Below are 53,597 nucleotides of genomic sequence, written 5' to 3'. Positions count from 1 at the left end.
TTGCCGAACTGCTCGAAGTAAGTCCTCGCGTTATGCTTCACCTCTTCATCCGTCAAAGCCGTACGGGCGATAGATTTGCCCGTCGGATCTCCAATCTTCCCGGTAAAATCGCCGATGATCAGCTGAACCGTGTGCCCGAATCCCTGGAACTGTTTCAGTTTATTCAATACAACGGTATGACCGAGGTGGACATCCGGGGCGGTCGGATCGAGCCCCAACTTCACTTTCAAGGGCTGCTCATTTTTAATCGACTTTGCAATCTTCTCTTTGAACTCACCTTCCGGAATGATAGAGGATACGCCATAAGACAGGACCTCCCACTGTTTTTCCAACTCTCTTTTTTGCACATCATTCAGTTGTTCCATCATCTTACAGCCCTCCATTTTTTTAGAATACAAAAAAAGACACGCCCCCTCATGGGACGTGTCTTTACACGCGTTACCACCCAAGTTGAAAATGAATGCCTCATCTTCCCCTTAAAAAGATAACGGATTTACCGTCTTCCACTACTCACGTGAGTTTTCGTAAAAGAAGCTCAAGAAGGTAATTCATGAAGAGATGTGTATCGACTCGCAGCAACCGTCGACTCTCTGACGACAGGGATCTCTTCACTACTGGATTTCTGTCATTGCCGTAGGTATTAAAGTTAGGATTATGTTACGCGGAAAGGAAGAAGATGTCAACGTTTTTTTCTGAATATTTTTTCATGGATAACCTGCCGGGTGGTTTCTCTTGTTTAATAAAAGCGCCCCACCTAAATTGAAAGCACGAGGAAAAGGACGCTGGTCAAGGATTTAGAGCCTCCCGTCCAGGCGATTGTTTTGTCTCGAGCAGGTTTCCATTACATCCATCCCTTTTTAACCATATTCTACCAAACATTTTATATCCACCCTACCACATATCATACTGAACATAAAAAATGCCCAGACAAAGACACTTGCCCTAGAAGTGTTTCCATGTGAGCACAATTGGATTGAATCTAAACTTTAGAATGTCTGGGCAGCATCTTTCGCTCTTGCTACCGCATGTTCCCTGATTTCATCCGCCTGATCCGGATTCGCCGCATGTCCTTCGACAAAAAGGCCATCGAAGGATGGGACACCGAAAAATTGCATAAGAATGTTCAAGTACCGATGGCCCATCTCCATGCCCGCTGCAGGTCCCTTCGAATAAATCCCTCCACACGCCTGAATATGGAATGCTTTTTTATCTGTCAATAAACCGACCGGGCCCTGTTCTGTATATTTAAATGCTTTGCCCGCTACGGCCACGGCATCGATATATGCCTTCATGACAGGAGGAAATGAGAAGTTCCACATCGGGGTGACAAAAACGTATTTGTCTGCAGAAATGAACTGGTCACTCAACTCTCCTAGACGCTCGACCTTCCTTTTTTCTTCATCAGAAAGATGGTCTCCGGACTGTAATTTTCCCCATCCACTAAAAATGTCCGCGTCAATTTGCGGGATATCTTCTCTATACAGGTCGATATGAATGATTTCGTCACCTTTGTTCACTTCTTTGTAGGTGTCGATGAATGCCTTGCCCACTCTCATACTGTAAGAAGCCGTTTCATCATGGGGGTGTGCGGTAATGTATAAAACCTTTGCCATAGGATCCTACCTTTCCATTCAAGATAGTATAGTTTGTATAAAAACAACCATTTTTACTTATAAAAAAAGAATTCACCTTGTTCAAGGTGAATTCTTATATTCTCCGTTAATCCTGTTCTTCAGTAACCTCATGCAGATAAGGATTTCCCGCTATGTTCATGCGTGTTTCATCTGTCATGACAAAAGCTTCGTCAGTTGTTCTCTCATGGTTCACAAGGGAACGTCCATCGTAATGAAAAGGGTTGTCTTTCATTCTCCCGCCTCCTTCACGCCATTTTCCTTAGCATCCACCTACAAAATGTCATTATTCCACCATTTATTAAAAAGCTTCTGTCCATTCTACCTTCGCTTTCGTAATAAGTACCCCTTCTATTTAGACAAAAAAAGGGATGACACGCTTATGTCCCACCCTTTTCATCGTCTTTTTCATTCATTTTTAAAGTTCCATTTCTATCCATTCTACCTTTTCATCATGGTATGGAAAATGGAATCAAACATCCGATCAGGCACCACTTTTCTAAGGAACATATAGGCTTTAGCATATTTACCGGCCGCATAGCGTGTTTTCGGTTTTTGCGCTTCTATCGCTTTTTTAACGGTTTGCGCAATCACTACTGGTGAGGAAGAAGCTCCTGTCATCTTTTTCGTCATACTCACGAACGATCGGGTCATATCCTGGTAGGCAGATGTTCCAGAAGTTTTCTGCAGGTTCTCAAGCATAATCCCTGTCCATTCACTCTCAATACTGCCAGGCTGGATAACGACCACATCAATCCCGAACGGAGCCACTTCCAACCGGAGACAATCCGAGTAGCCTTCTAACGCATGCTTGGATGCATGATACCAGGAGCCCATCGGTGTGAAAATCCTTCCTCCCATGGACGAGTTGTTGATGATTCTGCCGGACTGCTGTTTTCTCATATGAGGTAAAACGAGTTGAGTCAATCGACTCAACCCAAATAAGTTGACGTCGAACTGATGCTTTGCTTCCTCAATGCTCACGTCTTCCACAGCTCCATAAGATCCATATCCAGCATTGTTGAATAGGACATCGATTCTTCCCTGTTCCTGAATGATCCGGTCCACCCCTTCGATCATGGACTTTTCGTCAGTGACATCCATAGCGAGAATGTGCGCTCCTTTCGACTCGATCTCTTTCATTTTGTCCAAACGCCTCGCCGCTCCATAGACGATGTAGCCTTCTTCCAGCAGCAGTTTTGCCGTTTCCATTCCCATCCCGGAAGATGCCCCTGTAATCAACACCACACCTTTTTTCTTGTTCTTCATTTCATATCCTCCCATTCCACTCCAAAGTTACACATGTATATAGATACACACTTGTGTCACTTATGTAAGCAAATTATAATGAGAATATCATCTTATGGTCAATGGTTTCTGAACAAGTGATACAGATGAAGGAAAGTGTGACACTTCTTAAAGCACTGAATAGAGAGGAGAACAGACAGGATGAATGATAAAAGCATGAACCCGATCTCGTTGAGGTCGAGAAAATGGATCATTGAAGCTTTACTCAGACTTATGGAAGAAAAGCCTTATCACAAGATCTCAGTCAAGGAAATCACAGAGACGGCAGAACTTGTAAGGAAGACCTTTTAACGCAACTTCCAGACCAAGGAGGAAGTGCTCCAGGAATACATCACCGGCTTGATGAAAGAGGTTGAAAAAGAGTTCGAAGCGATGGATGCCTTAACTCCATACGCCATGGCTAAGCTGTATTTTGAATTTTGGCAGGAGCATATTGAATTTCTGAACCTGATTCAGAAAAACGACTTATTTGTCATTCTGCTCAAACAGTTGGACGACTATTTGCCATCCTTGAACGAAAGATACAAAGCAGATTTAATAGAGGGTTTCGATGAAACATTTCTCCAATACTATACGGCCTTCAATTCCGCAGGCATTTGGCATATGCTCGAAAAGTGGATTCGTCATGGAGCCGTGGAAACCCCTGAGGAAATGGCACAGATTTATTCAGATATTACATTGAACAACCCTCATGTGAAGAAATGATAAAAAAAGATTTGTATGGAATAGAAAGGAAGTCGTGAACATGAAAAAGTGGCTCAAATATTCATTGCTTGGCCTCCTTGCCCTAATCATTATTGGATTTCTCTCCTTTTTCATCTGGACTCAACAAACCTATGAACCTTCAGAAGAAATGATATCACTAGTGGAAGAAAGCCAGGAAAAAGACGGATGGGTTATCCATGAACCCAAAGACAAAACTAAGGCGGGAATCATCTTATATCCTGGAGCAAAAGTGGAACCAGAGTCCTACAGCTATCTGGCTCAACAATTGGCGGACAACGGCTATATCACAGGGATTCCTGATGTAACCTTGAACTTACCTATATTGAACACCAACAAAGCAGAGGAAATGATCGACCGCTACCCTGAAGTTGAATCATGGTATGTAGGAGGCCATTCTCTCGGTGGTGTTGCCGCTGCTTCTTTTGTAAAAGAGAATCCTGATGAAACACAGGGGTTGATCCTTCTTGCCTCCTATCCGACTGAGGGAAGCAGCTTCAAAGATACGGAAACTCCAATCCTGCCGATTTATGCGGAGAATGACGGGTTAACAACAGAAGAAAAAATAGAGGAAACGAAGCCGTTGCTTTCTCGCGACACGATTCTTTATAAAATTGAGGAAGGGAATCATGCCCAGTTCGGTATGTATGGACCACAAAAAGGCGACCAACCTGCTGAAATCGCAGCAAAAACTCAGCAGGAAATCATCGCCCGTACCATCCATAAGTGGCTGGAAGATTAATCAGGACATGAGAAAAGCCCGGGATCACGAAAAGTCCCGGGCTTCCTTCATTATTTCACACGAATGGTCGTACCGATTTGGAGATTTCTCGCATCAATTCCAGGATTCAATTCGTACAGGTCCTGCACGGTAACTCCTTCATGAATACCAGCTATTCCGTACAACGTATCGTAAGGAGCGATTGTGTGGTAGTGGGCATTCCCTTCTTCAGTCGGGGAAACCCGGACTTCCTGACCTGGCTGCAAATTCCATGGATCAATACCGGGATTTAATTCGAACAACTCTGAAAGCGTCAGCCCTTCATGAAGATTGGCAATGCTGTACAGCGTACTTCCTGGAGTAACGGTATGAAATTCTTCATTCGGATATTCCTCTTCATCAACCACTTCGTCTGTTTTCACGGTAATTTGAGATCCAGGTTGAATAATGTCTGCATCAATCCCTGGATTCCACCTGAATAAATCATCAACGGTCACATCTTCATATTGTTCGGCAAGGCTCCAGAGTGTGTCTCCTTTTTCAAAAGTGACTTGATAAGTTTCCGCAGAAACACTGGCAGCCCCAGCCCCAAACGTCATCCCTAAAGCGAGTACAGGTACCAATAGCTTCTTCTTGTTCATCCTTGGACCCTCCTTAAGGTAAAAATGCTTTCAGTATTTGTGTTTCGGTTTTCTTTGTCATCTAAACGTAATATTTTAAAAAAATAACCAATAATCTCCTAATCCAGGCAGGACAAACCAAGAACCTGTCGAAAAAGTGTAGAAACCATAGGAAAAGCACGTCATACCGTTGAAGGAGGATATCCATGTTGTGGTTGATTTTTGCTATTCCAGGACTGTTGATCTTTGTCACGATTTTTTTCGACCGACGCAGAAACATTGGAAACAGCCGTATCGCGAATAGAGGAACTTTCGAGGATATGTACCGTCACTCTTCTGCCAGAGATCGAGCAGGGGATTCTAAACATTCAAAACCTTTCTAGAGGCTCTTTCTCCCTTCAACTTCTGAATGTTATGGAAACGTGCCCTCAACTACAAGAAGAAGTCCGGAAACCACAGGATGTGGAATCCGGACTTCTGAATATCGGGGATACCTTTATCAACCTATCAATCACTGATTCAGCTGATTGAATAGACGACTTCTATTCCTCCGTTTTCTCGAAGCCTGATGAAACCAAGAATTATGTTCAGTCCTATGAACGCTTAAAAGCTGCTTTGAAGCCACCTCTTCCATTCCATAGAGACTCGTCCCGGTTTATCACGGTAAAGGTCATGACCAGCCTCTTGGACACCAATGATGTCCAAATGTTTTACGCTTTCACCCATTTGTTCAGCAGCAGATCGGCGGGTTTCTTCCATATCTTCAGGTAACGTCCCTCTAAGCAAAAGAACTGGACAATTTATATTTGGAAGCACTTTTCCCACGGGCTCCTCCACCATTCCCTTAATCACGGATTGAGCGGTAAAAAGAGAAACAGCTAATCGAATTTTCCCATCAACTTCCTTCACTTGAGCTAGTGATGCTTTCTGTAAGTCATTCGACCAACGGCCCAATTCTTCTTTTTCTGCGGTCAAAAATTCATGTTCATTTTCAAAGCGAATGTTTTCATAGAATGATTCGACCATACGCAATTCATCATCAAGACCTTCTTTTTCTATAGGTAAATATCCACCATCCAGCAAAATTAACCCTTTCACCTTTTCAGGATACGCCGCAGCGTAATAACAACCTAAATGGGCCCCCCACGAATGGCCAGCTATATAGAATGCTTCCTGCTCTATATATGTATCAATTTCATCAACCAGTTGAGATGGATAATATTCTTCTTCGGATGTTTTCGGGGTTGTCCCACCATGACCTGGCAGATGGAAAGAAACGATATGATACTCCGGCAGTTTTGCTGCCATTTCCCCAACCGACAACCCTGTGCTCCCTAAACCATGTAAAAAAACGATGGTCTCCTTTCTTCTTTCTCCCCATTCAAACTTCTTCAAAGTACCCTCTCCTCTTATGAAAAAATCCAACCATTCGAAACCATTCCCATATTCCATATCCAATGAAAAACGATAGGCGGGTATAAACTATCCGTCTTCCAAACGAGGACGGCATAATAGAAACCCGCACCTATAAAAAGCAAACTCATGAGGAGTGAAAAATTGATAGACAGGTGAATCAACCCAAAACCCAGACTCGTGATGGTTATGGCATAAAAGGCAGATCCATACTTTTTCAGAACACCAAATAAAGCTCCTCTCCAAATCCATTCTTCAAGAAGAGCGTTAACTATTGAAAATAAAAGACCATAACCGAATAATAATTTCCAATTCATCTCCGTGGCCCCCAACAGAGATGGAACAAAAACCAGCGAAGAAATCAGTAATCCAATCAGTAAAAAGGAAGAGGTTTTTATTGAATGATAAGGAAAGTTAAGACGTCTTCCCCAATCCGGTAACTGTAAGGGAAGCCCCACTTCTTTTTTATGAACCTTGAGAGGAATATAAATGCCTATGAGAATCAAGATCAGCAGAGCCCTCTCTAACACATGACTTCCTTGGCCAATAACCCATTGATTTGTGATCACCTGCCACAGAGCAAAGCCGCTGAGAAAACCAATAAAAATATCTGTGATTACCTTGTCACCCAGATCCATTTTTCGAACGAAGAAGAAGAGGAAATATAGAAAGAGCGTCATCCCCCACAATTGTTCACTAATAAAGACAATGCCACTAACAAAAAACACCCCTGGAACACCATCCAACGGTCTCACCCACCGACCTCTTGAATGAAAAGCAGAGCATCTCCAATTTCCTTCTCATCATTCAAGCTCTCTCCACTAATTATAAGATACCTAAATTCTTCCATTCCCAGTTGTATCATTAATTTCTTCACCATCTTCCTCCTTTATGTACACCTATTCTTTGATTGCATCTAAAATTAACGAAGGAGCAGCCAATCGTCCATGCTGATTCCTTGGATCATACTGCTTCGAACGGTAAATAACACCGTCCGCTCCTTTCCACTCGTGTTCATGAAAACGCCCCTGCTCATCATGATATTCTAAAAGATTCACCCGAAAACCAGCTTTTTCAAATACTTCCGTGAGTGATTGATAGTGAAAAACGACTTGATGAGATGCCGCAGGATGATCCAAAGGGCCAGGTCCACCCACTTGTACATTCGCCTGGTAGGATTTATCCGGGAAATATCCATCAGGAACCGCACAGCGCAAATATCCTCCCGGCTTCAAGTACTTCCAGCAAATAGCTGCTACCTGATACCCCTCATCTTTGGTCAAGTGTTCCCATACATGTTCTGCCAGGAGAGCAGAAAGAGACGCTGGCTCGAATTTGTCCTGCCAGGTTCGTTCATTTAAGAGGTCCAGTTCGTATTCCTGTGTATGGATCCACCCTGGATTGTTGTCATAGGGACCCGCTCCAAGAACGACTCTTTCATTCATTTTTTTCACCCTTTCCAATACGGCACCTATACCGTTCTTACATTCAAAAGAATAACTCACCCTATGAAAAAAGCCAGCATTACAGCTGACTTTTAAGGAAAGTTTAAATTTCATCAATGAAAGCCTCCGAATCCTCCATGGTTTCCTTGATTTCTAGAGTGCTGATGAACTTTCTCCTTACGAATTTCTGCTTGATCATAACGTTTTTCAACAGAATTACGTTTTTGTTTATTCATTTCATCTCCGTAAAATTTGTTTCTGTTCCAACCGAAAGCATCACGCAAATACCCGATCAAGAGCGGCACAGCCAATAAACCGACAAGGCCTAAAAAACCCCACATCTGTGAAACCCTCCTTTTCGTCTTCATACATATACGTAACACCATCAGGAATAGTTTCAATATTTTTCTAGAGCCATAGATTCTCTCTATGTTACAGTTGATTCACATGTCGATTTGTTAGGAGGTTTAGGAATGAACATACAAAACCCAGCGGGCCTTTGGGTCCGTGTTTTTGCGAGGGTCATAGACGGGATTCTGATCACTGTCACTTTAGGTGTTCTTTTTTCTCTTTTTTATGGAGACTTTCTTTATGAAAAATGGACGTGGGTGGATATCCTAGGAATCGCCTATGTTGTAGGCTTACCTGTTCTGTGGTCAGGGTACACACTAGGGAAACGAGCAGCAGATAACCGCATCGTTCGCGTCGATGCTAATAAGAACGTACATATCGGTACAATGCTCTTAAGAGAAATCATCGGTGGTATGATCTATTCATTCACTTTCGGAATCGCCGTAGTCGTCAGCGCCATCATGATTGGGTTACGCAAGGACAAACGTGGGATTCACGACTTCATTGCCGGCACCTATGTTACTCACAATAAACCCGGACAAAGCTGAATGGCAAAGCCCTCTTAAAAGAGGGCTTTTATCATAACCCATCTCCTCCTCCAGGCCCACCACGAAAACCTTTTTCCCGTGCTATCGCTCGTTCTACTTCTTTTTCCTGCTCGGTTTTTCGAATGGGAGACTGCCCTTTGTGTTTTTTGGTCTTTCTCCTGTCTAAGAAAATCATAAAAGCTATAAATAGAATAAGAAACAATCCCCATAACATGTTCGCAAGCATCAAACCTCCCCTTCCTTGTGCTACATCTATTCTTATTATTTCAAACCACATCCACACCTTCAATATATAGACGGAACCACCCAGTGGCGTCGTGATCAGTCGATATTCTTCTTGTCTTTACCAAGGACATGGACCTCATACTCATCATCTTTGATCGGTGCTGTTTTTTCTCCCGTCTGTATGAAAAGGTCAATTTCCTCTCTTATTTCTTCAGCCATTGCCTTCGAGCTTTCATCGGAGCGGTCAAGGGAAGTTTTGATTTTGATCTGCAGTGGATATGGATGGAACGAGGAAGCAAAGCCTGTGACTGGATATTGCTCTGATTCCATCATTGCCTGGGCAATATCATGGATGGCTCCCGTTTGTTCCCAACGAATTTCCTGCTCTCTCGCTTTCTTTTCTACTTGACGAATATCAAGTTCAGGTGATGCGTTATATTCACGCCCTTCTTCTAACATAATCTCTTCCAAGAGGTCTAATCGCGTTTCTGTTTCAGAAACAATTACATTAATATAGACTCCTTGAGTCGGGTTCATCTGAACATGGACAGGAAACATCAGCTCAAACTCTTCTTTTTGCAATCGTGACGTTAACTTTTCTTCAAGTTCTTTCGTATTTTTATAAAACTGTTCCATTTCCTCTTCGCTTACATCCGACGCCTGAGCTCTTTCTTCAAAAGGTTTTACAGAGACCGTGTAGTTCTGAAAACCATTCTCTTTCAAATGCTCCTCAACGATTGTGAGAACTTCTTTCCCATGACTCATTTCCATCAATTCAACGGTCACTTCTTTGTCGTCCCTACTGACCTGCATGTTTCCAATTTGATATCCTTTTTGTTCCAAAGATTGGTTGGTCTCACCGAAAAACGTTTCCATCCTTCCCATTCGATCTTCTTCCTGTGCAACAAACTGACTGATATATGGAATTTTTGCAATGACATGTTCCATAGCTGGTGTGAATATCAAGCCACCTAAAAAAAGAATGACTACAGCAGCTGCCATCCACATTCGACCAATCGTTCTTTTCGGACGAGCTTCCGGTTTTTGCAATCGATCCAACACCTGCTCCTGATGTTCTTTTTGTAACTTCATCTGCTGAATTTTTTCGGGATATCTCCATTTGTTACTCAATGACCCCTCCTCCTTTCAACATTCTCTTCAAGCTGTTCCTTGCCCTGTAAAGCCGGGTTTTAACTGTATTGACATTGACACTTAACAAATCAGCGATTTCTTCTACTGATAATTCTTCGTAATAATAAAAGATGATAACTTCTCTTAACTTCAACGAAAGCTTCAGCACTTTTTGAAAAAGAACCTGGTTTTCCTCTTCTTTTAAAATTTCTTCACTAACACTGTGTGATTGGTCCCCTTTTTCTATCTTCATCGGTTCAAATGGAATCAGGTTCCGAAACGACCAACTTCTGACGTGGTCTTTACAATGGTTGACAGTTATGCGATACACCCAAGTTTTATAACTCGAACGATGTTCAAATGTATGTAGGTGTTGATAGCAACGGATGAATACTTCCTGGGCTAAGTCTTCGGCAAGTTGCTGATCTTTCACATAGGTAAAAGCAACTCTCACGACCATATCCCCATAAGATTCCATCAAGTCGACTAAGATCTCTTTATCTGTTCTTCGCTTCATTTGTTCCTCACTCATACACCTTCCCCCCTTTGTCATTTTGTTTGACGAAATCAGCTACTCTGAGGTTCCATAAAATTCCTATATGCTCATTTCAAGGCAATTCTTTTTACATACATAAGGAAATTTCTTACTATGAAAGTCATAAGGAGTGATAAGGATGAAAGAACAAGCGTGGACGAAAGAGGAGATTCCTTCCTTAAAGGGGCAAACTGTAATTGTTACTGGAGGGAATAGCGGTTTAGGATATGAATCTGTGAAAGTTCTTTCCAAACGGGGGGCGACCGTCGTTCTGGGATCAAGGTCGATGGAAAAAGGTCAAGAAGCCTTTTTATCCATTCAAAAAGAAAACCCGAACGCAGAAATTGATGTCATGGCTCTCGACTTAAGTGACTTACAATCAGTCAAAGACTTCGCAGAGGCCTATAAAGAAAAGTATGACAAACTTGATCTTCTGCTGAACAATGCGGGGGTAATGACGACGCCTTACGGCAAGACTCAGGATGGCTTTGAACAACAGCTCGGCATCAATCACCTCGGTCACTTTGCTTTAACAGGGCATTTGTTCGATACGTTAAAGAAATCGCCAGGCTCAAGAATAGTCAATATTTCAAGCAATGCACACAAATCCGGAAAAATGAACTTCGATAACCTCATGTTTGAAGGGGGTAAAGGGTACACACCGATGAAGGCTTATGCACAGTCTAAGCTTGCCAATCTATTATTCACTCAAGAACTGCAGCGGAAAATCGAGGAAAATGGCTTAGACATGACCGTAACAGCCGCCCATCCCGGTATAGCAAGCACCAATCTTATGAGGCACATTGAAGATAAATTCCTCTTTAAGATCCTCGGTCGTTTGCTCGCACCGATGACACAGGAAGCTACAGAGGGGGCGCTTCCCGGTTTAAGGGCGGCAACAGACCCCGATGTACAAGGTGGAGAATACTTCGGCCCCGGAGGCAGATGGGAAATGAAAGGTGCCCCTGTCAAAGTTTCTCCGATAACGAAATCATACGATGTCATGGACGCCGATCAATTGTGGAAAATATCAGAAGATCTGACAGGCGTCAGTTATTCTTTCGATAAATAATTACAGATGCCTAATGCTGAAGAGGCTGTCCTCTTCAGCTTTTTAAATAGATAGTTCCATAGCCAGTGGAATGAGATGCCTTTATTTGGGATAACAGGAGGTGTGTATTCACGGAGAGGGGCACCAGCATGGCTAAGAGAAAGCTCTGGATTACCTTTTCTTGACACTGACGGCGAACGGTGAGGGACTGCTGTTGGAGTGTTTGTGTGGCTCCATAGTGTCCAACTTGTAAACAAAGCTTTTCCTAACGTTTTATTTTAACCCTCTACAATAAAATCATTGGCAGAAAAGTTTAATAGCCCTATAAATATAGATGGAAGACCTATACAGGGCTTCCATCTTTTCTTTTAACCAGTCAGGATGTCCTCTTCAGGTGCTTTTACAAGATCAGGAGACTGTGTGGCAAAAGCGAAAGCAAAGGTCAAAGGTCCCAGTTTACCAATCAGCATGGTACCTATGATCATCACTTTACCAATGAAAGTCAAATCACCTGTCAAACCCATGGAAAGCCCGACAGTACCAAAAGCAGAGACACTCTCAAACAAGATCGTTAAAAATGGTGCATCTTCCGTCAAATTCAAAACAAATGTTGTGAAGATGACCACACACATTCCCGCAATGGTGAGCGCCAAAGCTTTGATAATAAAAAAGGCTATTGTGGCAAGTAAAATCGCCAAAGTCGTCGTGAGTTTGATTCCACCGGCCGTGGAAGCACTCCCGCCCCCGATAAACATGAGAGTAATCATATAGAACAAAGTAGACTCTTCCATTTGACCAATATCCAAAGTGTTAAAGCCGGCGGTTCGAGGAGTCACCGCTTGAAAGTAAGAGGCATGAATTTTCCCGAGCGTCGAAAAATCAGCAATGGTTGCAGGATTGTTGAATTCCAGTAAAAAGATGACAAAGAAACTAAGTATATTCAGGATCAGGGTACCTACAATCATTAACTTGGTTTGCAAAGCCAATCGCTTGAACTTTTTCGTCTTCCAAAGATCAAAGACTACTGTGAATCCGATTCCGCCTATCATGAATAATAGCGTGATGACAACATTGACGACAGGATCGATTACATATCCGGATAGACTGTCAGACCAAATCGAAAATCCAGCATTATTAAAGGCTGAAATGGAATGGAACACACTGGCATAAATACCTTGAAACCATCCATACTCAGGGACCCAGCGTACAGATAAGAAAACGACAGCGATACATTCTACAACCAGTGAAAAAAGCAACAACCTTTTGGCAAGCTTCACTACACCGCCAATGGTTGACTGATTTAATGCCTGTTTAATAATGAGCCGTTGCTTCAACCCGATTTTTTTCCCGATCGCAATATAGATAAAGACGGCAAATGTCATTATACCAAGGCCCCCGAGCTGAATGAGGAGCATGATCACTACTTGGCCAAACATTGTAAAGGCTGTCGCAGTATCCAGAACGATCAAGCCCGTCACTGTCATTGCAGAGGTGGATGTAAAAAGCGCATCAATAAAGCTTATCCCATTCGTTGTCGCAAAAGGAAGCATAAGCAATGCAGCCCCGAAAATAATGAGGCTCACAAACGTCACAATTAAAATTTGAGGGGGAGACCATGAATGATCTTTCATTTTCAGACCGCCAATTCTTTTATAGGATGATACTTATTGTATAGCGGACCTTGTGTTTTATAAATATCTTTTTAAAAATTTTACATTTCTCTATTGTGTCGACACTCTTTCCATCTCTAAGCGCGGACAGGCGAAACCACATGAATCTGCTCATCATTTCCACGACTGCGAAGGATCAGTGGACTCATTGCCCCGTTGTAAAAGAGTTGGATGTCATCTCCTTTTATAGCTTTTAATGCTTCCAACAAAAAAACACTGTCGATGTAAATCTCCATCTCACCTTCCCCGGGAGCCTTTATCAAAGGGATGTTTTCCTCAATCATACCCACTTGAGGGGAAAAGGAAGAAATGTTCAGTGTCTTCTCTTTTGTTAAACGCAATTTAATTTGGTGATTTCCACTATCTTTCGCAAACAAACCGGCTCTGTCCACACTATACATCATACGATTCTTATCTATGACCAGTTCTACTTTTGAAGATTTAGATAAAAGAGCTTCCATATCAGGGAATGGTCCTTCAAGCAACTTTGAAATCAATGTTACTTGGCTCGATTCTACTTTGAAAAGTTGGTCGGTGATGTGGATCTTCAAACATTCCTTTGTATTCTTAAAAAGTTTCAACAGCTCTCTCACCGTTTTCGTAGGAATTGTACATGAATGATCCTTCCCGCTGTTTAGTCTTTTTTTCACAAAAGCTAACCGGTAGGAGTCCGTGGCTATCGCTTGCACATGATTTCCTGAAAAATTCAAATGAATGCCTGTTAATACGGGACGACTTCCTTCTTTAGCGGCAGCAAAAAGCGTTTGACGAACCAATTCCACTAAATCCATACTATCCATTGAAATGGAGCCGTCCCCATCGACATCAGGGATATGGAGATACTCTTCGGTTGAGAGGGCGGATAAGGAAGTTTTCACTTCCCCGGATTCCATCATCATACGTCCGTTTACTTTCTTCATGTGTACAGGACCAGGCATTTTCTTGACCAAATCCTGAAAGAAATCGGCTGGTAATACACAAGCACCTGTTTCAATCGATTCGAATCCACCTTTATGGACGGGTATGACTTTCTTGATCATGAGCTCTCCGTCACACCCTACGAGTACGAGCTCCCTCTCCCTTACCTCCATCTTTATTCCACTCAAGGCAGGAAACAGCGACTTTTTACCAAGAACAGAGGCTGTTTCAGACACCGCTTCCTCCAATATACTTTTATGTATTCGCAATTCCATAGATCTAACCCTCTCCCTTTCTACTCTTTACATTCGACACGAACGTACGTTTGACCTCCTTTTATAAAAAAAGAACTCCCTATATGTATAGGTAGTTCTTTTCAAACCCTTACCCAACAACCGGTGTATCCCGTTTATTCTTCACATCTTCGATGGCCTGCTGATGCTCTTGAAATATGTAAGCGGGTAGATCATCCAGCCCAAAGAAATGATTATTGTAAGACTCTTCATTGTCCTTCACCAACTCACCTTCATAGGAACGACAGATAAAACAAATTTCTACGATAGCCGCCTGATCTCCATTTTCAAAAACCCTATGCTTATGAGGACCAGAATAAATACCGAATAGTTCCATCTCGTTTAAAACCAACCCTGTTTCTTCAAAAACTTCCCGCCGCGCTGTCTCTTGAACCGACTCATCCAATTCCATAAAACCGCCAGGCAGTCCCCAGCTTTCGGAATCGGTCCGCAACTGCAGCAATAATTGGTTCTTTTCGTTAAAAACGAGCGCTCCTGCAACGACCATCAGCACCTTCTCATGGCCGACCATGGACCGTAAATGACGAATATAATCCATAATTGCCTCCTTTTTATGAAGATTCTCTTAACTCCCTATTCACCACATTCACCTTCTGCATTCGTCCTGATACGCGATACTCGTTCGTATTTAAGCGGAAATAATGACGGGCCCCTGTATAAGTGGTGTACCAAAGATTATTGATGATCATCATCTCTTTTGTTTTCTCATCCTTTTTAATCGGATGGAAGGAAGATCCAAAACGTTGATCTTTTCGTTCAATGACACCCAGTATGCCCTCTTCATCTAACCACATCGCTAAAATACCCTTCATCTCTTCCGCCCCCTTATTTAAGTTATGGCCTGTAAATCCGTTCGTTGTCTCTTAAAGTTAAGTCGTAGTACTGCCTGCTGTCCTGTTGAAAGCCCCCTGCATTCCTTTCCCATAGGAATTGTTCAATGAACCCGTACTTTCTGCCTTCTAACATTTATTATCATTCTCCAAACCCCTCACCCTTCCTTTTCTATAAATCAAGAATAACGCTGATTCACAAAAAACACCTCAGGTAGCGGAAGGATTTCACCTAAGACTTAAGGTGGAGAAGTGTTCAATTTATGGAAGACTCCTCCTTTATTCCCGACCGTATGAATCCCGATGTTTTTCGAAACTTTTATACAGCAAAGACCGTATGTATAGATGAAAGGAAGGGTTTCTATGTATTTTCCATCAAAAAAAGACACTTTTTACACCATTACTATTTGGGGTGTCATCCTTTTTATTGTATTCATCTACCTCTTTGGAGGGGAGCCTGTAGGATTCCAACTTGTTACTTATCGTGACCCCTTAGGTTATGTATTTGGAGGGCTTTCCATCGTCGTTTTGTTATGGATTTGGTTCCAAACCGGCTACAAAGTAAAAAATGGTGATCTTCTCATCCATTCGGGACCATTACGTAAGCGGATTAAAATCAGGGACATCACAAAAGTCAAATCGATTAAAAGTCCAATGTCTGCGCCAGCCTTATCATTGGAAAAACTCGAAATCTTCCATAAAAATAACAAGACCACGTTCATATCCCCTCAAAATGAACAAGCATTTATTGAGGTGATAAAAAGCGAGAACGCTAAACTGGAGATTGATGCTGAACAAAAAAATTGAAGCTACCCTTCTTCTTTCTGGTGCTAGGGCTTTAGCAGGTATCTGTTTTACCACCTAACACCATGTCTTCCAGTTTCGTATATGTATGCGACCGACTTTCCTCATAAACTCTGACCTGGTCCACCTTAAATGATAGGGAAGGATGAAACTCCCTCTCAGCAGCCGCAGCCATATCGACTAGCTCTTGTTTAGATAAACCATGGGACGTTTTCGCCAGTGTCAAATGAGGAACGAAATGATCCAGTTCAAAATAAGCATCGATTTGATGCTTTGAAGGGGCAGCCATTTGTACCATTTTCTTATGAAGACCATAAAGTTCTGCAGAGTGTACACTCAAATAAAGGACATCTTCCCCAAAGAATGCGGGTGCCCCTAATTCAACACGAAAAGGGTTCGTTTCCAGACACGCCTCTCTCACTCGATCCAACCATTTCCGATCTGAAGTTAAACCTCCTTGAGCCTTTAAGGTGATATGAGGCTCGACGACTTTTGTAATCATCGTTCCGGCCCACTCTTTTTGAAAGAGTTAAAATTTCCATACGAAAAGTTCACCTTTACAACCTTCCGTTCTCGGATCATTTTCCTCTGTAATTGGAATCCTGCCATACGACCATAATCGTTAATCAAGCTGTGCTCTAAGAGAGGGAGATGATAAGCTTCCATAATGATGTCCAAGTCCGAATTTACTACGTAAACCCCTATGGGAACGGTGCCACATACAACAGGTTGAAAAGATCGATATTGGCTTAAGATCCCCAAGCGTTCTATAGCTTCATAGGCCCTCCGCTGCTTCGCACTTCCATTTTTCATCCGTTCATAAAGATGATTCATCCCTAACCTACTCTCAAATCTCCTGAGCTCGTTTCAGCCGTTAAATGGAACTCACCCTCTGCTTTTATGCCTCGCACTTCATTTTCCTTTTTCACATCATAATGAAAGCCCGTCCAGTTAATCTTTGCCTCTCCTGAATTCGAGTGGTAAATGAGTGTACAAGAACTTGGTTCTTCCTCATAGAAGAAACGGATATCCCCACTGGAAGTAGCAGCTTTCACATCGCCATGCATCTTTGTTGCTTGCACCCGAATTTCGCCGGACGAGGAACCGAACATGCCTGTGCCATAGTCAAACTTCTCCCCAAACAGTTCACCGCTGCTTGTATGAATGTCTGTGTTCCTGCTTTGAACTTTTTTCAGTAAAACATCGCCACTTGACGTTTGAATATGTAGATTCTCTTGGACCACCTCTGCGATCGTCACATCTCCCGAGCTTGCGGTAAAGGTGGAATGGTTGGCTGCCAAACCGTCGACATCTATATCAGCAGAGGACGTTTCTACCTTGATCGACCTTATGGTTTCGGCGGGAACTTCTATCAATAGTTTCATATTTTTTCTCATTTGAATCCCGAACTTCGTTTTTTCTTCCATCACTTTCACAGTCAAGTTCTCCGCTTCCTGCTCATGGAAAAGGACGAAGTGTTTCCTGTCGTTTTCATGAACCGTACCAGATAGAGTGACCTTCCACTCGTCACCGTCCGCTTTCACAATCTCCACATCCACAGACGTCGATTCTACCTGAAGATTTTTAATTCTCTCATGAAAACTTGCCTGTTCATTTATGTGATAGGTCTTCTTTCCATTTGACCACTGATAAAGAAGAGCAGCACCAACAACCGCTACCATTAAAATAAGAATCCATTCCATAAAAATTACTCCTTTATATTCCAGACTCACTTCTACCCTCTCTGAAAATTCGACAAAACTTTCCAATTCCCTCCCAGTCACAGAAAAAAATCCCTGTTCTATATAGAACAGGGATTTTTCCAATTGTTTTTATATGTTCTCGAGCTCCCACGCCCTGTAACTCTTGCACAATGGTTATCCCCGCATGTACAAATGATTTTTCATCCTCATGATACGGATGCGGTTATACCTTTGAACGATGATAAAAGGAAAGTTAAACATAATCGCATAAGCCACCATGACCCATCCCGCCCACGGTGGATTGAACAGGAAGAAAAAAGGAGCCGTGAGCATCTGAAGCCAGTGGGATAATTCCGACCGATTCGTCTGCTTTTCAAAGCGCTCCCACTGTGTTGGCTCCCGTAAATGAGCCGCTGTTTTCCCTTTTCGAAACCACTTCCGCGCTTCCGGAAGCCGGTCTTTCCATTTTCTCACACCCAGACGTTCATAGAGTTTTGTACCCGTTTCCCACCTCTTCACACGATAGATGCCTTCAAAGACATTTACAAAGGCCTCCGGCGCAACTGAGACAAGGCTGCTCACGCCAAGATGGATGCACAGCCAGGCTAAGATATTGCCGATCATTAAGGTGAACTCCTTTTCTTCTCAACAATCGAACGGCCTTTCCATGTCGTTTGTTTCATGAAAAAGGTCTTCCACAAAGAGTAAGCAAAAACGAGTACGAAAAAGAAGAAGTAAAGCGGAAACAGGAGCACATCATACCACCTGAAGTTACCGATTTCTCTCCAGATCCGTGATAACAGAAAGGCTAAAACTATATACCCCAGGACGCCCCACCACCCCAAGGCAGGGAGGTTTACCAAAAAAGATAAGACGGCAGTGAGCCACACGACATTCGCAAGCGTCATGATCGGGGAAGCTGTTTTCGCCCCAGTCGAAAAGCTTTTGGCCCAACCCTCCATCACTTGTTTCAGATCGGAGTCATACATCCGCATATTCAATACGCCACGCCCGCTACAGGCTTTTGTTGTTAACCCTTGAGACGATGCCATTCTGGTAAAAGCCAGATGTTCGACGATCTCTCCTTTAATCGCTTTATGACCACCAAGGCTCCAGTAAGTATCAGCACCGATAACCAGACATGGACCGAACCCTCCCTGCGTACCGAGTTTTTCCTTAAAGAGGGTGGTCAAACCGGAAGATGCCGTAACGACCAGGTGAAAGACAGCGGAGAACTTTTCCCAAAAAGACTGCATTACGTGATAGGGATGTACGGTCATGACTTCCCTTCCTTCTCCAAAAGATTGCACCAATTGCTCAGACCCTCCCTCAGAAAACCACGTGTCCGCATCCAGGAAAACGAGCGTCTCCCCAATCGCTGCTTTCGCTCCGTTATAACACGCCCACGACTTGCCCATCCAGCCAGAAGGTAAAGGTGGAGTGTCCACCACTTTCACGCCGAAACTCTCAGCCACTTGCCTCGTCTCGTCCTCTGAATCATCATCGACGACAATGACCTCTCGAAGCAGGTCATAAGACAATAACGTCGGAAGCAGGCGTTTGAGGTTTAACGCTTCGTTCCTCGCTGGAATGATAAATGTGTACATCTCTGTATTCTTACGTTTTTCTATAGGAAACGATAATTTATGCCAAAAAAGAAGCAGGGTGGATAAAACAGCCAGAATCATCACCCACATTCCGATCACCTCCATATGTACTTCCATTGTCACCTTAGAAACTCGTGATTATACAAAGACAAGACCGGGTACAATGGTTATTAAAAAAAGAGGGTTCAATGATGCTTAAGTTATGGATGGCACGATTACTGCGACTTTTCCCCAATCAGGCGGAAAGAAACCTGATGGTCCCGTTTCGATATGTACATAGGAAAGTAAACATGATTGTAGATACAGAGGTTAAACCGACACCCATCAGCTTGTACTACCCGGATGCACCAGATGGAAATATTTTTCCGGTCTATATGAACATGCACGGGGGCGCCTTTATTATGAATGAAAAGAGGATGGACGATCCGTACTGCCGGTTTCTTGCGAATGAAACGGGATGCGTCATCGTCAATGTTGACTATGCAAAGGCTCCGGAATACCCTTTTCCAAAACCTGTGGAGCAGTGTTACGAGATCTATCAATGGCTGAAGGCGCATGCCGAAGAACTCCACCTTGATCGTGAACAAATGATGGTCGGTGGGCAGAGTTCGGGTGGGAACATGGCCGCTGCCCTTTGTCTTCTTTTGAAAGAACGCTCTGAGAGCCAGCCGCTTCTTCAAGTGCTGGCCTACCCTATGCTCGACTTCGTCACGCCGCATAGTGAAAAACCGGAACCTGACAAATGGCGGGCCAAATACCCGGAGGCTGCTCATTTCCTCAACTATTGTTATGTCCCGGAAAAAAATCAAGCGGAAGATCCGCTCGCCTCCCCTGTAAAAGCAGAAAAGGTGGAAGGACTGGCTCGAGCGCTATTCATCATTCCTGAATTTGATGCTTTTACTATGGAAGGAAAAGCCTACGCAGAAAAATTAAAACAAGCGGATGTTGAGGTAGATGTCAACATCTTTGAAGGCTGCAACCACGCTTTCACCCACCAGGGACCACGGGATCAAGCAGAAGAAGCCTGGAGAATCATCGCAAAAACGCTTCGCCAGGTCACAGAATCGTAACAAAACCTTACCGATTATCCTTTGCTCCCCCCTGCTTTTTGACTTATAATGACGATTAGTGTCGTATTGAGTTTTATTAAAGCAGGTGATCCATTGTTAGAATATAAAGTCTTAGGCTCCGACCCGACGAAGGAGTATGTCATCTTCCTCCATGGCATCGGTGGAAGCGTCAACATCTTCTTTCCACAAATGAAAGCCTTCCGAAAGTCTTTCAATATCATTGTCGTGAATTTACCCGGTCACAAAAATTCACCAAGCGTGTCGAGTTATAACGAGAAATTTTCCTTTGAATCCGTGACCGACGAAGTACTCGCAGTCCTTGATGATGTGGGTGTAGAAAAGGCCCATTTTGTAGGAATTTCTTTAGGTTCAGTCGTCATCCAACATGTCTTGTCCACCGCTCCGCACCGTATCCAAACAGCTGTCTTAGGAGGAGCGATCACACGGATCAATCTTTTGGCAAAGTTTCTTCTCATGCTGGGTACAATGCTTAAAAATGTTACTCCGCACTTGTATCTTTATTCATTGTGCGCACGCATTTTAATGCCCAGGAAGAATCATAAAGAATCAAGAGACGCCTTTATCCATGAGGCCTCCCAAATGAAGAGGGAAGATTTCTTAGGCTGGTATAACATCGTCTACTCTGTTCCGGACACATTTACACACGTGAATGAGAAAGGCGCATCTATCCCGAAGCTATACATCACAGGGGAAGGCGACCATATGTTCAGAGACGATGTGATGAAAGATACACGTCACATGCCGAACACATCCTTCGTCCTTCTATCAGGGAGTGGGCATGTCGTTAACTTAGATAAAACAGAGCCGTTCAACAAACTCGCCATTTCATTCATTCAATCACAGGGCCAGATGGATTTAACAGACGTAACGGAAGAAGTGAGAAACTCCCATCACTAAAAAAAAGCGCCGGCATTACGCCTGGCGCTTTTTTACCTGGATTCTAATTGCTTTATCCATCGAACAGCCCAATACAAAACGATCCAGGGAAGGATGTATTTGGTCACCCATTCCACCATTGCCATCAGTGTGATTACAATAACATAGGGATTCACACCAAATTGCGGCAGCGTGAAATAGAGGACGACGATGAAAGAGACACCAATCCAAACATCCTTCCACGCGATTCTCCTTCTTCCTATTTTCATATTCGCCTACCCCATTCCCGGTTAAAATGTTCCTCAAATACCTTAGCAGTTTTCACCTTGATTATGTAAGACTCTTAACAGTATCATGAGATTGTTATGACGGTGATGACGCAACAAACTCCACTTTTATCCGGTCCGGATCCTCGAAATAAACCGCATAGTAATCTTCTCCCCCAGCAAATGGGTGTTGGTTTTCGTATAAAACGTTCACACCTCGCTCCTTAAGCATCATGGTCATCTCATCTACTCTTTCACGTGAGGAAGCATGAAAAGCTAAGTGATTCAAACCAGTCCTTCGTCTATGATAAGGAATGTCTAAAAACTCCGTTTCTGTCTGGACAAAAACTAAGTAAGTTTCGCCTAACTTCCAACTTTGCCCTTCCGCCCATTGCTGATAAGGCTTGTAACCTAGCTCCTCAAGGAACCAGCCCCAAAATTTTTCGGACCTTTTTAAATTGGATACATAGACTTCTACATGATGCAGTAAACCTTCAGACATGAAAATCCCCTTTCTATGCTTGATTCCACGTAATATATAGAGGTATATCTAAGTCACCTCTGGTAGTGAAATATTCTAACTACATCCTGACATCTCGTTAAAATCATACTCAAAAAAGGCCAGGAAGCGTCATTGACCTTACCATAACAATAAATCTACAAAACAAACAGACCCTTAATGGTAGAACGACCATCAACGAGAACCTTTGTAAGGGTACTCAACCTAGTAAGTTCGAGTACTTCCGGAATGGAAAGGATATTTCAAACAAGCTATTCATATACTCACTATAAGATAGGGGGGTAAATCGATGATCTTTATCATTTTCTTTCTTGCTGCCATTCTGGTGGTGACCGCTGCTGTGTATCTAAACCAGCTCGGTGACGTCATTAGTAAAAAGAGTTCCTTGAGCGGGGCTGTTGTGGGTACCTTTTTAATTGCCGGCGCGACTTCCCTGCCGGAATTGACGACCAGTCTTACTGCTGTTTATATAGATAACCCCGATATTGCGGTAGGAAATATGCTTGGCAGTAACGTATTCAACTTATTAATTCTCGCTTCCATGGATCTGATTTATCGAAAGAAACGATTCTTTCAAAGAATCAATCCCAACGCTAACCTGCCCTCAGCATGGACAGGCCTTGCTTTTTTAATCATCCTTTCCCTATCTCTTCTGTTCCCTGTACCTATTCAATTTTTTAATATAGGAATGGAAATGTATATCATTGTTCTCTTTTATCTATTCGTAATGAAATACCTTACCAGTGATGATGATGACGGTGATCACCCCCTTCCAGCTAAGGATATCCCTCTTCCAACGGCAATTAAGGGTTTTATATTAGCCGTCGTGGCGGTCTTTATATCCGGCAGCATCCTTTCCATTGCTGGAGACAAAATGGCGGAAGTAACAGGAATGAATGCTAGTTTTGTAGGCAGTTTTTTAATTGCAGCCTCCACCTCATTACCTGAATTAGTAAGCGTCCTGGCCGCTTTTAAACTGGCGAACTATAATATGGCGATCGGCTCCATCCTGGGAAGTAACTTATATAATATAAAGTTACTGGTATTGACTGACTTGTTGTATCAAAAAGGACCGATATTAAAATCCATCCAAGGGACCCACATCTACCTGGCTTTACTTGGGATCGCTATGACTTTATTCTTTATTTATACACTGATGAGGACAAGGCAAGTGGATCGTTCGTGGAGTTCATGGAATTATATCATGCCTTCTTTAGTCGTCATTACTCTATATTTTGTGATTTCTTATCGTATTTTCTTTCTTTGACTCCCTTTGCGTTTCCTATTCATTTAAGACGCAGAGGTTGGAGATCATTACATGATTAAGTCACCGATTCTTCAACCTTAGCCCCGGTACTCAAAAAAGTCGGGGCTCTTTCTGTTACCAAATCTCCCCTACACACAAGCCGGGGCCTGATAAAAGAGTCTGGCTTACATACGATTGAATTCATATACCTGTTGAGTGTGTCAGCAGCTAAGCACTAAGGAATGTGTTTCTTTGATCACCTGCTACTAAGGCTAGAGGCAAGGCATTTATCCTTACCATTTCTTCTATTCATTCATAGGATGAGGTAATCACTAAAATGAAGGGCGGATTTATGATGCCTTCACCCGTTTATGTTAATGATGACTGGACTGGTCTGCCCCCAGGTACGGTAGTCGGACCAGGCCAGGTTATAGGAACGAATGCTTTTGCTACCATTGAAGACGGTTATACTGCGGTTGATTCACCTGGAACCGTAATTGTTTATCCAGGTTTATATGAACCAGCAGCTACAATCGTCATTTCAAAAAATGGTGTCACATTTTCAGGACCACAAGCCAATGTAGACCCTAGACCTGCCTTTTTATCCACTCGTACACCAGGAAGCACGGATGAGGCTATTGTAGATGGTCGTGGCATTCTCGGTACAATTTTTAGAATTTCAGCGAATGATATAACCATCAATGGATTTGAAATTCGCAATGGACTATCGGATTTAATCGATTCACCAGGAGTTCTTCCTGATAAATTAAACCCAACGCTCAGTTATAGTATCATCCATCAGGCAGGAGACGAAGGAACTCAGCTAAGAAATACTGTGAATGCGGTGGTTGAGTATAATTATGTTTTTGATACTACTGGTGACGCGATCAACATTTGTTGTGACTCCAGGGATGGTTTCATTCAATATAATGAGGTTAATGACAATAGCTCCATTAATGCAGCGATTTATGTTTACAACGCAGATAATATTACGATCCAATGGAACCTTGTTCAAAATGTTTTAGTCAATGACGGGATTAAACTTGGTTCTTCCTCTGCCCCTTTTGATGTCAACCGCTTTGTAGGCCGGGTGCTTAATAACGTGGTACGTGATTTGGAACAGGATGGCATAACCGTCATTTCAAGGGATGCGGTTGTGGATGGAAACGATGTTTATCGAAGCCGGAGTACGAATGGTGCAGTTTTTGTAGATCGTAACCTAACGAATATTCAAATCACAAATAATTGCATCCATGATAATGGTGTCCTTGGTGATGGGAGGGAAACTTACGGAGTCCGAATCGGAGCATTAAACAATATCTCTACAAATGTTCAAGTAAACCAAAATAATATTTTCAACAATATTGATGGCGGTCTCATCTTTAACCCCATTCCTCCTCAGCCTCCACCCGGACCTCTGGATGCTGAAAATAACTGGTGGGGGAGTCCGAACGGTCCAAATACAATGGCAGGACAGAGTGATTCAGTGGTTGGTAATGTGGACTATATCCCGTTTCTAACAGAACCTGGTCCCACCTGCCTCAGTCAACCGGCTATAACCAGTACGAATGAAATCATCGTTGATAATGACCCAGGGGAATGTTCTGCTTTCGTAAGCTATACCATTTCTGCCTCCAGCTCTTTTTTCCCAATCAATGAATTAACCTCAGCAGGAGAGACATACACCTTTTCTCCCCCACAGGATGACGTTACTGTCGAAGAAGAAGGAGTGTTCCCTGTTGGAACAACAAACATTCCTATCACGGTGACCAATATTGATGGACAGACGGATACGATTACACTCGCCATTACTGTCAGAGATACAGAATCACCTACGATTATCTGTCCGGAAGACAAGGTTGTCTTTATTGAGACAGATGAAGCGGGTACAGTCGTCACCTACCCGGAACCTGTGGTTTCAGATAATTGCCCGGTTGTCGCCTGTTTCTGTACACCGGCCTCAGGATCCTTTTTCCCGGTAGGCTCGACTGAAGTCACTTGTACGGCCGAAGACATTGCAGGTAGAGTCACTACTTGTATGTTTACTGTTACAGTAGAACAAGCACCGCCGAATACTCTATCCCTAAACTTATGGCTCACCTTAAATGTGCAGGTCGTATCTGACGTTGTACTGGAAATACAATCTCAGCCTCTAAATAACGATGTCTCTGCAATACCCCTCCCTAATCACGATATAAGAGAATGTATCAACGTAGAGCGAGTGTACGATTGGGTAGTCTTTTGTAGAGAAATAAACCGTAACTTTCCAGTGTCAGCTGAATGCAACTTAGCCATTGTCGAATGTGAAAATGCAGGGCAAGAAATCACCATAGTTTGCGAGCCTGATCCAGAGGCCACCATCATTACTGTGCTCGATTTCCTCCGTCCATTTCCTGACAGGCCTGGTGTGGAGATTGTACCCATCCGGTTCCAAATCCCTGTACAAATCCAGTATTCATGTAATGGAGAACAAATCTGCGCATTTGATATAACCGTCTGTTATGTAGAAACCTTCGTTCTCTGTTACCCGGAAGGTACAGAAATCCAAGCATCTGTGACCGATGTACAGTGCTTCGTATGCAGAGGTTAAAAATAATAGGAACATCCGCTTCAGGATGTTCCTATTAAACGTTCAATCATGTCAAAATATCGCCTGATCCAACCTGTTGCCACATGTCCATTTTGATTGAGTACTTTTGAATTAATCTGTTTCCGCAAAAATAAAATGTAAATAATCTCCATGTCCCCTGATAAGTTCAACCTCACCTTCAGATGAAATCCAAAAAAAGCGAAAAATCAGTCCTTCTTCTTCTCCCCCACCTGTAGGTTCATAATCCCATTCATCAGCAGCATTTGAGACCGTTATTTTATAAAAGAATCGGTGATGTACCGTCCCGTCATCATTCTCCCATAAATCTTCAGCAAGGATGTGTTCCACTTGAAAATTCCTTAAGCCTGTTTCTTCTTCCACTTCTCTTCTTACTGCGTATATGGTGGCTTCATCACGCTGGACCGTCCCTTTTGGTATTTGAATTCCGGCTTCAGCACAAGGATGTTGAAAGACTAACACTTGGGGTTTCCCATCTTTTTGCCTTGTCACGTATCCATATACTTTTTTATAGGTATCACACTCTATCACCCCAAATTAAAATGATAATTCCCTCTAAATATCACCCTATGACATAAAAAACTTCTCTAAAACGAATCATTTTTGGATGACTGATTTTATTAAGTTATTTTATAATGCAAAATGGAGGTGTTCTACACTTCACCAAACGTAAAATATAATTGACATTATGTCGTGTGTTACATAGTATAAATCTAGAGAAGGAGGAGATGAACACCTTTGAAAAACAAGAAAATGAAGATTGCCCGTGCAGAAGCGGATCTTTCTCAAGAAAAGTTAGCAGATATTGTCGGAGTTACAAGACAAACGATAAATTTAATCGAAGCTGGTAACTACAACCCGAGTCTGAAATTATGTACGGCCATATGTAAAGCGTTAAATAAAACGTTAGATGATTTATTTTGGGAAGAATGATAGATGATCGCTGTTTTACTTTTACCAATGGTTATGAACACACTTTAAATTTTGTAAAAAAACAGACACAGAAATGTTTGAATCATAACACAAAAGGGTAATATTTTTAGTTATTCTACATGTTATAATGACCTTAACTTTAACGTGAGGTGAGAAAACATGTATAGGATTATTAGACACATAGACAACGATAAAGAAACCTTAAAGAATTCAAGCTCATCTACCACCAAATACATTCATGATTACGAAGAAGCCGTTTTGTTGAAAAACCAGCTTAATACAAATTCATCATCCCCTCATTATGAATGGATTGTAGAAAAAGTGGACTAGACTTTCTACTATGAATGGTTTGAATAATCCTCACAGATGAAAGTCTTCATCAGGAAATTAAGCTTTCATCCACACACTCATTCTTCCTTTATATATTATATGAATTTAATAGATAAGTAACAAAAATGATGATGTACATGGAATCAATGACAGCAAGGTATAAGGCTATATTCGATTTTTTCACTTTTTCCAAACTGTAATGAAAGAAACAGTCGTATAAACTTACGGCAAACAAAATGAATGATACAACAATAACCCATGCATTCACTGTGATTAACACGGCAAGCAAATAAATGAACCATCTTCGAAAAAAGTTAAAAATCAAAACAATCATAAGCAAGGACATCGACTGCGGGTTAATTTCCAACTCCTCATCAGAGGAAAGTGTGGCAAGTCCCTTTTTTATATTTTTGAAATCTCTTAGAAAGTCAAGATTCAAAATCAAAACAATTAGGGAGTAGAGCACAATATAAAAATGTTCATTTCCTCGAATCATCTCCGACAAAGCTGATCACCCCACTATTAATGGACTCAGTACAAACTCCCCCATATCTGCCTCTAACGCCCTACGGATCAGATCACAAGGACGTCCGTTCCCCCATCTTATATAACTTAAAAAGGTTAACATGTTTGAAGCAGTTTAGCGTCACAAGCCTTTTCATAAAATTCTATAGGACCTGCTTCACCGATCACAGCATATTCGTAGCCTAATTCCGCCATCTCGTTTAAACATTTAAACAATAAATCTCTTCCAACGGCATTCCCACGCTTTTTATGTGAAGTACCCATAGGACCGAACAGCCCTTTTTTATTCCGCACCGTATCATAGCAGGCAAAACCTATGATCTCCTCACCATAAATGGCAATATAAATGGGCAGAACTTCTTTTTCAGTCATCGCATTTATATGCTGAAGCCATCGTTCACCAAACTCATGAATGACAAAGGACTTTAACTCTATCAAATCCGAATGAGCTGCCCTTCTCATACAGTGTTTGGAAATCCGATTTCCATACAGTTTTTTAAAATGATCTAAGTTAACGAATAGATCTCTCGGGACACAGGCGATATTTACAATCCCATCCACAACACCCTCCGTTAACATAAATCGCAATTGAGCATCCGACTGAAGAATGCTTTGAATCATATGCCCTTCATTTATAAGCATTTGACCATAGTTTTTTCTTTTTTTATTGGATTCTTCGAAGATTAAGACAGCATCCATAGAAATTTTATAATGACCGATGAAATTGAAGTCAGCACCAGCGTTTCTACTCCATTGGTTTAAGATCTTCACATCGAAATCTTTACCCAGCTGGTGATATAAGTACAAATACAGTTCACTACAAATACCTGTAGCTTCTCTGCAGGCAGCAATAAACAAATCAACAGAAGTAATAATCCCCTCCTTACTCATTTGATTTGCTATTTGGAGGATTCGCTCCATTCTATTCGTAAACAAATAATCATTCATTTCTAATCCCCCGCTTTAAAAAATAAGAATTGAAGGTGACCTAACGTTTTATGATAAAAAAATTAAAAACCGATCCTTTTCGAAAGTTTAAAAAGAGCGATCAGACTTCTGCGTCCTGTACTGCTTATACATAAGGACAATCCCCCCCAGCATATCTTCATAAAAAAGCACAAAAGGAGGGGCGAAATGATTATACACGAGGTAGAGAATGGTGATTCCTTATGGAAAATTGCCCAGCGATATGGGGCCGATCTCAATCAAATCATCTTACTCAATCAATTGAACAACCCCGATGTAGTCGTGGTCGGGCAGGCATTGGTCATCCCTGAGCCGGATAAAGAATACGTCGTCCAACCGGGAGACAATCTATGGAACATTGCCAGCCGCTACGGCGTCCGTGTACAGGACCTTGCTGAGAAAAACAACATTGCAAACCCTGCGCTCATTTTTGTCGGTCAAATGCTCCTTATCCCCTTTACAAACTACACGGTGCAGCCAGGTGACAGCCTCTGGCAGATCGCCAATCAGTTCGGGGTCTCTGTTTCAGAGATTGCTGAAGCAAACGGTATTCAGAACCCATCCGTCATTTCTGTAGGTATGCCCCTGGTCATCCCATCTCCTCTTCGTCCAGTGAAGGAAATCAACGCCTACATTACGAGGACCAACGCAGAAGGAGCAAGTGAAGTGAACACACTTGGCAGCCATTTCACCTACCTCTCTCCTTTCACACGCACCATCCAGGCTGATGGAAGTCTGACAAATTTAGATGATGCAGCTGTTTTACAAGCGGCCGCCGCTCAGAACATTTCTCCACTACTGGTCGTCACCAATTTCATTGGAGGCAGTTTCGATTCGGACCTTGCGGCTACCTTCTTACGTAATCCAGGAATTCAAGATACCTTCATTAATAATCTTTTGGCACAGATGCGTTCGAAAGGTTACTCGGGTGTAAACTTTGACTTTGAATATGTGTACCCGGAAGATAAAGATAACTACAATGCTTTTCTCAGGAAAGTCGTCAGTCGCCTGCGTCCTGAAGGTTTCAGCGTCTCCACCGCCCTAGCACCTAAAGTCCGTGAAGATCAGCAGGGGCTGCTTTATGAGGCGCATGATTATGAAGCGCATGGTGACATTGTCGATTTCGTGGTGCTTATGACGTATGAATGGGGATGGTCCGGTGGAAGACCGTGGGCCATCGCACCAATCAACAAAGTCCGTGAAGTACTCGATTACGCTGTCACGGTCATTCCCCGCGATAAAATTCTGATGGGAATGCCTTTGTATGGAAGGGAGTGGGAAATCCCCTGGGTCCAAGGGACTTCTGCACGAACGGTCAACCCACAAGAAGCCGTTCAACTTGCTGCAAGGTACGGGGTGCCTATCCAATATAATGAAGAATACCAATCTCCCTTCTTCCGATATACAGACGAAAATGGACAGCAGCATGAAGTATGGTTTGAAGACGCAAGAAGTGTGCAGGCAAAATATGATACTGTGGAAGAATATGGACTGAGAGGCGCTAGTTACTGGGTGCTGGGCAGCCCTTTTCCACAAAATTGGCCGATCCTTCAACGCCATTTCAAAGTGAAGAAAACGTGAGGGCTCCTCTCCTTTGGAGGCCCTCTTTTATTCATCCAGTATTTTCACAGTAAAGCCGCCCGCTTCTACTCTTTTCTTTCTCCCTTCTACTTCTACGATATAAATGAAAGGTTCATCCGTGGGATGGATGGCTCCTACCTTTTGGTTCCTTCCTTTGAAAAAGGAACGGATTTCACGTTCGTCTTCACGGTCAATCCTGCCAGTCTTTTCACCATCTCCTTGATATGTAAAATCGACCTCTACCGCGTCAGGCTCATTCCTTTGATCATAGATGCCCTGCAGCAAATGGATGACTTCCGCAAAACCTAAGAACAAAAGCCCTGTCACCAGACTGCTGATTAAAACGGTCGTACCTTGAACTCCTGCGCCTAACCTCTGGTCAAGAATGATGATCATGAACGAAATCACGCCGAGACCTATAATCCCAAAACCACAATAATTCAAAAGCTTTGCGATTGGATTGAATCTCTTCACCTTTCACTCCTCCTTTTAATGGACAAACGAGGTGGTAATAAAAAAGCCAAGCGGAATCGTCAACCACAACGTAAGACTGGTCATCACAATGTCCACATACGGGACGGTTTCCCACTCTCTTTTTGAAAAGTAACGCCAGACAAAATAAGCCCCGGCTCCCCATATTAGAAGAAGGAGGAAAAAGTCCGGTTCTACTACGGTTGTACGCGGACGGCTTTTGACCAAAGGCCCATTTGAGAAATAATAAAAAATCCAAAAAGCAGACAAACCACTTCCCACAATATTTCCTATAACAAGGAAAGGCTTCATGTTCAAGACGCACCCCCTATGTAAAACATTTACAATACAGAATTTATACCCTTTCCTGTACCCCCTCTAACGTTACGGGGACCAACGATCATGGTACAAGTCTATGTAAGAGTCTTTCACTCTCCTGAACGAGTTCAACGTATTGAGCACCCACATGAAAAGCTGCAAAAATATAGAAAGAAAGAACTACACCGATCATCACCGGTTTCCATTTTTCCGGGGTTTTTATTACACCTTCCAAGGACACTTTCCATACTTTCGACAACCATTCCAGCAAGATTGCATACACGGCGACTAATATAAGCATAATGAGCGAAGCGAACGTCTGTTTAAAATGACTATCCATTAAGTAGATTTGTACCTTTTCTCCTGAGGTGAGCTTTGGGGTGGAAACCTTTTGCACAATATCACCGCTCCAATTATATTTTTCTACCGCACCATCATCCTCCACCAGCGCGATGCCAAAAGGAACAACATAACCTCCTAAAGAAAGGTAGGAATGGATGACCAAAAGGCAAGGAATCACCAAAATTGGAGATAAACGCAACCACTTTTTTCTCAAAATGATCCTCCTCTATTCTTTCTTCTCAACAAGCCGTTCCTTGATTTCTTTTAAATGTTCGATTTGCTCCTCTTGTTTATCTGTTATCCGATTCGTCATTTTTTCCAACGTTTTCGTGATCGACCATAAGGAAAGAATAATGATAATACTTATGAATACAGCCACTTGTTAACACTCCCTTTATCTGTTTATACGAACAAATCGTTCACATGTTTCATAGAGAGAAGGATTTTTATCATGCAGCTATAAGGATAAACATCGAAGATAGAACGGATCACCTAAACGATCAAAGTAAAACGTCTAGAGTAAGATAGCTCTAGACGTCCCACAAGTCCCTTCCGGTTTAGTATCTCAAATACTCATTTTTGCTGCATTTTCCTAACATTCTCTTTGTGAAAAGGTGAATTCAAATCCTCATCAACCACACTGAATGCATTTTGATCCGGGTCGAAGAAGTCGAAGTGCTTCATTCCCCCAAATTCGTGAATATCTGTCGTCTCAACCCCGGAATCATTCAATCTTTTATATGCAGCATCTATATCAGCTACGACAAAGTTGAAATAGACATTCCTTTGGTTCTTTTCTATAATGAATTCCGTAGGCTGAGGTTCAGACACCTCAATAAGACCAAGCTGGGCGGATCCATAAGGAAAGAAAAATCCGGCGCCTCCCTCCCAACTGTCTATTTCCCGTACATCCAAATGTTCTTCATACCATCTTTTCGATTTCTTAAGATTCGTCACGGGGACGAATACACTACCAACTTGAAACATGCGAACCCCTCCTATTTTTCATTCAACACTCTAACGATTCTGAGAGACAAAAAGTTACATAAGGGAGCAACTTTTTTATGAACATTGATAAAAATCTAGTTACCAAGTTATATAAGTACTGCCTTGTTGTTACGAAAGACCCCCATCATGCGGAAGACCTCGTTCAGGAAACCGTGTTAAAACTCTATCAAAAGCAAGAGGCTGACGCTGTTCCTGACCACTCTTTTTCATATGTAAAGACGACAGCCAAGCATTTATGGATTGATGAAAAAAGAAAGAGTAAGCCATCCTTTCCTTTTGATGAATTGATCCACCAGCCACAGGAAGATTTTGTTGAGTACGAGAGCCTTATCGAACTTCTACTGACAGCTTTACCTCTCAAACAGGCCATGCTCCTGACTCTAAAAGATGTCTTCCACTATTCATCAAAAGAAATCTCAACCATGCTTCGAATCAGTAATGCTTCAGTGAAAACAACCCTTCACCGTACGAGGAAACAATTAACTCGCATGGACCCATTAAAAACAGAAATCCGCGCTGCAGGTCCTGCCATCCAAAAGTTTGCCCATGCTCTGAAAGCCCAGCATCCTGAAAAGATCTTTTACTATTATCGTTTATTAGAGTCCGGAAATTATAGACTGAACGCCGACCAAAAAGCCTTCTATGTGGTGGACCCTTCAGGAAATCTCTTAGAGATTGCAAAATCATAAATCAAGTAGGGACCCTTACTCTTTCATCTGCTCTTCGGAAGTTCCTACTTTCATTTTCAGTAAAAGGACCACTGTATCATCATGAATCATCTGCTTGACCTGTTCGTTATCCTGCAAATCAAACGTTTGTATCGACCCGGATGTAGACTGACGGTAAGCACCCAATAAGACTTCTTCGCCTAATACAAGATTGACACCTTCTTCATCAACCGCGTGCTCCCACGTACTGATGCCCGTTTCATTCAGCGGAAGGGGACTCTCCCTGGGTATCAAGGAAACACCTGGAGCATATACGTGCAGCATCGCTCCATCTCCTCCGCCTCTAATGATTCCAATTCCTAAGTGCCCTTCTTCGTCCTGCCCGGGACTTTGTCCATAGGAAAGCTCGGCTAATGGTTCGTTTATTTTTTCACCATTTTTATACCCTTCCATCCAAACTCTCACCCATCGTTCATCTGCGTTTGGCAGGGTGAAATGAAAATCATGAATTTGACCAATTCCTAATTCTTTGTAAGTGGTTTCATATTCTGAGTCAGGATTCGCCTTTATGAAGGGATCTGTTCCCTCAGCCATTGCACAGCCGGTTAGGATGCACAAGCCGATCAATAGTAAGAGCCTATTCATGTTTCACCTTCTTTCCGCCTTCTTGACCTACTCCAGTCATTATCCCACTTTCTTTATTTTCTGTAAATTTAACCCACACCCGCTAATGATAAAGGGAGTTGTAAAAATAATAGAGAACATATAAAATCCATATATACCTTGATATCTGTCCCTGAAGGAGCTTCTTTATGTTCAATAACCTAAAAACAAGATTCAATCAATACTTTGACCGTCTAACTCCTTTTCAGGTAATCGTATTGTTCTACGCTTCTGCCGTCATTGTTTCCACCATTCTCGTAAGCCTGCCGTTTTTACATAAGGAAGGCGTAAGTTTAAGCTTTATTGACGCTCTTTTCACTGCCGTCAGTGCCGTGAGTGTAACTGGATTGACCGTTGTATCTACGATGGATACGTTCAACACTGCGGGATACTTTGTTTTGATGTTCATCCTCCAGTTCGGTGGTATCGGTGTCATGACGCTGGGAACATTCATCTGGCTGATGCTTGGAAAGAAAATCGGCTTAAAGAGAAGACAACTAATAAAAACCGACCAGAACCGCTCGACATTTGCAGGAATGGTCAAGTTGATTAAACAGATTTTATTGATTGTTCTACTGATTGAAACCGTAGGTGCGATCATTTTAAGCACGTACTTCACCCAATACTTTCCAACAACAGGAGAAGCGATTGTTCAAGGAATGTTTGCATCTGTCAGTGCGACGACGAATGCAGGCTTTGACATTACGGGTGTGTCGCTTGTAATGTTTGAAAATGATTATTTTGTTCAATTCATCAATATGCTTTTATTGACACTTGGAGCCATCGGTTTCCCTGTGCTCATTGAGATCAAAGACTACCTGACCCATAAGCAGAAGGACGTCATTCACTTTTCCCTGTTTGCAAAATTGACATCCGCCACATTCGGAGTGCTCGTGGTCGTAGGTACGGTTCTGATCTACCTATTGGACCGAAACCATTTCTTTGCAGACAAATCCTGGCACGAAGCCCTCTTTTATTCCCTCTTCCAATCCGTGACCACAAGGAACGGAGGACTCGCAACCATGGATGTAGCAGAATTCAGTGCACCGACCTTGCTGGTCATCTGCATTCTCATGTTCATTGGTGCTTCTCCGAGTAGTGTAGGAGGAGGAATTCGGACAACGACCTTCGCCATTAGTGTATTAACAGTCATCGCTTATGCCCGTGGAAAAAGCCATGTCCGTGTATTCAGACGTGAAATCGATCCGGATGATATCTTCCGTTCGTTCATCGTCATTAATACAGCGATTGCCATTACAGGCATTGCCGTTATACTATTGAATTATTTCGAACCGCAGTTTTCTTTGATGCAGATCTTATTTGAAGCGTGTTCCGCATTTGGTACAACCGGGCTGTCGATGGGAATCACTCCTGACTTCCATACATCCGGAAAAATCATTATCATCACCCTCATGTTTATCGGAAGGATCGGCATCTTCTCCTTCTTGTTCATCATTAGAGGGAAAGGCATCAAAGACAAATATCATTACCCGAAAGAACCGATGATTATCGGCTAACAGGAGGAAACCAACGATGAAGAAAACATTTGCTGTTGTAGGACTCGGCCGTTTTGGTGGGAGCATTTGCAGAGAGCTCAGCCGGGAAGGCATGGAAGTCCTGGCTTTGGACCTTGATGAAAACAAGGTCAATGAGTACCGGGACATCGTTTCTCATGCTGTCATGGCTGATTCTACCGATGAGCTCGTACTCAAAGAGTTAGGATTCAGAAATATTGATCACGTCATCGTAGCAATCGGAGATAACATCCAGGCAAGCATGCTGACGACCTTGATCTTAAAAGAGATGGGCATACGCATGATCACCGTCAAAGCACAAAACGATTATCATGAGAAAATACTGAACAAAATCGGGGCCGATCAAGTCGTGCACCCGGAACGAGATATGGGAAAACGTATCGCTCATCACATCATCTCCGATAATATCCTTGATTATATTGAGCTTTCCGATGATCACAGCGTCGTTGAGGTGAAAGCAGGAAGAAAAATGAGTGGAAAGACGCTGATCGATTTGGATATCCGCGCCCAGTACGGGTGTAACATCGTAGCCATCAAACGAGGAAAAGATGTCATCGTTTCCCCGATGGCCACCGAACAAGTGAATGCAAGCGACATTCTGATTGTCATCGGAGCCGATAAAGACGTCAACCGCTTTGAAAAAAACCTCGTCGTCGAAGATTAATAAAAGCAGCAGCTGTCTCCCAGCTGCTGCTTTTTTCATGACTTTCATATCATTTGATTCACACGGGTAACCAGTCCGTAAACAACTCGAAATATGATCGGAAATCCAACGATATTCATAATGAAACTCATCCAAAATCCTATATCCCCTGTCAAAATAGCGGTGATTAACAATAAAGCAACAGCGATTATGTACATTGAAACAGCCACCCAATAATATAAAGTCAAAAGCTTCGATTCCCTATAAGGATGGCCAAACAAAAACAAAACCATCTTCTTCACAAACCCATCCTCCATCTTCTACAGACCAAACGTTTCTTGGATTTTCTTTGCAACAACTCTCGGTTCAAGTTCTGTATTCGCGATCTTGATGTAGTTCTCCTCTGTTATTTCACCATCTTCGGTATTCATCCGCAAGTGGTCCATCGAAGCAATCATCCTTTTCTCCGATTCTTCTACATCTCTTTTGGAAGGTTTATGATCAAGTCTGTTGGGCGTACGATTCCTCCTGATTCTTTCATCCGAATCTGCCTCCAGTTCTACGAAATAAACATCTCCACCTTGCCTTTCGAAGATATCAACGATCGTTTCGACAAACGCCCAATCTTCCCGCTTATTAAATGCCCATATAAACGTAAAGATCATTCCATATTCATCACTTTTTGCATAAGTACGGAAGATTTCTTCTCTGAACATTTGAGACAAACGCCACATCTCATCAGTGAAACCAAAAAAAGGCTGAAGCAGTTCAATGGTCATGTGATTGTGAAGAAGCTTCAACCCCGTTATTTCTTCTAATTCCTGCCCGACTGTCATTTTACCGACAGCTTGAGGGCCGAATAATAAAACAAGTTTAATCACGTCCACCCCTCTTCCTTTATCACCACTAAGCTTTCCTATCTTCTATTTTTCACTCCATTTAAAATAACGGGAAGCAAGCACAATGGAAGCAACCGCAATTCCCAGCAAAATACCTACTTCCAGGCCATAGTCTGAAATAGGAGCTTCATTCCAAGTGCCGCGGAGCAATTGAATGACATAGTACAACGGTAAAACCTTCGCTACGTACTGAAGAATCGTCGGCATCATCTCCAAAGGAAACGTAGCCCCCGAGAGAAAAAGCATCAGGTTCAAAAAAAGCGAGCTGATGGCCGCTGCCGACTGTGTATTTTTAGCCAGTGACGTAACAAATAACGCGAACGGGAAAAAAGCAAGGATGCTGATCAATAAAGCAAGAAGTGTACTTCCGATATACACCGGGGGCTGAAGGTCGTACATGACCATCCCGAAAACCATAAGCAGGAGGGCGGATATGATGAAGATCACTGTCCCCTGGATCGTATGGGCTGCGAGAATCTTCCATGGTTGGAGCGGCGTCGATTGATACCTGCGCAGGACACCTGTTTCTCTATAGCCAGCGAGAACCGTTCCTAACGTGAAAAACGAGGTCGTGACTATATTGACACCGATCCAGGACGGGATGAAAACTTCAGCGAATGTAAATGGACCGGCCATGTCACCACTGAACATCGAGCCGAACAACCAGATCATCACAACAGGAAAGAGGAACGTCCAGAAAACACTGAGACGATCACGGAAAAACATTTTAGTTTCCAAGTTTGCTAATTTCACTACCGTATTCATCCTGTTTTCTCCTTTTCTAAATATTGCACGAACAGATCATCTAGAGACCCTCGATCAAACTTAAAATTTTTTAATGCTATGTCTTCCTCGTGACAATAAGTGAAAATTTGATAGGCCGTTTGTTGGAGGTCCTCACTGAACACTTTGAAGTCGCTGCCCTCATGCTCCACCCGAACCACTTCGCCTAATGTCAACAAGTATTCATAGGACATCCGTTCACTTTCAAAACCGATATAATGGGTCGCCACATCGTCAAGAAGAGCATCAGGGTTGTTCAAGGCTTTGAGCTCCCCGCTGTAAATCATGGCGACACGATCACACAGTTTTTCCGCTTCCTCCATGTAATGCGTGGTTACAACAACCGTGCTCCCTTTATCCCGCAAGGTACGAATCATCCCCCACATTTCACGCCTTGCATGAGGGTCAAGCCCCATGCTCGGTTCATCCAGAAACAACAGCTCAGGCTGGTGGAGCGTTGCCAGAGCAAGGGTGACCCGCTGCTTCCAGCCACCAGAGAGATCTTCGAAGTGGACATTAAGCTTTTCTCCAAGGTCCAGCATCTCAATCAATGTATCCTTTTGAGTACTTCCTTTGTAAAAGCTTGAAAACAAATCCAGCGCCTCTTTCACCTTCATTTTCTTCTGGATGGAGGTCGCCTGAAACTGCACCCCAATCCTTCGATTGAGTTCACGCAGCTGCTTCTCCGGGTTCAGACCCAACACCTCCACTTCTCCTGAAGTAGGTTTCTGAATGCCCTCTAAAATTTCAAGTGTCGTCGTCTTACCCGCTCCATTCGGTCCAATAATTCCAAAGATTTCTCCCTTTCTTACCGAAAAAGAAAGATTCTTAACCGCTTGTGTAGCTCCATAAGACTTGGATAAGTTGGCGACCTGGATGACGTGTTCGATGGTGACCGCTCCCTTCTTGCGCGTTTTATAAAGACTTCAGTGATCCCTTCTATCATTTCAAAGAAGCTGATGAAATATGGAAGTGGGATACTACACAAAACCACCCCGCCATCAACTTTTTCAAAATAAAGACCTCCTATGTATATTCAAGTACAGGATTAGTTTTCCTCTTTTTCCAGCGCTCTTTTCATCCCCAACCCTATTGACGTGCCAATGAGACCGCCGGCACCGAGACCGATGAAAAGCCTCCAATCAATCTCTCTGCCCTCCCATAAGCTTATAAGGAAGATCCCTGCAAGAACACCTACCAACCAGCCAATCCAGGACTTAAAAAACCTTTGAATAAGATCACCCCTATATAGGTTCAGATGTTATGGTCCACTTCAAGATTTAGTACGGTTTTAAAGCAGAAAGGTCCAACTCTTCACTTTCAATGACAATGGCGGTCATTCCTGTGTCCGTTCTCGTTTCATGCCATTCGTTTTTTCCCCAATAAACGGCGTCACCAGTTTTCACAGGCGTAAACTTTTCCGCTTCACCCCTGACTACCCCTTCTCCTTCAACCACCAGCAAAAGCTGCGGAACGACAGCCTGGTGGTAACCGATCACCCCATGTTCATCTAAATGCATGCCGCCGATATGCGCGACTTTTTGCGTCCTGGTTATGCGTCTCATGATGAAATCCGATTGGAACTTTGTAATCTTTTTACCGGTTTCTTTTTTAAATGAGTAAACCTCCATTTTTTCCTCCTTGTCAAACTCAATAAATAAGTTTGATTATAATCATGAAGCCGGTTCTGAAGGGAGAGCCATATATCTCGTAAAATATGCACCTAACATAAGAAGGGAGAGCGTAATCATCCAACTGAGGATACCCAGGCCATCCCACCAGTAGGCAGCAAGGTTTATTAAAGCAATGGCGTAAAAGCAGATAGATGTCAAAGCTGTTTTCCACCCCTTCACGCCTGTCTTCCTTCGCTTATGTACCAAAAAGGTTATCGATGCAAAGAGTGATAGAAGCATAAAGCTTGAGATAAGTATTTTCACCACATTCACCCCCTTCTTCTTTCTTAAAAATTATCCATGTATGCCATAAACTGAATGGAAAATCCGACGAGAAGCAGGATCCCTACAAGAAGACACCCGATATGGATTACTCGCTGCATGAATGTTTCTTCTTTCACTTTTTTTATCGTCACGAGCGGAAGCAAAGTCAATAGAACGCCAAACAGCAAAGCTAAATCCATCAATCATTCCCCTTTCATTGAAATAAATGATGCAGCAACCGTTCTTTGTCGTCAAAAAACTGCTTCATTATCGTGTGGTGGTTGGTCTCTTCAAGTGAGGTCTCGCCCATTCCTCTCTCGGTTAACTCCATGATTTTCGCATCAGGATAGGCCATCAACAAAGGAGAATGGGTGGAGATAATGAACTGGGAGCCTTCAAGAACAAGATCATGAATCCTTCGCAGCATCGACAATTGACGTAAAGGAGACAGGGCAGCTTCTGGCTCATCCAGTATGTATAACCCTCCGCCTTGAAAACGCTCAGTGAACGCTGCAAAAAAAGATTCGCCATGAGACTGCTCATGCAGAGATTTGCCTCCGAACGAATCGATGATTTTCCTTCCGCCTATTTCTCTGTCCAGCTCTTCAATGTTCGTGGCGACATTATAAAAACTCTCCGCTCGGAAAAAGAAGGAATCCTTTGGACGATGCACCCCTTTGGCGAGACGAAGGTATTCATCCAGATTGGAGTGAGAGTCATAGTTTGAAAAATTGAAGTTGAGCGTCCCGCCCTCCGGATTAAAACCGAGCGCAATCGCCATTCCTTCCAGCAATGTCGATTTCCCCATCCCGTTTTCACCGATAATATAGGTAACATGGGGATGTAACTGCAATTTTTCAAAATTACGAATGACGGGTAGATTGAGCGGGAAATCCTTATAGGATTGTATCTTTTCACGTTTTAGATCAATGGAACGAATATACTGGGTTTGTTTGTTTAACTTCGTCATTTAGCACCTCTGTTTAACAAGGATGAGAATCTGCCTATTGGAAACACTCTGAAATAAGCGTCCCCGCCTGCTATTTCCTTACCTCCTGATCCGTCGGCATGACTATGGCAGCCACAATATAAATCAGCCACGTCAAACCACCTGTGAAAAATCCGGAAACGACCACGATGATCCTCAAAATGCTTGCATCAATGTTAAACGTTTCACTCAGACCACCAAGAACTCCAGACAGTTGGCTGTCATCTGTAGAGCGATACAATTTTTTCATACCTATTCCCTCCATATTTAATTATTCAAAGATCCATTCAAAAAATGTAACCACATAATAAAGACTGTAAAAAAGCAGCACCTGCATTCCTAAAGATATAAGCAGTACCACTACCACACGCTTCACCGTCGGTTGTTTCAACTGCATGAAATAACCGGCGCCCCAGATGACATAGACCAAGAAGATCGCCATATTTTCACCTATATACGGATCTTCCTGTTCCACGAAGTGAAGTCCAAAATAAAGAAGAAATCCCCAAGCTAACAAGAGCACGAATAAAACAAGGTTCGTCATATGAATCACCTGACGAATAGTGTCCACTCCTTTCTTTAAGAGCTGCTGATTCCCATCGAAAGAAGTAGAAAGAACATTACAATCAGCACCCCGCCGTTCAATACGGACCCAGCTGTACCTGCGATAACTTTCTTAGAGAGAATTGCACAGGCAATACCTACGAGGGAAAGAGAGCTTCCAACAATCACCACCATGGGCAGATTGACGTCCGGTCCCCGCACCAAGAGAAACATAATTAAATTAATGATAACCATCCCCAAGGACACCCAGGCCCATTTGTTCATGGTTTTCCTCCCCTTCCGTTACAAGATGAACTTCTTCTTTCCTTCCTGTGTACCATTGATAGGCTTCGCCTGCAAACTGTGCCGGCAAATCCTCCATTGAAGTAAACCGGACAGGGTTCGCCTGATTAACGATATTTAACGATGCAAGGCCCACCTTTTTTTGTATAAATGTTTGCGAAGCTTCCATTTCAATAATTCTGCTTCTTTTAGATAAATAAAGGCTTGTCGTAAATCCACCTGAACGAAACTGAATGTATTGGTCATGAATTGCGTAGCTGGAATGATAATAACTCAGAACACGAGAAATCATAATAAGGATAAACAGGACGATGGAAAAGATCCACCAGGCTTGAGATATCCCTAATGGTTCTGGTTTGACAAAAAATATAAGGACTGTTGAAACCAACCATAGCCAGCTCGGTTTCAGCATTCTTATCCAAGCCGCCTGCTTTGGCAGGCGGTTCATGCGTGAGGATATACGATAATCAGCGAGTAGCTCCTCAATTAAGGAAGACGCCCGACTTACAGGAAGGTATGGGTAAAGCGCGGTCACTTCCGATTCCTCTCCACTTCCTCCCGCAGTCACAAACTTCACCATAGCAAGGCCAAGGATTCGTTTCATCAATGATTGCTCAACAAGAACCGCCTGTACTTTGCCTTTGGAAATCGATACATATTTCTCTTCAACCATTCCCTTCGTAATATAAATCGTGTCCTTGTCAGAAGCAATTTCATATTTCCCGTATTTTAAAATCGTACTTCCTATACCAAATACAGCAGAAAGGATCACGAACAGGAGAATAGTCGTGACAAGTACCGTCGTCGATTCAAATAGAAAAGAAAGAAAACCATCCACCTGCTTCTCAAAATGGAAATCATCTAATTTGGACAAGAATGAACCAATCACTGGGGTGAGGGCCAAAAAACTGAGAGAGGCAAACGAAGCCTTAAAAAGTTCCCTTTTCTTAGGAGTGAAATGAATCCTTTTATGAGAATCTATTGGATTGCACTCACTCTCAGTCCCCTTCTTCCGCTCTTTCAGTATAGGAACATCAACCTCTTCTGATGTTTCTTTTTGCTGTTTTAATTCTGGAGGCACCTTCCCTTGCACCCTCTGCTCGATCCTCGCTGCCTCTTCCTTTTTTAAAACAGGGAAGCGGATCGAACTCTCCCCTCCCTGCATGCTCGTTTCAAGTGTTAGGGAAGTCATACCGAAAACCCGGTGAAACCATTTCAATTCCTTTTGTACATTTTGAATTTTAGAATAAGGAACCGTCTTCTGCGTGGTTGTAAACAACCGGCTTGCCATATGTACAGCTTTGTCATCTAATTGATAGGTACGAGAATACCATTTGAAAGGAAGATAAAGCACCGTCAACATAAATAAAACAACGACACCATAACGCCCGTATACAAAAAACCACGTTTCAGAACCTGCTTTTACCACAAAGAAAAAGATGAACAAAAACAGGCTGTTTTTAATTAATTTTCCTAACTCATAAACCATCATCATTGGATGATTTCGCTTTCTGTTCATCTTTCCACCTCTTCCACTTTGGCATAAACCGCGATTCGATCCCTTAATTCAAAGGCTTTCTGTTTAGGAAGGGCAAGGATTTCATGATCAGATCCTACCGTGTTTATTTTGAGAGAGTAGAGATTGTACTTTTTGAGTAACGGCCCCTGATGAGTTGAAACCGACTGTATTTTAGTCATCGGAATGATGTGATGCTGTTCATGAAGAGCGCCCGATTTCAATTGTAAATATTCTTCGTTCACGTCATACCGCCAATTTTTATATAACAATGATACTCTAAAGAACGACCAGATGGTTGACACAACGGAGAGTACAGTGAGAGCGATAAGGATCCATACAACCCAGTCATACCAGGACAAATAATGGTCAGCGACGAACAGAGCTCCAAGGATCACGAACCCAATCAGATTCCCTATGGTTTCACTAATGATCCATACTTTCATACTGTCCTTCGATAATTGTTGTTTGGGAGCTTCCATCAACGCCTGCATCTCCATCTCTCCTCATAAGCTTATCGTGTAGGAAGAAGTCATTTCTTCCACTATCCTATACGACTGTGAATCCAAACGGTTTCATAAATACTTCCAAAAAAATAAAGAAACAACCTTCTTTCCTCTTGCGCCTGAATTCGAAGTCTCAGATAATTTGAGAATATGAAAAAAAGCCTCTGCCCTGAGGGAGGAGACTTCTAATCAAACTAATTTTCTATTGAACGGTCAGCAAATAGGTTTTCTTTCATAGCATAAATCGCCGCCTGTGTACGATCATGGACCTGCAGCTTGCTTAATAGATTACTCACATGCGTCTTAACCGTTTTTTCTGTGATGTACAAATCGCTCGCAATTTCTTTGTTGCTTTTCCCAAGCGTGATTTGATATAACACATCTTTCTCCCTGGTCGTCAGCTTGAAATGGACACCAGGTTCCTTCTTATTTGTTCCATTACTCATTTGCTCCAAAAGGAGGTTCGTCGCTTTCGGATGGAGCAGCTTCTCCCCTTTGGAGGCGGCTTTGATTGTTTTAACAAGTTCGTCAGGATCGACATCTTTCAGTTGGTATCCGACAGCCCCGGCCTGGAGCGCAGGAATGACATGATCCTGATCAGAATAACTTGTCAGAACGACCACTTTCACCTCCGGATGGGCTTCACGCAACTTTTTCGTCGCTTCCACACCATCCATCACCGGCATCATCAAATCCATCAGCACGACATCAGGGTTCCATTTTTCATACGCGTGCAGTGCTTTTTCCCCGTTTTCCACTTCTCCGATGACCTCGATATCCTCCTGTGTATTCAAAAAAAACTTCAACCCTCTTAAAACTACAAGATGATCATCGACCAGCATCACTCTAATCTTCATGCTCACCCCTCCTCTCCTTTCTGTGCGGTAAAAAGACCTCGACCGTCGTTCCCGCCCCCGGTTCGCTTCTCACAGAAAGTTCTCCAGCTAATAATTCCGCCCGTTCTTTCATGCTGATTAATCCGAGCGTATGCCTATTTTCGCCCGCTTCTACCAGAAAACCATCCCCATGGTCCGTCACAGTCATGCCCGCTCCTTCTTTTGTATCAAAAAGTCGGACGGTAACCTCTCTCGTATTTGCGTGTTTCCCAACATTGTTCATCGCTTCCTGTCCGATTCGCCACAGCGTTTCTTCTGCCTGACGTGACCAGTCGGGGAGACGTTCCATATCAAACTGGACACAGAGACCAAGATGCTCTCCATATTTTTTCATGGCAGAAAGCAGTCCCTCTTCCAGTCCTACCGGGCGCAGCTGCCAAATCAATGAACGCATCTCTTTTAAGGACTGCTGGGACATGGACAGCATGTCATCCATCAATTCCCCCAGAGAGGAATCATACTTTGACACCATTTCCTTTGCACCTTTTGCCGTCAACGATAAGGAAAAAAGTTTCTGATTTACAGAGTCGTGCAAATCGCGCGCGAGCCTTTTCCGCTCTTCATGAAGCAGCAGTTCCTGCCGTTTTTCTTTAAGGGCGATGCTCTCATAAACGAGGGTCAAATGGCGTGCCAGGGCTCTCAGAAATTCCCCATCCCCAGGCTGAAACGAGGTACCTTCCGGTGGTGTAATCCAAACGCCCCCCTGCACAACCTTCTCTCTTGCGATTGGAATGACAGCAAGGGAATCGTCGACCCTGACTTCTTCTAATAACCCAGAAGCCGAATTTTTGCCCATTTGATTTTTTATGTAACAATCGACCGAAGACCAGCCAAATATCTTTTTTCCTTCCTTTTCCAATATATCTTGCAAATCATAAAAATCATCCGCAGACCATAAAAACCCGGCAAACTGATTCAATTTTTCAAAACTCTCGGCACGTCTCTGCTCCTCTTGATACAAGCGCGTCCTGCGGATTGCTGTCCCGATTTGAAAGCCGAGGGATTGAAGCATGGTCAATTCTTCCTGCGAAAACTTTTCTTTTCGAGGGGAAGCCACGTTCAACAAACCGAAAGATTCTTCTCCATCCCCTAGAGGAATCGTAGCGTGGTGGGTAATCCCATTCGTATCTCCCCAGGCATTCTCGATCGCTTTATTCAGCCGTTTGCATTCGATGATGTTGACTGGATGCGTCAGCGTTCCATTGCGGTAACGGCTTAAACAGTGACAGCCTCCGCTGCACATCGGCTCGTACTCCCCCCAAGCTAAAGCTGGAGGAAGTCCATGATGAGCAGCGAGTACATATTCTTCCGGACTGTCGATGAGGAAAACCCAGCCCGTATCAAGCTTTGTCAGTTCGAGCAACTTCTCGAGGACCGTCTGAAGCATCACTGTCATGTCATTACACCGGTTCAGCGTTTCAGCGATCACTTTCATAATGTTCAATTCTTCCACCCGTTCATATCCACTCATTTAGGCACCTCCTTCTGCTTAGTCATGTCGAACCTCTATTAAGTTTGTCGAATCACTTAATATCCAGCCCGTATTCTTAAGTAGCTATTTCGAATGCTCAAATAACCCCCATTCAACTGCTCTTCACGTCCATAAAGCGTTGCCCTATCGATTCCGACAGCAATAGATCAAGCTTTTCTTCCATTTCCGACTTCAATCGGTTTCCTTCAAAGTGTTCCGGATCAAAAATCAACTGCTCTGGAGCCACGGTTGCGTAAAGTCCACGGCCGACGGTACGCATTTGATTCAGTGCATTGATGCCGCCTTTCCCGCCTCCTGAAACAGCAAACAGCAGTGTAGGTTTCCCTTTAAAATGCCCCCCACTCAAATACTCCAGTGCATTTTTTAACGCACCGCTCATACCATTATGATATTCCGGTGACACCCAAATAAAACGGTCCGCTTCTGAGACAACCCTTCGCAGCCACTGCACAGAAGGGTGATTTCCCTGCGACTCTTCTCCATTGAATAATGGAAGATCAAGCATACTTAAGTCGACCAACGTGCCCCCCAATTTATGCTGTAAAATCTGAGCGACAATTTTTGTCCGCCCATTCTTCCTCGGTGTTCCACTAAAAATCACGATACTCATTTTGATAACCTCCTTCCTTCTAGGTTATGGGAAAAGGCATCGTCTTGAATCCGAGGATGGTACGAACATCATCTACACCATTGGACCGAAAACATACGTTCGTTTATAAGGGAAGAAAATCATCCGGTTGAACGGGCTGGCCCGGGGGAAGAGGTTGGACATCCCCGCCTTCTCCTGGTGGAAGAGGAAGACTGTTCACAGACCGATAAAAGAGATCGAAGAAGTGTATTCTGGACATGAATACCGTTTCTTCTTCTGAAATCAAATAGACGTTCTCCCGCTCGTCTCCATAATAGATGTGGATCATCTCTTCATCTCCAAAATCCAAGGTTCCCAGTTTTTCTGATTTTGTCCATCTTCCTTTTACAGGAGCGGCTTTGTTTACCCCTTCAGTGATTCTCATGATTCCCTCCACAGATTCAATCTGTATCCTTCGCTTCATCTCCGTATCATAAAGAACGAGGGTAGATGGAACCTGTGTGACGTCAACGTTTTTCGACCGCTCAACCGCTTTTTCCTCTTTGACGACAACAGCATCCACGGGCATCGCACCAAACAGCACCAGTACCATGACGAAAGCCAACCTCTTCATCCACTCACCCTTCCTGGAGTTTTATACAAAAAACACTTGAACCTTCACCGATTCAAGCGTCTCTCGCTGCTATTTTTTAAATATGGACATAATCTTACCAAGTGTCCCGCGGGAATGTTTGACGGAATGTTCCAACCGTTCATTGAACTCACTTTGGGAGCGCCACTCTTTTTTCTGTTCTTCACGCATCTCACGGATTTCTTTTTGAAGATATTCCGACTTCTCCTGCTCTTCACGCAGCAATTCTTCATACTGCTCTTTCTGCTGCTGCATCATCTTGTCCATTTTCGTATGCGTCTTCTGTGAAAAATTACCGACCCCGGAGCTGATGACATGGTGATCCTGTTTCAAGCGGGAAACGGTCGTTTTCAATTCAGCCATATCATTTTTCAACTGAACGTTCATTTCTCTTGAGGCGGCAAGCTCACTGGCAAGGAAACGAAACATTTCTTTCATCTGATCGGAATCCTCAAGGCCTGTCCCGTCATATGTATCGGAAAGCGCGAGTTCGCGCGACTCATAGCCTGCGAGAAGCTCCCGCTGTTCTTCTACAATTTCTTTGATTTTATCTTCTTTCGGCAATTCAGAATCGCGGATTGTTTTAAGAGCCTCGACATCTGACCTCACAAAAATCCTCCGGTCGCCGTCTTTGAAAAATTCGTACCCGTTCTGTTCAAGTAGCTGCCCATACCGTCTGACCGTCGTTGTGGCGATCCCGACTTCTTCAGCTACTTCCTTCGTAGAGAAAGCGCGTTCGTTCGGTTGTATATCGTGGCGCATATCGGGCCTCCTTTTCTACCTATAGATTAAATACTACTTCTATTATAAAAGTTTTTCGACTTTCTGCCCATCCACATTCGGTTTTATTTTTCACCATGAAGTTCCGCGCTTGTTTACCATCACAAAAACTTCTCCATGCGGATGTCCGCCCATTTGCTTCCGTTCCAATATGTAAAATCCGGGATTCTCGCAATCTCTTCATACCCAAGGTTTCTGTACAGCTTCTGTGCCTTTTTATTGAATTCGAATACCCCGAGCTCTACCCTGCCTAACCCTTCCGCTTTGATACGATCCTCCAAATAACGGATGGCCTCATATCCAATTCCTTTTCCCCGACCGGCTGCCTCCCCGATGGTGATTCCAATCCAGGCTGTATCTTTATCTTTCCTATGTAAATGACTAGGATTGACCATGTAATTCATTTCTCCAACAAGTTCACCATCCATATAGATAAGGAAAATTTCATGGTTTTTCATCCGCTGTTTCAAACTTTCCTTTGTTACTTCATATCTTTTCTCCAGTGCCTCCTGATTCGGATTTGGACGGACCATCGGAATAAGTTCGGTATCATTTTCCCATCGATGATAGGCCGATGCGATTTGTATCGTTGGCTCTGTCAGTTTTTCAAATGTAACCACCATGACTGCCTCCCCTTTCCCTACATAACCTGAATGATTTCCTCCGCCAAATTTCCCATGCTATAGTTTTCGGAATCTTTTCTTTATATATGGGAGTCTCTAATGATTCGTTGTTCTTCTATTAAAACATATTCTCTCCCTTACACGCATAGATTCATTGGTTTACAATGAATGAAGATGAAACACAAGGAGGTCGAATGTGAAAAAAGCAGCACTTACGATTCTCATGCTTCTAACCGTTCTCACCGGCTGCATGAATGAATCCTCAAACAATGAAGAGACCAAAGAAAAAAATAAAACTTACACTGCAGATAACGTCTACCAATGGCTCAATGAATCAAACCTTCTGGACGGTGAGAAGGAACCATTATCTGAAAGTGTCCAGGAACACGAGCAATTCGTGAACGGCTATTCCATAGGGGATATCGACATTATTGAATATGAAACGGCTGAAGGCACAGAGCACCTCAAAGATCACCCAATCGCCCTTGCTCATGAGAACATTGTCCTCATGTTTCTCGGACAGATGTCACAAAAAGACAGCTTCCGTGAGGTTTTAGAAGCTAGAAAGCCCCTTGATGGACTCTATAGAGGCTACTATAACTCTGCAGCACAACAGTCTTTTGTCCGCCAATTTCGCGATGACGAATTCAATGGACTCAAAGAGACGGTGGATCAATTTTATAAGCTGGATGATTCGTTGAAGTCTGACACGTTTACAAGATTCATGTATCAAAAAGAGGTGACATGGAAAGGCACGCTTGTCCAAACGTTCCCTGATTTTCTCGTCCTTTATGCAGGAGACTCCTACAATGGAGAAAATTGGATGAATATTGAGACGACCAGCCAAGAGATGCTGCCTCACATCGTTGTCGTCAAAACTCAGAACGTTGAGGGGCAATCGTTGGATTTAAACATAAAAAGAGGAGATCCCATTACTGTCAAAGGACACATCAACAAACAAGGGTCTTTAGAGAAGAATACTCATTGGGGGATAGAAAAGGGAATGGTTATTGAACAATAAGTCGTGCAGAAATCTTCATTCTAAGAGGAGTCGATGATTCGCTAAAACGTGGATATTGGGGATTGTGATGACTTTAGCTCAACACGCTCTCCAACATATTCATGGAACAGGAACAGGAATAAATTCAAACAGATACGCAAAAAACAAGGCAATGGCTACTAAAGAAACGGCCAGCTTCCGTTTCTTGTATTCTATAAACGCAAATGCTGCAATTCCTAATATCGTTAGTCCATAAAAAACAAAATCGAACCATCGCTCCTCTATGAAGAACGTTTTCATCGTATACAAAAGCCAGTAAAAAAGCACCGCATAAAGATACCATTTGGTGTGTTTAGACTCTCTTTGATTATCTTCCATGTATCATTCTCCTTCAAAAAACAGGGTGGTATTTCCAGGGGTTTTACTTTTTACCGCTTCCTGTTACCTATAGTCATGACTATGATTCATCCGTGTACTGTCGGAAGCGTGGTTTACTGAAGTAAGCACCTGTAAGTAGGAATAAAAGGGACGCAAGCATACCTGTCGCCGCCTGATTCATCAAAAGAGAAACCGGAATAGTGATGGATGCTAATAGAAAAAAGATTTTCATCATTCTTTATCCTCCTTCTCAATCTTCCCCTCCCCCTCGGAGCTGGTCTCCTATGCTTAGGAAAAGATGGATCGCGTGAAAGCGAACCTACTATTACAGAGACGGATGGTCACTCGGGAGTGTATTGGCAAGAAAGATGTAAAGGAAAAGAGAGACCGGAAATGTAAGGACAAACAAAAGACGAACGGCCATAGGAAAAAGCCCAAAATGATGAGCAATCCCTGCACAGACCCCATGCAGGGATTGATTTGTCAACGATCTTTTCATTTTTCACTCCCCCTTTCAGCCTTGAATCATCCTGTAAATTCACATTTCATTAGAAGAAAAACTCATAAGTCTATGAATAGCAACAAACCTGGAGACGATTGCCATCCAAATCGTAAAAATCGAAATAATAATTATCTGCGTCGGTGTGCTTGTCCCCTACGTCTACCTGTTTCTCTTTTAATTGTTCATAAGTCTCATCAATATTCCTCGAGTAAAAAATCGGGTAGCTCCGACTTGGCGACTCCACGTTTGCTTCTTCAATCGTCAAGGGGACCGGATGATTGCCGATGGAAAGCACGCGGTATCCTTCCCCTTTAAAAGAAATGGTAAACCCCAGCTTTTCCTCATACCATGACCCCGCTCTCTCAGCGTCTTTCACGGTCAGACACATCGTATCGATCTTTTCAATCATACCGAACCTTCTCCCTGCTCATATATTTTTCTCGCATGGGCCTTTTGCTGCGACTTCCACGTCCGAATCATATGGGGAACCCCGACACTCAAACTGACCAGTAAACTCCACATCACGTAGCGCCAATCCCCTGTAATTAAAGCGACCACAACAAAAAAGGCGAGCTGCCCCACAAGGGCAAACCATGAAGCAATCCAGGCAAACGTCAGGTTTTCTTTCATCCCATCCCCACTCTCCTATGGTAAATGATTCCTTTTACTCATCGTATCATAAAATCCGTCAGACAGAACAAAAAAGCCACTGAAACTTTTCAGTGACTTTTCTGCTTTTACCACCAGTATGAGTATGGATAATAATACGGCCACCATCTTCGGATCCCCCAAAACGGAAAGCCGAACAGCCCGAACGGTCCAAAGAATGGGAAGAACAGCCGGCTGTCCTCCTGGTTTACATCTCGGTTTTGTCCTTGTTGTCCTTGCTGGCCTTGCTGGCCTTGCTGGCCTGTTGGCATAATCAAATTCATTTGATTATGATCATAGCTGTGCAGCAGCCCTGTATGTGTCTGCCCATCCGCCATTTCGATTTGAACCATTTGATAAAGGTTTTGCCTGCAAAAGTCATGGATGTTTTTAGACTGGTTTCCACTTCCCTGCATCTGTGGGTTACCTGTATTGTTCATCACATCACCCTCCTTTGACTCTTCACATTTTATGCAAAGCGCCCAGGAAGGTGATAGAAAATTAAGGAGGCTCTATTCGAACATTACAAACGAATAGCAGCGTTGATCAGCGCATAACTCCCCCCTTACAGAAAAAGATTTCTCAAGTACAACACTCCATAGAGGGCTCCACCCAAAAGCCCAATCATTAATCCAACCATGATAAATCCGTAGATGAATCCTTTGAGCATGGAGAGGATATCAAGGGCCATGTTTTTTATTGTGCATAACATAAAATTCATGTGACGACTCCTTCACTACTGCCATTTCTTAAATGCTTTCCAAAGTTTCTTCCACTTCTGTTCCATGGGCTTCTCTGATTCTGAGCGTTGTTTCTGCCATTCATTATAGCTCGCGATCCCGATCAGAACGAGTCCTGCAATCAATAGATAGACCCACCACGGAAGATTGCCCCAATACGGGCGTGTCTGGTAAATGATGTTAAAAATGAGGACACCCATCCCGACAAGAAAGTACGATTTGATCCGGAGCTGCATACCTGTAATCATTGAAACGAGTGACAAACCTCCGATGATCCAGGCATCCCAGATCGTGTGGCTCTGAATGGCATCAAGCACAAGATAGCCCGCGATTAAAAGCAAAGCAGCCAACTGAACATAGGACATCACCTCTCGAGACGCAGACCATAGTTTTTTTCTGACAAACACAAGGACCATCAACACCGGGAGGGTCTGAACCTCTGCCATGATCAAGTCAGGGATGAATTCATTGTAGGCGGCAATGATCATCAAGTATCCTCCATAGATACTGACTATGGTACCTGTATAAAAGACATTCTGAAGGAATTTTTCGGAACATTTCTTACCGCCAAGGTAGAACCATAAGCTAAGAAGTCCTACAGGGAGAATCCGTATCCAGACACTTTCATCCCACAAAGTGTACAAATTTAAATATCCAATATACAAAAGTGCTGTCCACGTATAGGCATCAGCACGGAGTGCAGGTCCGAACAGTCTTTTTTGCAGAAGCATTCCTGCTGCAAGAAGAACCAGTGTACCTAAAGCCAGGACAAGAATCACGTCCATATCGGTCCAAAACACCCGCAGTTTTTCCCATAACCCGAAGGTCAAAAGCAATGGAACAAAGCGGACGATCGGCCATGACCTCTGATGCAGGAAAAAGAGGGTGAAAACGGTGTAGCCAATCACCATCAGCCATTCTCCCTCCGCCACCAGAGAAACGTTGGAAATCACGACGAACAGACCTAAAATGGAAAAGGGAATGATGTACCATTCTATACGTTTTTTCCACTCGGGAGATACGAAAAACCAGAGGATTGCAAACAAGACACTGCTGGCCAAAAACGCATACTCATAAGGCATCTCATTCCATCCTAGTTCTATCGGAAGGGTAACAACCAGAAAATATCCAGTCGTTAGTGCAGCGTACAACATCGTTTTAATTCCTGATTCTCTTCCTGCTTTCAAAGCGCTGAAGACATACACCGCTAAAGGAATCATTAACAGGACCGGGTGAACATGTTCTGGACCCAACTGATCCAGTAAAATGAGAAGGATAATAAACGGCTGAACAATATGTCCCAGCAAATAGAAATGCGGGCGCATCCCTTTTGATATCTGTCCCCCCCATTCACCAACGGCAATCAAGATCACTGGTGCGAAAACCATAAACAACAGGACGCTGGAAAATGAATCTATACGCAGTGGAGCAATCAATGATGTGTAAAAGGCGAGTGATGCGACAGATACTAAACTCCAATAGTACGTTTTTTTTGAATAGTGGACAAGCAGGTACATCATCCCGATGCCTCCGAGTAACAAGAGCGGCCGGACAAGATTTGGGTCCACACCGTCATCTGTTAGCAGGAGCAGCATAGCCGCCACGTAGGTTCCCTCAGCGATATAAAACGTCGACCATGCAAAATCATTTTCCCCAATCTTTTTCCAAACATAATGAAGGCCAAGTAAAAGGATACCTGTTAATG

At 43.1% G+C, this 53,597-nt stretch carries 78 protein-coding genes and 1 other annotated feature (2 of these 79 only partly in view); of the genes, 18 read left to right on the top strand and 60 right to left on the bottom strand.

The genetic code is table 11. The features are described 5' to 3' along the window. The 4 genes from tyrS to GLW00_RS06325 form a co-directional block, all read right to left on the bottom strand. Positions 1-368 carry the start of a tyrosine--tRNA ligase gene (gene tyrS / locus GLW00_RS06335; protein ID WP_237417453.1) on the bottom strand. It extends 871 nt beyond the left edge of the window, so only the first 368 of its 1,239 coding nucleotides appear in the window; its start codon is at positions 366-368; its stop codon lies beyond the left edge, outside the window. Positions 369-414: 46 nt separating this feature from the next. Further along, positions 415-638, bottom strand: a binding site (T-box leader). Positions 639-986: 348 nt separating this feature from the next. Beyond that, entirely contained in the window at positions 987-1,613 is a 627-nt protein-coding gene (locus tag GLW00_RS06330) for an FMN-dependent NADH-azoreductase (protein WP_160912323.1), read from the bottom strand. A gap of 106 nt (positions 1,614-1,719) precedes the next feature. After that, positions 1,720-1,866 (bottom strand): hypothetical protein, encoded by a 147-nt coding sequence (locus GLW00_RS20480; RefSeq protein WP_202412400.1) that lies wholly within the window; start codon positions 1,864-1,866, stop codon positions 1,720-1,722. Between the two features lie 206 nt (positions 1,867-2,072). Continuing rightward, a complete protein-coding gene (locus GLW00_RS06325) occupies positions 2,073-2,900 on the bottom strand; it encodes an oxidoreductase (protein WP_160912321.1) in 828 nt (275 codons plus the stop codon). A gap of 180 nt (positions 2,901-3,080) precedes the next feature. On the opposite strand from GLW00_RS06325, the gene GLW00_RS06320 reads away from it, so the two are divergent. The 3 genes from GLW00_RS06320 to GLW00_RS06310 are packed head-to-tail and all read left to right on the top strand — an operon-like array spanning position 3,081 to position 4,404. Next, the gene (locus GLW00_RS06320) at positions 3,081-3,230 is read left to right on the top strand and encodes a hypothetical protein (RefSeq protein ID WP_160912320.1); all 150 of its coding nucleotides are present in this window, start codon (positions 3,081-3,083) and stop codon (positions 3,228-3,230) included. 24 nt (positions 3,231-3,254) lie between these two features. After that, on the top strand, positions 3,255-3,644 hold the full coding sequence (locus tag GLW00_RS06315) for a TetR-like C-terminal domain-containing protein (RefSeq protein WP_160912318.1): 390 nt from the start codon (positions 3,255-3,257) through the stop codon (positions 3,642-3,644). A 40-nt stretch (positions 3,645-3,684) separates the two neighbouring features. Next, positions 3,685-4,404 carry an alpha/beta hydrolase gene (locus tag GLW00_RS06310; RefSeq protein ID WP_160912316.1) on the top strand — a complete coding sequence of 240 codons (720 nt, stop codon included), beginning with the start codon at positions 3,685-3,687 and terminating at the stop codon, positions 4,402-4,404. A gap of 50 nt (positions 4,405-4,454) precedes the next feature. Here the strand turns inward: GLW00_RS06310 and GLW00_RS06305 are convergent, their stop codons facing one another. Further along, positions 4,455-5,024: a LysM peptidoglycan-binding domain-containing protein gene (locus GLW00_RS06305; protein WP_160912314.1), complete on the bottom strand. Its 570-nt coding sequence runs from the start codon at positions 5,022-5,024 to the stop codon at positions 4,455-4,457. 185 nt (positions 5,025-5,209) lie between these two features. Between GLW00_RS06305 and GLW00_RS06300 the strand changes: the two genes are divergently transcribed. Further along, a complete protein-coding gene (locus GLW00_RS06300; protein ID WP_160912312.1) occupies positions 5,210-5,386 on the top strand; it encodes a hypothetical protein in 177 nt (58 codons plus the stop codon). Positions 5,387-5,606: 220 nt separating this feature from the next. Here the strand turns inward: GLW00_RS06300 and GLW00_RS06295 are convergent, their stop codons facing one another. The 5 genes from GLW00_RS06295 to GLW00_RS06280 all read right to left on the bottom strand — a co-directional run bounded on the left by GLW00_RS06295 (position 5,607) and on the right by GLW00_RS06280 (position 8,202). Further along, a complete protein-coding gene (locus tag GLW00_RS06295; protein WP_160912310.1) occupies positions 5,607-6,398 on the bottom strand; it encodes an alpha/beta fold hydrolase in 792 nt (263 codons plus the stop codon). Between the two features lie 14 nt (positions 6,399-6,412). Then, positions 6,413-7,171, bottom strand: coding sequence for a CPBP family intramembrane glutamic endopeptidase (locus tag GLW00_RS06290; protein ID WP_160912308.1), 759 nt, complete (start codon positions 7,169-7,171; stop codon positions 6,413-6,415). Continuing rightward, positions 7,168-7,293, bottom strand: coding sequence for a hypothetical protein (locus GLW00_RS20790; RefSeq protein WP_272482808.1), 126 nt, complete (start codon positions 7,291-7,293; stop codon positions 7,168-7,170). Before GLW00_RS20790 ends, GLW00_RS06290 begins: the two co-directional genes overlap by 4 nt. Before the next feature lie 22 nt (positions 7,294-7,315). Next, a complete protein-coding gene (locus GLW00_RS06285; RefSeq protein ID WP_202412399.1) occupies positions 7,316-7,861 on the bottom strand; it encodes a class I SAM-dependent methyltransferase in 546 nt (181 codons plus the stop codon). Between the two features lie 113 nt (positions 7,862-7,974). Beyond that, the gene (locus GLW00_RS06280) at positions 7,975-8,202 is read right to left on the bottom strand and encodes a hypothetical protein (RefSeq protein ID WP_160912306.1); all 228 of its coding nucleotides are present in this window, start codon (positions 8,200-8,202) and stop codon (positions 7,975-7,977) included. A 132-nt stretch (positions 8,203-8,334) separates the two neighbouring features. Between GLW00_RS06280 and GLW00_RS06275 the strand changes: the two genes are divergently transcribed. Continuing rightward, positions 8,335-8,760 carry an RDD family protein gene (locus GLW00_RS06275; protein ID WP_160912305.1) on the top strand — a complete coding sequence of 142 codons (426 nt, stop codon included), beginning with the start codon at positions 8,335-8,337 and terminating at the stop codon, positions 8,758-8,760. 321 nt (positions 8,761-9,081) lie between these two features. Here the strand turns inward: GLW00_RS06275 and GLW00_RS06270 are convergent, their stop codons facing one another. Beyond that, complete coding sequence (locus GLW00_RS06270) at positions 9,082-10,116, bottom strand: DUF4179 domain-containing protein (RefSeq protein WP_160912303.1); 1,035 nt, start codon at positions 10,114-10,116, stop codon at positions 9,082-9,084. Then, positions 10,109-10,648, bottom strand: a complete 540-nt coding sequence (locus GLW00_RS06265) for a sigma-70 family RNA polymerase sigma factor (protein WP_160912301.1) — start codon at positions 10,646-10,648, stop codon at positions 10,109-10,111. The genes GLW00_RS06270 and GLW00_RS06265 overlap by 8 nt, the downstream gene beginning before the upstream one ends. A gap of 142 nt (positions 10,649-10,790) precedes the next feature. On the opposite strand from GLW00_RS06265, the gene GLW00_RS06260 reads away from it, so the two are divergent. Then, complete coding sequence (locus GLW00_RS06260; protein WP_160912299.1) at positions 10,791-11,723, top strand: oxidoreductase; 933 nt, start codon at positions 10,791-10,793, stop codon at positions 11,721-11,723. 347 nt (positions 11,724-12,070) lie between these two features. Here the strand turns inward: GLW00_RS06260 and GLW00_RS06255 are convergent, their stop codons facing one another. The 5 genes from GLW00_RS06255 to GLW00_RS20785 form a co-directional block, all read right to left on the bottom strand. Continuing rightward, complete coding sequence (locus tag GLW00_RS06255; protein WP_160912297.1) at positions 12,071-13,333, bottom strand: TrkH family potassium uptake protein; 1,263 nt, start codon at positions 13,331-13,333, stop codon at positions 12,071-12,073. A 116-nt stretch (positions 13,334-13,449) separates the two neighbouring features. Continuing rightward, a complete protein-coding gene (dnaN, locus tag GLW00_RS06250) occupies positions 13,450-14,565 on the bottom strand; it encodes a DNA polymerase III subunit beta (RefSeq protein ID WP_160912296.1) in 1,116 nt (371 codons plus the stop codon). A gap of 109 nt (positions 14,566-14,674) precedes the next feature. After that, complete coding sequence (locus GLW00_RS06245) at positions 14,675-15,142, bottom strand: NUDIX hydrolase (protein ID WP_160912294.1); 468 nt, start codon at positions 15,140-15,142, stop codon at positions 14,675-14,677. Between the two features lie 13 nt (positions 15,143-15,155). Then, on the bottom strand, positions 15,156-15,416 hold the full coding sequence (locus GLW00_RS06240) for a hypothetical protein (protein ID WP_160912292.1): 261 nt from the start codon (positions 15,414-15,416) through the stop codon (positions 15,156-15,158). Between the two features lie 22 nt (positions 15,417-15,438). Next, positions 15,439-15,570: a hypothetical protein gene (locus GLW00_RS20785; RefSeq protein ID WP_272482807.1), complete on the bottom strand. Its 132-nt coding sequence runs from the start codon at positions 15,568-15,570 to the stop codon at positions 15,439-15,441. A gap of 227 nt (positions 15,571-15,797) precedes the next feature. Between GLW00_RS20785 and GLW00_RS06235 the strand changes: the two genes are divergently transcribed. Next, the gene (locus GLW00_RS06235; RefSeq protein WP_160912290.1) at positions 15,798-16,241 is read left to right on the top strand and encodes a PH domain-containing protein; all 444 of its coding nucleotides are present in this window, start codon (positions 15,798-15,800) and stop codon (positions 16,239-16,241) included. 31 nt (positions 16,242-16,272) lie between these two features. Here GLW00_RS06235 and GLW00_RS06230 read toward each other — a convergent pair whose 3' ends face one another. The 5 genes from GLW00_RS06230 to GLW00_RS06210 form a co-directional block, all read right to left on the bottom strand. After that, complete coding sequence (locus GLW00_RS06230; RefSeq protein ID WP_160912288.1) at positions 16,273-16,740, bottom strand: 2'-5' RNA ligase family protein; 468 nt, start codon at positions 16,738-16,740, stop codon at positions 16,273-16,275. Further along, positions 16,737-17,072 carry a DUF4269 domain-containing protein gene (locus GLW00_RS06225; protein WP_160912286.1) on the bottom strand — a complete coding sequence of 112 codons (336 nt, stop codon included), beginning with the start codon at positions 17,070-17,072 and terminating at the stop codon, positions 16,737-16,739. Before GLW00_RS06225 ends, GLW00_RS06230 begins: the two co-directional genes overlap by 4 nt. Before the next feature lie 2 nt (positions 17,073-17,074). Then, positions 17,075-17,941 (bottom strand): DUF4097 family beta strand repeat-containing protein, encoded by an 867-nt coding sequence (locus GLW00_RS06220; RefSeq protein ID WP_160912284.1) that lies wholly within the window; start codon positions 17,939-17,941, stop codon positions 17,075-17,077. 174 nt (positions 17,942-18,115) lie between these two features. After that, complete coding sequence (locus GLW00_RS06215; RefSeq protein WP_160912282.1) at positions 18,116-18,565, bottom strand: glycosyl-4,4'-diaponeurosporenoate acyltransferase CrtO family protein; 450 nt, start codon at positions 18,563-18,565, stop codon at positions 18,116-18,118. Continuing rightward, on the bottom strand, positions 18,565-19,638 hold the full coding sequence (locus GLW00_RS06210) for a glycosyltransferase family 2 protein (RefSeq protein WP_160912280.1): 1,074 nt from the start codon (positions 19,636-19,638) through the stop codon (positions 18,565-18,567). Before GLW00_RS06210 ends, GLW00_RS06215 begins: the two co-directional genes overlap by 1 nt. Positions 19,639-19,739: 101 nt before the next feature. Here GLW00_RS06210 and GLW00_RS06205 point away from each other — a divergent pair, with 101 nt between their 5' ends. Together GLW00_RS06205 and GLW00_RS06200 are read left to right on the top strand one after the other, a co-directional pair. Further along, positions 19,740-20,618 (top strand): alpha/beta hydrolase, encoded by an 879-nt coding sequence (locus GLW00_RS06205; protein ID WP_160912278.1) that lies wholly within the window; start codon positions 19,740-19,742, stop codon positions 20,616-20,618. Positions 20,619-20,711: 93 nt separating this feature from the next. Further along, positions 20,712-21,536, top strand: a complete 825-nt coding sequence (locus GLW00_RS06200; protein ID WP_160912277.1) for an alpha/beta fold hydrolase — start codon at positions 20,712-20,714, stop codon at positions 21,534-21,536. A gap of 32 nt (positions 21,537-21,568) precedes the next feature. Here the strand turns inward: GLW00_RS06200 and GLW00_RS06195 are convergent, their stop codons facing one another. Together GLW00_RS06195 and GLW00_RS06190 are read right to left on the bottom strand one after the other, a co-directional pair. Beyond that, positions 21,569-21,784, bottom strand: a complete 216-nt coding sequence (locus GLW00_RS06195) for a hypothetical protein (protein ID WP_160912275.1) — start codon at positions 21,782-21,784, stop codon at positions 21,569-21,571. 94 nt (positions 21,785-21,878) lie between these two features. After that, positions 21,879-22,283: a VOC family protein gene (locus GLW00_RS06190; RefSeq protein WP_160912273.1), complete on the bottom strand. Its 405-nt coding sequence runs from the start codon at positions 22,281-22,283 to the stop codon at positions 21,879-21,881. A gap of 307 nt (positions 22,284-22,590) precedes the next feature. Between GLW00_RS06190 and GLW00_RS06185 the strand changes: the two genes are divergently transcribed. Continuing rightward, positions 22,591-23,568 (top strand): sodium:calcium antiporter, encoded by a 978-nt coding sequence (locus GLW00_RS06185; RefSeq protein ID WP_160912271.1) that lies wholly within the window; start codon positions 22,591-22,593, stop codon positions 23,566-23,568. Between the two features lie 316 nt (positions 23,569-23,884). Then, positions 23,885-26,137, top strand: a complete 2,253-nt coding sequence (locus GLW00_RS06180) for an HYR domain-containing protein (protein WP_160912269.1) — start codon at positions 23,885-23,887, stop codon at positions 26,135-26,137. 111 nt (positions 26,138-26,248) lie between these two features. Here GLW00_RS06180 and GLW00_RS06175 read toward each other — a convergent pair whose 3' ends face one another. Continuing rightward, positions 26,249-26,647: an NUDIX domain-containing protein gene (locus GLW00_RS06175; protein ID WP_335808448.1), complete on the bottom strand. Its 399-nt coding sequence runs from the start codon at positions 26,645-26,647 to the stop codon at positions 26,249-26,251. 246 nt (positions 26,648-26,893) lie between these two features. On the opposite strand from GLW00_RS06175, the gene GLW00_RS06170 reads away from it, so the two are divergent. Both GLW00_RS06170 and GLW00_RS06165 read left to right on the top strand, forming a co-directional pair. Continuing rightward, the gene (locus tag GLW00_RS06170; RefSeq protein ID WP_160912267.1) at positions 26,894-27,088 is read left to right on the top strand and encodes a helix-turn-helix transcriptional regulator; all 195 of its coding nucleotides are present in this window, start codon (positions 26,894-26,896) and stop codon (positions 27,086-27,088) included. 159 nt (positions 27,089-27,247) lie between these two features. Beyond that, complete coding sequence (locus tag GLW00_RS06165) at positions 27,248-27,418, top strand: hypothetical protein (RefSeq protein WP_160912265.1); 171 nt, start codon at positions 27,248-27,250, stop codon at positions 27,416-27,418. A gap of 88 nt (positions 27,419-27,506) precedes the next feature. On the opposite strand, the gene GLW00_RS06160 is transcribed toward GLW00_RS06165, so the two are convergent. Both GLW00_RS06160 and GLW00_RS06155 read right to left on the bottom strand, forming a co-directional pair. Then, positions 27,507-27,914 carry a hypothetical protein gene (locus GLW00_RS06160; protein ID WP_160913740.1) on the bottom strand — a complete coding sequence of 136 codons (408 nt, stop codon included), beginning with the start codon at positions 27,912-27,914 and terminating at the stop codon, positions 27,507-27,509. Between the two features lie 125 nt (positions 27,915-28,039). Continuing rightward, positions 28,040-28,891 (bottom strand): GNAT family N-acetyltransferase, encoded by an 852-nt coding sequence (locus GLW00_RS06155; protein ID WP_160912263.1) that lies wholly within the window; start codon positions 28,889-28,891, stop codon positions 28,040-28,042. Between the two features lie 186 nt (positions 28,892-29,077). Here GLW00_RS06155 and GLW00_RS06150 point away from each other — a divergent pair, with 186 nt between their 5' ends. Continuing rightward, positions 29,078-30,490, top strand: coding sequence for a glycoside hydrolase family 18 protein (locus tag GLW00_RS06150; protein WP_160912261.1), 1,413 nt, complete (start codon positions 29,078-29,080; stop codon positions 30,488-30,490). Positions 30,491-30,517: 27 nt separating this feature from the next. Here the strand turns inward: GLW00_RS06150 and GLW00_RS06145 are convergent, their stop codons facing one another. The 5 genes from GLW00_RS06145 to GLW00_RS06130 form a co-directional block, all read right to left on the bottom strand. Next, a complete protein-coding gene (locus GLW00_RS06145) occupies positions 30,518-30,964 on the bottom strand; it encodes a hypothetical protein (RefSeq protein ID WP_160912260.1) in 447 nt (148 codons plus the stop codon). A gap of 15 nt (positions 30,965-30,979) precedes the next feature. Then, positions 30,980-31,279 (bottom strand): hypothetical protein, encoded by a 300-nt coding sequence (locus tag GLW00_RS06140; RefSeq protein ID WP_160912258.1) that lies wholly within the window; start codon positions 31,277-31,279, stop codon positions 30,980-30,982. Positions 31,280-31,361: 82 nt separating this feature from the next. Further along, positions 31,362-31,835: a hypothetical protein gene (locus GLW00_RS06135; RefSeq protein WP_160912256.1), complete on the bottom strand. Its 474-nt coding sequence runs from the start codon at positions 31,833-31,835 to the stop codon at positions 31,362-31,364. A gap of 12 nt (positions 31,836-31,847) precedes the next feature. After that, positions 31,848-32,000, bottom strand: coding sequence for a hypothetical protein (locus GLW00_RS20475; RefSeq protein ID WP_202412398.1), 153 nt, complete (start codon positions 31,998-32,000; stop codon positions 31,848-31,850). A gap of 194 nt (positions 32,001-32,194) precedes the next feature. Beyond that, positions 32,195-32,608, bottom strand: coding sequence for a VOC family protein (locus GLW00_RS06130; protein ID WP_160912254.1), 414 nt, complete (start codon positions 32,606-32,608; stop codon positions 32,195-32,197). Between the two features lie 77 nt (positions 32,609-32,685). Here GLW00_RS06130 and GLW00_RS06125 point away from each other — a divergent pair, with 77 nt between their 5' ends. Next, on the top strand, positions 32,686-33,318 hold the full coding sequence (locus tag GLW00_RS06125) for an RNA polymerase sigma factor (protein WP_160912252.1): 633 nt from the start codon (positions 32,686-32,688) through the stop codon (positions 33,316-33,318). A gap of 15 nt (positions 33,319-33,333) precedes the next feature. On the opposite strand, the gene GLW00_RS06120 is transcribed toward GLW00_RS06125, so the two are convergent. Beyond that, entirely contained in the window at positions 33,334-33,942 is a 609-nt protein-coding gene (locus GLW00_RS06120; protein ID WP_160912250.1) for a hypothetical protein, read from the bottom strand. 167 nt (positions 33,943-34,109) lie between these two features. Between GLW00_RS06120 and GLW00_RS06115 the strand changes: the two genes are divergently transcribed. Next, positions 34,110-35,477, top strand: a complete 1,368-nt coding sequence (locus tag GLW00_RS06115; protein WP_160912248.1) for a TrkH family potassium uptake protein — start codon at positions 34,110-34,112, stop codon at positions 35,475-35,477. 16 nt (positions 35,478-35,493) lie between these two features. After that, the gene (locus GLW00_RS06110) at positions 35,494-36,159 is read left to right on the top strand and encodes a potassium channel family protein (protein ID WP_115821928.1); all 666 of its coding nucleotides are present in this window, start codon (positions 35,494-35,496) and stop codon (positions 36,157-36,159) included. A 44-nt stretch (positions 36,160-36,203) separates the two neighbouring features. Here the strand turns inward: GLW00_RS06110 and GLW00_RS06105 are convergent, their stop codons facing one another. The 19 genes from GLW00_RS06105 to GLW00_RS06015 form a co-directional block, all read right to left on the bottom strand. Then, positions 36,204-36,440, bottom strand: coding sequence for a hypothetical protein (locus tag GLW00_RS06105; RefSeq protein ID WP_160912247.1), 237 nt, complete (start codon positions 36,438-36,440; stop codon positions 36,204-36,206). Between the two features lie 18 nt (positions 36,441-36,458). Next, complete coding sequence (locus GLW00_RS06100; RefSeq protein WP_160913738.1) at positions 36,459-37,016, bottom strand: AAA family ATPase; 558 nt, start codon at positions 37,014-37,016, stop codon at positions 36,459-36,461. Between the two features lie 45 nt (positions 37,017-37,061). After that, complete coding sequence (locus GLW00_RS06095; protein ID WP_160912245.1) at positions 37,062-37,802, bottom strand: ABC transporter permease; 741 nt, start codon at positions 37,800-37,802, stop codon at positions 37,062-37,064. After that, complete coding sequence (locus GLW00_RS20780) at positions 37,799-38,698, bottom strand: ABC transporter ATP-binding protein (protein ID WP_335808461.1); 900 nt, start codon at positions 38,696-38,698, stop codon at positions 37,799-37,801. The genes GLW00_RS06095 and GLW00_RS20780 overlap by 4 nt, the downstream gene beginning before the upstream one ends. A 402-nt stretch (positions 38,699-39,100) precedes the next feature. Then, on the bottom strand, positions 39,101-39,451 hold the full coding sequence (locus GLW00_RS06085) for a cupin domain-containing protein (protein ID WP_160912243.1): 351 nt from the start codon (positions 39,449-39,451) through the stop codon (positions 39,101-39,103). 42 nt (positions 39,452-39,493) lie between these two features. Continuing rightward, positions 39,494-39,757 carry a hypothetical protein gene (locus GLW00_RS06080; RefSeq protein WP_326316733.1) on the bottom strand — a complete coding sequence of 88 codons (264 nt, stop codon included), beginning with the start codon at positions 39,755-39,757 and terminating at the stop codon, positions 39,494-39,496. A gap of 23 nt (positions 39,758-39,780) precedes the next feature. Next, positions 39,781-39,957: a hypothetical protein gene (locus GLW00_RS06075; RefSeq protein WP_160912240.1), complete on the bottom strand. Its 177-nt coding sequence runs from the start codon at positions 39,955-39,957 to the stop codon at positions 39,781-39,783. A 14-nt stretch (positions 39,958-39,971) separates the two neighbouring features. Further along, positions 39,972-40,727 carry an AAA family ATPase gene (locus GLW00_RS06070; protein ID WP_160912238.1) on the bottom strand — a complete coding sequence of 252 codons (756 nt, stop codon included), beginning with the start codon at positions 40,725-40,727 and terminating at the stop codon, positions 39,972-39,974. A gap of 70 nt (positions 40,728-40,797) precedes the next feature. Further along, entirely contained in the window at positions 40,798-40,995 is a 198-nt protein-coding gene (locus tag GLW00_RS06065) for a PspC domain-containing protein (RefSeq protein WP_160912236.1), read from the bottom strand. 21 nt (positions 40,996-41,016) lie between these two features. Beyond that, entirely contained in the window at positions 41,017-41,289 is a 273-nt protein-coding gene (locus GLW00_RS06060; protein WP_160912234.1) for a hypothetical protein, read from the bottom strand. Between the two features lie 35 nt (positions 41,290-41,324). Next, positions 41,325-41,573, bottom strand: a complete 249-nt coding sequence (locus GLW00_RS06055) for a hypothetical protein (RefSeq protein ID WP_160912232.1) — start codon at positions 41,571-41,573, stop codon at positions 41,325-41,327. Continuing rightward, positions 41,530-43,110, bottom strand: coding sequence for a PH domain-containing protein (locus tag GLW00_RS06050; RefSeq protein WP_160912230.1), 1,581 nt, complete (start codon positions 43,108-43,110; stop codon positions 41,530-41,532). Before GLW00_RS06050 ends, GLW00_RS06055 begins: the two co-directional genes overlap by 44 nt. Beyond that, a complete protein-coding gene (locus GLW00_RS06045; protein ID WP_160912228.1) occupies positions 43,107-43,601 on the bottom strand; it encodes a PH domain-containing protein in 495 nt (164 codons plus the stop codon). The genes GLW00_RS06050 and GLW00_RS06045 overlap by 4 nt, the downstream gene beginning before the upstream one ends. A gap of 206 nt (positions 43,602-43,807) precedes the next feature. After that, positions 43,808-44,470, bottom strand: a complete 663-nt coding sequence (locus GLW00_RS06040; RefSeq protein WP_160912226.1) for a response regulator — start codon at positions 44,468-44,470, stop codon at positions 43,808-43,810. Then, positions 44,460-45,980, bottom strand: coding sequence for a GAF domain-containing sensor histidine kinase (locus GLW00_RS06035; protein WP_160912224.1), 1,521 nt, complete (start codon positions 45,978-45,980; stop codon positions 44,460-44,462). Before GLW00_RS06035 ends, GLW00_RS06040 begins: the two co-directional genes overlap by 11 nt. Before the next feature lie 112 nt (positions 45,981-46,092). Then, the gene (locus tag GLW00_RS06030) at positions 46,093-46,611 is read right to left on the bottom strand and encodes an NADPH-dependent FMN reductase (protein ID WP_160912222.1); all 519 of its coding nucleotides are present in this window, start codon (positions 46,609-46,611) and stop codon (positions 46,093-46,095) included. Positions 46,612-46,714: 103 nt separating this feature from the next. Continuing rightward, on the bottom strand, positions 46,715-47,203 hold the full coding sequence (locus GLW00_RS06025) for a hypothetical protein (protein ID WP_160912220.1): 489 nt from the start codon (positions 47,201-47,203) through the stop codon (positions 46,715-46,717). A gap of 69 nt (positions 47,204-47,272) precedes the next feature. Beyond that, positions 47,273-47,983, bottom strand: a complete 711-nt coding sequence (locus GLW00_RS06020; RefSeq protein ID WP_160912218.1) for a GntR family transcriptional regulator — start codon at positions 47,981-47,983, stop codon at positions 47,273-47,275. A 119-nt stretch (positions 47,984-48,102) separates the two neighbouring features. Continuing rightward, positions 48,103-48,624 carry a GNAT family N-acetyltransferase gene (locus tag GLW00_RS06015; protein ID WP_160912216.1) on the bottom strand — a complete coding sequence of 174 codons (522 nt, stop codon included), beginning with the start codon at positions 48,622-48,624 and terminating at the stop codon, positions 48,103-48,105. A 196-nt stretch (positions 48,625-48,820) separates the two neighbouring features. Here GLW00_RS06015 and GLW00_RS06010 point away from each other — a divergent pair, with 196 nt between their 5' ends. Then, the gene (locus GLW00_RS06010; RefSeq protein ID WP_160912214.1) at positions 48,821-49,645 is read left to right on the top strand and encodes a hypothetical protein; all 825 of its coding nucleotides are present in this window, start codon (positions 48,821-48,823) and stop codon (positions 49,643-49,645) included. Between the two features lie 99 nt (positions 49,646-49,744). Here GLW00_RS06010 and GLW00_RS06005 read toward each other — a convergent pair whose 3' ends face one another. From GLW00_RS06005 to GLW00_RS05980, 8 genes are all read right to left on the bottom strand, one after another. After that, entirely contained in the window at positions 49,745-50,002 is a 258-nt protein-coding gene (locus tag GLW00_RS06005) for a hypothetical protein (protein ID WP_160912212.1), read from the bottom strand. A gap of 79 nt (positions 50,003-50,081) precedes the next feature. Then, complete coding sequence (locus GLW00_RS20470; RefSeq protein ID WP_202412397.1) at positions 50,082-50,237, bottom strand: hypothetical protein; 156 nt, start codon at positions 50,235-50,237, stop codon at positions 50,082-50,084. A gap of 90 nt (positions 50,238-50,327) precedes the next feature. Beyond that, the gene (locus GLW00_RS06000; protein ID WP_160912210.1) at positions 50,328-50,501 is read right to left on the bottom strand and encodes a PspC domain-containing protein; all 174 of its coding nucleotides are present in this window, start codon (positions 50,499-50,501) and stop codon (positions 50,328-50,330) included. 70 nt (positions 50,502-50,571) lie between these two features. After that, entirely contained in the window at positions 50,572-50,913 is a 342-nt protein-coding gene (locus GLW00_RS05995; RefSeq protein ID WP_160912208.1) for a VOC family protein, read from the bottom strand. After that, a complete protein-coding gene (locus tag GLW00_RS05990) occupies positions 50,910-51,134 on the bottom strand; it encodes a hypothetical protein (RefSeq protein ID WP_160912206.1) in 225 nt (74 codons plus the stop codon). The genes GLW00_RS05995 and GLW00_RS05990 overlap by 4 nt, the downstream gene beginning before the upstream one ends. 107 nt (positions 51,135-51,241) lie before the next feature. Further along, positions 51,242-51,592: an LSm family protein gene (locus GLW00_RS05985; RefSeq protein WP_160912205.1), complete on the bottom strand. Its 351-nt coding sequence runs from the start codon at positions 51,590-51,592 to the stop codon at positions 51,242-51,244. Positions 51,593-51,717: 125 nt separating this feature from the next. After that, positions 51,718-51,873, bottom strand: coding sequence for a hypothetical protein (locus GLW00_RS20465; RefSeq protein WP_202412396.1), 156 nt, complete (start codon positions 51,871-51,873; stop codon positions 51,718-51,720). A gap of 15 nt (positions 51,874-51,888) precedes the next feature. Continuing rightward, positions 51,889-53,597 carry the 3' portion of a hypothetical protein gene (locus GLW00_RS05980; protein ID WP_160912203.1) on the bottom strand. The gene runs 1,714 nt beyond the window's last position, so the window shows 1,709 of its 3,423 coding nt (coding positions 1,715-3,423); its start codon lies beyond the right edge, outside the window — the gene reads right to left on this strand; it ends in the stop codon at positions 51,889-51,891.

The organism is Halobacillus litoralis (genome assembly GCF_009856445.1).
Lineage (GTDB): Bacteria > Bacillota > Bacilli > Bacillales > Halobacillaceae > Halobacillus > Halobacillus litoralis.
This window is presented reverse-complemented; position numbering and strand designations above follow the sequence as displayed.

Coding starts and splice junctions, on each gene's coding strand:
- GLW00_RS06260 (WP_160912299.1), top strand. CDS start 10,791: ATGAAAGAACAAGCGTGGACGAAAGAGGAGATTCCTTCCTTAAAGGGG.
- GLW00_RS06285 (WP_202412399.1), bottom strand. CDS start 7,861: ATGAATGAAAGAGTCGTTCTTGGAGCGGGTCCCTATGACAACAATCCA.
- GLW00_RS06110 (WP_115821928.1), top strand. CDS start 35,494: ATGAAGAAAACATTTGCTGTTGTAGGACTCGGCCGTTTTGGTGGGAGC.
- GLW00_RS06275 (WP_160912305.1), top strand. CDS start 8,335: ATGAACATACAAAACCCAGCGGGCCTTTGGGTCCGTGTTTTTGCGAGG.
- GLW00_RS20465 (WP_202412396.1), bottom strand. CDS start 51,873: ATGAATTTTATGTTATGCACAATAAAAAACATGGCCCTTGATATCCTC.
- GLW00_RS06240 (WP_160912292.1), bottom strand. CDS start 15,416: ATGAAGGGTATTTTAGCGATGTGGTTAGATGAAGAGGGCATACTGGGT.
- GLW00_RS06280 (WP_160912306.1), bottom strand. CDS start 8,202: ATGTGGGGTTTTTTAGGCCTTGTCGGTTTATTGGCTGTGCCGCTCTTG.
- GLW00_RS06265 (WP_160912301.1), bottom strand. CDS start 10,648: ATGAGTGAGGAACAAATGAAGCGAAGAACAGATAAAGAGATCTTAGTC.
- GLW00_RS06020 (WP_160912218.1), bottom strand. CDS start 47,983: ATGCGCCACGATATACAACCGAACGAACGCGCTTTCTCTACGAAGGAA.
- GLW00_RS06055 (WP_160912232.1), bottom strand. CDS start 41,573: ATGAACAAATGGGCCTGGGTGTCCTTGGGGATGGTTATCATTAATTTA.
- GLW00_RS06245 (WP_160912294.1), bottom strand. CDS start 15,142: ATGGATTATATTCGTCATTTACGGTCCATGGTCGGCCATGAGAAGGTG.
- GLW00_RS06190 (WP_160912273.1), bottom strand. CDS start 22,283: ATGTCTGAAGGTTTACTGCATCATGTAGAAGTCTATGTATCCAATTTA.
- GLW00_RS06070 (WP_160912238.1), bottom strand. CDS start 40,727: ATGACGAAGTTAAACAAACAAACCCAGTATATTCGTTCCATTGATCTA.
- GLW00_RS06220 (WP_160912284.1), bottom strand. CDS start 17,941: ATGGAATGGATTCTTATTTTAATGGTAGCGGTTGTTGGTGCTGCTCTT.
- GLW00_RS05985 (WP_160912205.1), bottom strand. CDS start 51,592: ATGAACAATACAGGTAACCCACAGATGCAGGGAAGTGGAAACCAGTCT.
- GLW00_RS06325 (WP_160912321.1), bottom strand. CDS start 2,900: ATGAAGAACAAGAAAAAAGGTGTGGTGTTGATTACAGGGGCATCTTCC.
- GLW00_RS06120 (WP_160912250.1), bottom strand. CDS start 33,942: ATGAATAGGCTCTTACTATTGATCGGCTTGTGCATCCTAACCGGCTGT.
- GLW00_RS06210 (WP_160912280.1), bottom strand. CDS start 19,638: ATGTGGGTGATGATTCTGGCTGTTTTATCCACCCTGCTTCTTTTTTGG.
- GLW00_RS06165 (WP_160912265.1), top strand. CDS start 27,248: ATGTATAGGATTATTAGACACATAGACAACGATAAAGAAACCTTAAAG.
- GLW00_RS06075 (WP_160912240.1), bottom strand. CDS start 39,957: ATGGATTTAGCTTTGCTGTTTGGCGTTCTATTGACTTTGCTTCCGCTC.
- GLW00_RS06095 (WP_160912245.1), bottom strand. CDS start 37,802: ATGAATACGGTAGTGAAATTAGCAAACTTGGAAACTAAAATGTTTTTC.
- GLW00_RS06035 (WP_160912224.1), bottom strand. CDS start 45,980: ATGAGTGGATATGAACGGGTGGAAGAATTGAACATTATGAAAGTGATC.
- GLW00_RS06050 (WP_160912230.1), bottom strand. CDS start 43,110: ATGAACAGAAAGCGAAATCATCCAATGATGATGGTTTATGAGTTAGGA.
- GLW00_RS06065 (WP_160912236.1), bottom strand. CDS start 40,995: ATGAAAAAATTGTATCGCTCTACAGATGACAGCCAACTGTCTGGAGTT.
- GLW00_RS06085 (WP_160912243.1), bottom strand. CDS start 39,451: ATGGAGGTTTACTCATTTAAAAAAGAAACCGGTAAAAAGATTACAAAG.
- GLW00_RS06000 (WP_160912210.1), bottom strand. CDS start 50,501: ATGAAAAGATCGTTGACAAATCAATCCCTGCATGGGGTCTGTGCAGGG.
- GLW00_RS05990 (WP_160912206.1), bottom strand. CDS start 51,134: ATGAAAGAAAACCTGACGTTTGCCTGGATTGCTTCATGGTTTGCCCTT.
- GLW00_RS06330 (WP_160912323.1), bottom strand. CDS start 1,613: ATGGCAAAGGTTTTATACATTACCGCACACCCCCATGATGAAACGGCT.
- GLW00_RS06125 (WP_160912252.1), top strand. CDS start 32,686: ATGAACATTGATAAAAATCTAGTTACCAAGTTATATAAGTACTGCCTT.
- GLW00_RS06115 (WP_160912248.1), top strand. CDS start 34,110: ATGTTCAATAACCTAAAAACAAGATTCAATCAATACTTTGACCGTCTA.
- GLW00_RS06310 (WP_160912316.1), top strand. CDS start 3,685: ATGAAAAAGTGGCTCAAATATTCATTGCTTGGCCTCCTTGCCCTAATC.
- GLW00_RS20480 (WP_202412400.1), bottom strand. CDS start 1,866: ATGAAAGACAACCCTTTTCATTACGATGGACGTTCCCTTGTGAACCAT.
- GLW00_RS06195 (WP_160912275.1), bottom strand. CDS start 21,784: ATGAAAATAGGAAGAAGGAGAATCGCGTGGAAGGATGTTTGGATTGGT.
- GLW00_RS06255 (WP_160912297.1), bottom strand. CDS start 13,333: ATGAAAGATCATTCATGGTCTCCCCCTCAAATTTTAATTGTGACGTTT.
- GLW00_RS20785 (WP_272482807.1), bottom strand. CDS start 15,570: ATGTTAGAAGGCAGAAAGTACGGGTTCATTGAACAATTCCTATGGGAA.
- GLW00_RS06025 (WP_160912220.1), bottom strand. CDS start 47,203: ATGAAGAGGTTGGCTTTCGTCATGGTACTGGTGCTGTTTGGTGCGATG.
- GLW00_RS06215 (WP_160912282.1), bottom strand. CDS start 18,565: ATGATCGGCAATATCTTAGCCTGGCTGTGCATCCATCTTGGCGTGAGC.
- GLW00_RS06185 (WP_160912271.1), top strand. CDS start 22,591: ATGATCTTTATCATTTTCTTTCTTGCTGCCATTCTGGTGGTGACCGCT.
- GLW00_RS06225 (WP_160912286.1), bottom strand. CDS start 17,072: ATGAATCATCTTTATGAACGGATGAAAAATGGAAGTGCGAAGCAGCGG.
- GLW00_RS06320 (WP_160912320.1), top strand. CDS start 3,081: ATGAATGATAAAAGCATGAACCCGATCTCGTTGAGGTCGAGAAAATGG.
- GLW00_RS06155 (WP_160912263.1), bottom strand. CDS start 28,891: ATGAATGATTATTTGTTTACGAATAGAATGGAGCGAATCCTCCAAATA.
- GLW00_RS06160 (WP_160913740.1), bottom strand. CDS start 27,914: ATGATTCGAGGAAATGAACATTTTTATATTGTGCTCTACTCCCTAATT.
- GLW00_RS06180 (WP_160912269.1), top strand. CDS start 23,885: ATGAAGGGCGGATTTATGATGCCTTCACCCGTTTATGTTAATGATGAC.
- GLW00_RS20470 (WP_202412397.1), bottom strand. CDS start 50,237: ATGATGAAAATCTTTTTTCTATTAGCATCCATCACTATTCCGGTTTCT.
- GLW00_RS06060 (WP_160912234.1), bottom strand. CDS start 41,289: ATGACGAACCTTGTTTTATTCGTGCTCTTGTTAGCTTGGGGATTTCTT.
- GLW00_RS06130 (WP_160912254.1), bottom strand. CDS start 32,608: ATGTTTCAAGTTGGTAGTGTATTCGTCCCCGTGACGAATCTTAAGAAA.
- dnaN (WP_160912296.1), bottom strand. CDS start 14,565: ATGGAATTGCGAATACATAAAAGTATATTGGAGGAAGCGGTGTCTGAA.
- GLW00_RS05995 (WP_160912208.1), bottom strand. CDS start 50,913: ATGATTGAAAAGATCGATACGATGTGTCTGACCGTGAAAGACGCTGAG.
- GLW00_RS06205 (WP_160912278.1), top strand. CDS start 19,740: ATGCTTAAGTTATGGATGGCACGATTACTGCGACTTTTCCCCAATCAG.
- GLW00_RS06300 (WP_160912312.1), top strand. CDS start 5,210: ATGTTGTGGTTGATTTTTGCTATTCCAGGACTGTTGATCTTTGTCACG.
- GLW00_RS06235 (WP_160912290.1), top strand. CDS start 15,798: ATGTATTTTCCATCAAAAAAAGACACTTTTTACACCATTACTATTTGG.
- GLW00_RS06005 (WP_160912212.1), bottom strand. CDS start 50,002: ATGGAAGATAATCAAAGAGAGTCTAAACACACCAAATGGTATCTTTAT.
- GLW00_RS06040 (WP_160912226.1), bottom strand. CDS start 44,470: ATGAAGATTAGAGTGATGCTGGTCGATGATCATCTTGTAGTTTTAAGA.
- GLW00_RS06230 (WP_160912288.1), bottom strand. CDS start 16,740: ATGATTACAAAAGTCGTCGAGCCTCATATCACCTTAAAGGCTCAAGGA.
- GLW00_RS06045 (WP_160912228.1), bottom strand. CDS start 43,601: ATGCAGGCGTTGATGGAAGCTCCCAAACAACAATTATCGAAGGACAGT.
- GLW00_RS06305 (WP_160912314.1), bottom strand. CDS start 5,024: ATGAACAAGAAGAAGCTATTGGTACCTGTACTCGCTTTAGGGATGACG.
- GLW00_RS06030 (WP_160912222.1), bottom strand. CDS start 46,611: ATGAGTATCGTGATTTTTAGTGGAACACCGAGGAAGAATGGGCGGACA.
- GLW00_RS06150 (WP_160912261.1), top strand. CDS start 29,078: ATGATTATACACGAGGTAGAGAATGGTGATTCCTTATGGAAAATTGCC.
- GLW00_RS06015 (WP_160912216.1), bottom strand. CDS start 48,624: ATGGTGGTTACATTTGAAAAACTGACAGAGCCAACGATACAAATCGCA.